The following is a 57,671-nucleotide window of genomic DNA, read 5'->3' as shown; positions in this document are numbered from 1 at the left end:
CGCCTCTTTTGATTTTCGATAGCTCGTAGGCCAGCTTGACCCGCTGCGCTTCACCGCCGGACAGAGTAGTCGAGCTTTGTCCAAGCCCCATATAACTGAGTCCCAGTTCATCCATAATCGCGAGCTTATGGCGTAAATAGCTGTTATCCTTGAAAAACTCCAACGCTTCCTCCACGGTCATGTCCAGCACATCGGCGATACTTTTGCCCTGAACTTTGATTTCCAACCCTTCTTCGGAAAAACGCATTCCTTTGCATACGGGACATACCGTTTCGACATCAGCCATAAACTGGAGGCTTGTGACGATGATCCCGTCCCCGGCACAGTGCTCGCAACGGGTGCCTCCCGCATGGGTAAGACTGAAATCGATGGCCTGGTACCCCCGCTTTACGGCTTCCGGCTGATTGGCGAAAAGGTCACGAATTCTGTCATAGATGCCGATGTAGGTGGCCGGATTGGATTTGCTGTTGCGCCCGATAGGGGTTTGATCGATGTTGATGACGTTGTTCAGCAAGTCCGCGCCGAAGAGAAAATCGTGCTCTCCCGCCACAATCCGGGCTCCGCTCTTGATGACCTTCAATTGTTTGTACAATATTTCGTTGATCAGAGAGCTCTTCCCCGAACCGGAAACCCCGGTAACACAAATAAACAAGCCTAGCGGGATATCCAGATCGACATTTTTCAAATTGTTCTCCCGCGCCCCTTGGATGGAAAGAAACGTATCCCCCATATTCCTCCGCTTTTTCGGAACGGGGATGAAAGCTGTCCCGGCCAGGTATTGCCCCGTAATCGAAGCGGATTCCTTCATAATGTCCTGTATCGTGCCGCTGGCTACGACCTGTCCGCCGTGAATACCCGGCCCCGGACCGATTTCGATGATATGGTCGGCGCTCTGAATTGTTTCGATATCGTGTTCAACGACGATAATCGTGTTGCCGATATCCCGCAGCTTCTTCATCGTTTCGATCACCCGCCCAGAGTCCCGGGGATGCAACCCGATGCTGGGTTCATCCATGACGTAGAGCATGCCCATCAGCTCGCTAGAGATCTGAGTGGACATTTTGATCCGCTGCATCTCGCCGCCGGAGATGCTGTCGCTTCGCCTGGACAAGTTGATGTAATGCAGTCCGATTTCGATGAGCAGTGAAACTCGGTTAAGGATCTCCCGAATGATTGAGCCCGCTACTTCGCGAATGTCTTCCCCAAAGGTCAAGGACTCCAAAAAATGGAGCAGCTCCGGCAACTGCATCCTGCAAAGCTCATCGATGTTCTTGCCGCCGACGGTAACTTGCAGTCTTTGCCGCTTCAGCCTTGCGCCATGGCACTCCGGACATACCTTCTCTATCATGCATTCTTTGATGAAGGTCGGTTCGAAAGCCTCTGAGGTGGATGACCTGCGGATATAATGCTTGTACCAACTCTCCATTTCATGAACAAAGCCCCAAAAAGGCCGCTCCCGACCGACGCTCCAGTTGCGCTTTGTCGCATTTTCCGGTTGAAGCATGGGAACGACTTCGCCTTTCGTGCCGAAGAACAGCAGATCATGAACTTCCTTAGGCAAGTCGCAAAAAGGGACATCCAAGCTGAAATCGTATTTTTTCGAAAGGCTATACATAAATACAGATCGGTAACTGTCTTTGCCTGCCGGGTTAAACAGCGTGTTCTTCAAGGCGCCTTTGTTGATACTTTTTTCCGGCGCAACCACCAGGAAACGAGGCTCCACCACGTAGCTCATCCCCACGCCTATGCACGTATGGCAGGCGCTGGCAGGCGTGTTAAAAGAGAAATGAAAGGGCTGCATATCGCACAGAAAATAATGGTGCTCCGGACACCCGAAATTCCGGTAAAAGTCCGTATTGTTCTCGCCGATGATCTCGACCTTGATCAGAATGTCCTCTTCCAGCGCCAGCATCGCCGCCTCAATCGATTTGGTCAACTGGATATACGTATCTTGCTTCAGCGTAAAACGGTCGATGATCAGCTCGATATGGTACTCCGCCGTTTCGTCCAGTTCCTGCTTTTCCGCAAGCGAAAAAGGAACGCCATCCACCAACAGGTTCTTGTATCCTTTTTCCCTCAGTTGCTGAAACGTAAAGCTGTAATCTTCGTTATACGCCCGAAAGACGGGAGCGCGCAGCTCGATCACCGTGCCTTGGGGCAGTGCCGATACTTGCTCGGCGATCTGGGCGGCGGACAATTGCTTCAAAGGATGGTTGCACATGGGACAGCATCCGATTCCCGATGTGGCGTAAAGGAGACGCAAATAGTCGTTGATGTCCGTTACGGTGCCGACGGTGGAACGGGGGTTATTGTTGCTTTTCTTCTGCTCGATAGCGATAACGGGAGAGAGACCGCGGACCGAGTCCACCTTCGCCTTTTTAAGCTGACTGATTCGGTTTTTCGCAAAATTGGATATGGAATCGAGAAACCTCCTCTGTCCTTCGCCGTAGATGACGTCGAAAGCCAACGATGATTTCCCGGAGCCGGATACTCCCGTGATGACCGTCATTTTGTCCCGGGGAATTTCCACGGACACATTTTTCAAATTGTTTTGCTTGGCTCCCGTTATTTCAATGGTCGTTCTGATGGACATGTACAAGCCCCTTCCACTTTTTAAGGAATATAGAGAAACCCGATTTCTTCCACTGCCAGCTTGCCTTTTGGGGTGATCCGTATCATTTGTGCGGCTTTTTCTATGATCCCTTTATCCGCCAAATAATCAAGAATGACGATTAGCTGCGCCGGTTCCGTTTGAAAATGCTTAGCCATAAGCGTCACGGTCTTCAACTCCTGATCGGACAGGTACGCGATGACTGGCTTGGAATATACAGGAATATGGCGTTCCAAGTAGCTCTCGATCCCTTTTATCCCTGCCGCTATCTCCGCTTCACTCATGTGATGGCTCATGGCATTTTGATAGAAAGGCGTGATGGCATCGGGATTCAACGCCAGCGCTTTCTGAATGGATTCCCGCGAATTCGGTTCGCCCCTCAAGATCAATTCCATGAAGGCGATGGATTCGGCTGCCCGCAACAAATAATACTGGGCATAAAGCGGGTCCTTCCGCACCGTAAGCCACTTGTACGCTTTTTCGTACAACGAAAGCAAATGACTGGCGACCTGTAAGGCCGACAGGGCTATATCGTCGCTGCCGACACTTTTCATATCTTCAAAAAATTCTCGCAGGCTCTCATCTATCGTGTACACCATTCTCCCCTTTGCGAAATAAGACTGGGAAAATGATCCACCTATACTTCTCTCCATCACCCGCTTGAAATGACTTCTCGTCAAAAGAAAGGCGTTGATTAATAGACCGTCTTCGTCGATGCAGTAGTGATCATTCTTCAGTTGCTGATCCCGAACGACGATCGTCATATCGATGTCGCTCTTTTCCCAGATCACGTCATAGGCAAGGCTGCCGCCAACGATAACGGCGATGATATTGGGATCGCTTTTGATTTTGCCGATGAAGCTTTCCGTGGCCGCCATAAAGCGCTCCTTCAACTCGGCTTGCTGCATATCATCCATAAACCGCAAATCTCTCCTGTCCATCTGATTTTATAGAAGCGTATGTTCTCATTTCCATGTTTGTGGTAAGATTATACAACAACCTTTGCCTGCCAACTGGACAAAAATTGCTCATTTAGGAGCCGTTATGGACCGTCATCTATTGGACACGATCAATCAAACCACGGACTTCATCGAGAATCATTTGCTGGAGGATTTGAATCTGGATCATGTCTCCGAACATGTGAATATCTCCAAATTCCATCTGCTCCGCATCTGGAAAGGAGCTACTTCCACCGGAATCATGGAATACGTCCGCAGAAGGCGGATCGCTCTTTCTTTAGGGGATTTAATGAACGACGGCAGTACCATCGACTTCATCGCCTCTAAATACTCCTTTGGCTGCGATCGAACCTTCAGCCGGGTCTTCACTGACGAATTCAACATCAGTCCGGCAAAATGGCGGAGAAACCCCACTCCTTTGCAAATATTGGACCGGTACAATGCGGATTTTCTCCATCGCGCCGGCGATGGACTTGTCTTTTTTCGCTCCATCACCGTCATGCCTGTCTTTTCCATCGCCGGCTTCCCTTATGAAGTAGACGTGGAAGACAATCACCTGAACCAAACCTCAAACCGTTTGGGTGTTGATTTCTTCTACAACGGCCGCCCCCGGTTGATCAATCCGGTTAACAGGGATGTTTACATCGGCTTGACCGTCGTACCGGAACCTTTTCTAGGCAGCACGCTCTATCAACCTTCCTTGCAGATCGACAAGACGAGCATCATTCCTCCCGACATGACGGTTCGCACTGTCAAGCCTCACAAATACGGCGTGTTTACCTACATGGGACCGCACCGGCCGGAAGAGATCTCTTCCAAGACGCTGGCGGCCATCTGGAAGCACGTCTTCGAAGAGTGGATGCCGACCATTCAATTCAACCTCAAAGAGCAGTTCCACTTTGAATTCATCAACTATGCCAGATGCAACAAAGTCTATTGCGAATGCGATTTGTATTATCCGATCTGCGAGGTTTGAAGTCGCAGCCTATCGAGCAGTAATCCATATCAATTAATGAAAAGAGCGCCCGGTTGCCCGGGCGCTCTTCTAAACGGTCAGATCAATAGACCTTTTCGATTTTAAATTGGCTGTCTTCCTTGATCATGGAGACGGCTGCTTTATTTTGCCGCAAGGTCGCATCATAAGTCGTATCGATGGTGACCCACTTCCCTTTATCCTTTAAATAGACTTGGTTCCATGCATGGTAAACACTGATATCCTTTTTGTAGCCCATCATCAGCTTGGTAGGGATATTCAGGCTCCGCAGCATGGCTGCAAACAAAGTGGAATAGTCGTAGCAAATCCCCTTTCCATCCGCAAGGACATTATCGATAACGGGGATATAATTGTTGCTTAGCGTCTTTATCTTCTTGTCATCGTACACAATCGTCTTAGTAATATAATCGTACAGCAAGCTGACTTTTTCCTGCTCGGTCTTGGCGTTTTTCGTCAGCTCTTTCGCTTTCTTCACCGCAGCCATCTTATCGTCGAAGTTAATCATTTTGTTGGATTGCAGAAATACGTCGTTTGGATTCGCCAGCTTTACCGTTACGGGCTCTTTCACCACAACTTTGTATTTCGTCTCGCTCGCCTGCTGCAGAACCGATACTGAATAATCCCCGTTGCCCAATTGAAGGGGAAAACGGTCGCCGGATTTAAAATCGTAAGTGTAAGCCGTATTCTGCTTTTGAATGACGACCTTTAAGGCAGCGTCGCTTTGGGTATCGTATTGAATCCGGATCACGCCGCCGTTCACACCGCTTTTATCAAATACCGGGCCATCCCCGGCAAAGACTGTCGAAGCGATGATGAACAAGAAAGCAAAAATAAGGAAACCTAATGTGCTTTTCTTGTACACGAAAAACTCCCCTTTCGGTAACTGGCTGCCATCTTATCCAAGTAAGGAAGGCCCTATAGCTTTGCGTCACCGGTTTTCGCCGGCTTTGCCTTTATCGCTGGAAAGCATCCATTGATAAACTTATCCAATTCTATTACGCTCTTAGATTATCAAAAATTTGATTTTTCGACAAGCTCTCCCTTGATAATCAGTCTAAAAGTAGGATTTATCATCGGATCGCAGGTAATCAGCGTGATCGTTTTCTTCTTGCTTTGATCTAGCACCCAAGTTTCGTCCGGCTTGACCCGGAAGACATCGGTCACTATGTACTGATAATGCTCATCTCCGGTTTGGACCTCGATAAGGTCATGAACCTCGATTTCGCCCAATCGGTTGAAATTTCGGCCGTAGGTATAGTTGCGATGGCCAGCAATGGCATAATTGCCGACTTGTCCCGGCTTGCCAGTATGCTCAACGCTGGCGACTGATAGATTCATGTTTTTCTTCGTCGCACCGGTCAAAATCGGCAGCTTCAATTGGATTTTATCGATCTTTAATATTCCTTCTGCATGCCTGGCCGCATAATCGTCCTGCCTTTTTTTCTCTAGAGCACGCTTCCGCTCCTCTTCGTTCCCCGTTTGCCATTCGCTGGCAGACAGCGGGACTTCCCCATCTCTTCTTGATGGCTCCAATGTCGACTCAACCTCTGGCGAGTTGCCGATACCGATGTCCGATAAAGTCTCCTCGGTGTCTATTGCCTCCAGACTTTTTAGCAATTGCTTCTGCTTGTAAGTTTGAATCCACTCCTGGCCGGAGGGATAAAGAAACACACACAGCCCCGCCAAAATCAAGACTACAGAAATGAACCGTCTCATGCTGCTCCCCTTTGAATTAGTAAAGTAAAGAAACAAGGCAGAATATGATTCTGCCTTGTTCTTGGATTAAGCGCGTTTTCTTCTGGTCACTACGAGTCCTAGCAGAACCAGGAGCGCTCCGCTGACGTAGTATCCCCATCTGCTGGGTTCACCCGTCTTCGGCAGCACGCCACCGGTTCCGGCAGGAATTCCATTCACATCAATGTCTACATACTGTTCTTTTTCTTCTCCATTCGAACCAGTCACTTTAATGGTAAACTGATCCTTCCCTTTGAAGCCTTTATTCGGAGTATACTTCCAATTCCCATTTCCATCAACGGTCACTTTGCCGTTTTCAGGCTTCTTACCAACAGTCGGAGTCTTCCCGCCTGGAACGTCCACTTTCCCGCCAACCGGCTTCTCTTCCGTCGTCTTTTCTTTTATCGGCGTCGATGACGGTTTAGGAGATTGGCCAGGAGTCGACGTTGGTTTTACCGAAGGCGTCGGTTTTACCGAAGGCGTCGGTTTTACCGAAGGTGTCGACGTTACCGAAGGTGTTGGCGTCGGTCCGTTTGTCGGCGTCGATGTAGGTGCAATTGTCGGAGCGGTTGTAGGCTCCGGTGTTGGTGTCGGCGTCGGAACCCAACCGCCGCCGGTAATTCGCGTATTTTTCACGACAACGGTGAATGATTGATGTTCGTTGGTGATATCAACATTCACAGGCGTCCAGTTGAAATGATAGCCGACAGGCGACTTCGTCTCCGTGATCGTATACGTTCCGAAGGGCAACCCATCCATTACCGCTTTACCGTTTGCGTCTGTCGTGATGATACCGAGAGAGGTTCCATTAGCCTTCTTGATTTCAAATTCGGCCCCTTCCAGCTTGGTGCTTGTGTTGGCCGAATCCACCTTGTCGATAATCAATTCTCTCAATTTGTCATTCTTGATGGAAACCGGTACTTGTACAGGCTTCGTGGAATCAAGCGTTACAGTGGTCACCGGATCGGTTGGCAGTTGATACCCGTTTGGAGCCTTGATTTCGGTTACTGTATAGCTGCCGAAAGGCAATCCGTTCTTTGTTGCCTTTCCATCCACATCCGTCGTTACAATCCCGTAGGAAGTTCCGTCAGCAGCTTTGATTTCAAACTCAGCGCCTTCAAGCTTGACGGTTGAATCATCTGCATCCGTCTTTTCGATGGCCAAGGTACGCAGCTTCTCGTTATCAATGGTTTTCGTTACCGTTGCCGGCGATGTCGAATCAATGGTCACGATCGTTACCGGATTGGCCGGAATTTGATAACCGTTTGGAGCCTTGATTTCGGTCACGGTGTAGTTCCCGAAGGGCAGACCATCCTTTGTGGCTTTTCCGTCAGTACCGGTTGTAATGCTGCCATAGGAAGTTCCGTCAGCAGCTTTGATTTCAAACTCGGCGTCTTTAAGCTTGACGGTTGAATCATTTGCATCCGTCTTTTCGATGACCAAGCTCCGCAGCTTCTCGTTCTTGATTTGAACCGTTACATTCTTATTCGTTGCGTCCAGTGTGACCCCCGTTGTAACCGGATTGTCCGGAAGCTGATAGCCGGGAGGCGGGGTGATTTCCTTCAATGAATAAGTGCCATAAGTCATACGGTCGATGACGATGGTACCGTCAGCGGCTGTGCTCATTTCGCGAATAACGTTTCCTTTAGAATCAAGAATCTGGAAGAGCGCGCCGGCCAGCTTAACCGCCGGGTTTGCCGCATCCACCTTTTCAACAGTGAACTTGCCCCGTGTGCCGGTGCCTGTTCCCGATCCGCCGGTGATGTCGATGACGACGGTTTCCTCGGAGGTTTGATTCTGGATGGTAACGCCATCACCGGTCAGCACGACACTGTTGGACAGTGGCGTTCCATTCTTGGTTGTTGTGATTTCCGTTTGATAGTCGATGATGTACTCGGCGTATATAGGTGTTTTGAATTTCAGAGTATACGACTGTCTTCCTGTCGCCAGATCGACAATAGCAAAGGACAGATCGTAGTCAGCCGGATCGACCAACGTTTTACCCGGGTTTTTATAGACTTTAAAGCTGTTTTGTACATATTCATGGCCTGCACCCAAAGTGTCTACCAAGGTGGCGTTTAGAATCGTCGACAAGCTCTTGTTCAAATCGACGGACCAATCGATAATCAGACCGTTCTGCTTACCGGTTTTATCGACAAATACTGCCGAGTCCGAATACGGAACGCTGGCTGTATAGGTGTCCGTTCCGGAGGTAGCTGTATTGGTATATGCCGTTTGCGACTGGTTTACCAGCTGCGTCGTATAGACGATTTGATACGGTGTGGTGACAGGCGTAGTAAAGGTAACAATAAAATGTCCTTTGTCACTGTCAACGGTAAAACCGGTGGTCAACTCTGCCGATTTATCCGGAACGATGTTCCCATTGCTTTGAACCGTGTAAGGATAGATCTTCAGAGAACCGGGAATCAGCTCTTGATTGCCTTCCATCGTATCGCTGACAACCAGATTGCCGAGATCTTCCGACAAGTAATTGACGTTGAGCGTCCAATCGATTTGCCGGTTAGTTCTGTGCAGAACCCCGGATTTGCTTCCGCTATTAGCAGCCTGCGAGGTAATGGGCTGATTGGCTTCCTTCGGTACAGACCGAGCGCCTAATGTATCCTCGTTCCACGAAAAGACTGCCTTATTTTTATAGTCAACAGAGGTTGTCGGCGCAGTATGCCAATTTCGATCGAAGTTGGTTTCATACGTTATGGTATAAGTGGCGTTTTCTACATCGTTAAGGAAGGTAACAGTAAACCCGTCTTTCCAATCCGTCGAACCAGCCAAATGACCCATATTATAATCAGTGCCTGCTGTCAAAGTGCTGCTGCCCTTCTTGACTTCCAACGAAGAAGGGATAAACTCCAGCCCCTCGTTAGGGAAGGTGTCATTGATGACAACTTGCTTCATCGGTTCCTTTATCGGATCGATGGTCAATTTCCAGCCCATGGTCTAGGCACTGTAGTCGATGCCAGTTGTTGTCTTGTCAACGCTGTTGGCGATTCCCGGATTAACGTTCCAATTTTTCGTAACTCCGCCGGTGCCAATCCCGGCGCCGGTGCCTTTCAGGTTAACGGAGTTGTCGAAACCTGCTCCGTTGTTCTTGTTTACGTCCGTGATGGTAGTGGTGTATTCGATGCGGAAAGCGCTGGTGATGTTTCCAAAGTCCACATCAATAGAGGAAGCCGTCTTGTTAACGGTGTAAGAACTCGTCACTTCCGCACCCTTCGTTGGATTTCCGTTATTGTCGAACGTGAGCGGGTAAATTTTTACAGAGCTCGTATCCAACTTGTGTCCAGCCGCGATTGTGTCGACCAGGTGAGCTCCGACAATACTTTTCTGCCCCGTATTCACATCAACCGTCCAATTGATATGTTTATCGGTATAGTCAATAGAAGCCGCACCACTCTTAGTCAGCGGAGTTCCGATTTTAAAGCTGACGGTATCCGCAGCGTTACCTACCTTTGTCGCCCCATCGGACATCTCAGCACTATTTTTAAATGAGCTTTTAGTAGAAGCGACATCGATCGGCGTGGTGTAAACAATCTTGTACGCCTTGCTGGTCGTTCCCAAGCCTACGGTCAGCACATGGTTGGTAAAATCAAGACTATTAAGACTATTCGGCGGTACAAGTGTTTCCGTGTTTACACTTCCATCGTTATTCAATGTCAATTCATAAACGGAAACATCGGCAGTATTTAAGGTTAAGTCGGTAGGGAGCGTATCCGTGATTACTGCATCGGTCAAACTGCTCTCCGCTTTGTTGGCATAAACAGTCCAAGTAATCTTGGTCGGATTGAACGCCCGATCCACTGCACCTTTTTTCTCCAGCGAGCTTCCTCTTGTTACCCCAGCGGTAGCAGTTGAAGAAGCACCGTTAAAGTCCGCCTTGTTGGTGAAGGAGGTCTTGCTTGGATCGGTGATGGCCGTGTCATAAACCAAGCGAACGGCGCTGTCCAGATTGCCGAGGTCCACCGTAAACTGGTTAGTAGCCGCATTGACGACTGGCACCGGCTGCGGAGTGATTTCAGTTCCCAGTGACACGTTGCCGTCAAGATCTACATCCAGTTTATAAAGATGGAATGAACTTGGATCGGGATTCAACTTTGCATCAAACGTATCGGTAACCGTTCCATTGGAAACCGTCGCCAACGTTTTGTTGATGTCCACCGTCCACTTGATCTTGTCAGCGTTCATCGTCTTGTTCGGCTGGCCAGGAAACTTCTCAACCGCTTTACTTACATTGTTCGGGGCGAATTTGATCGTAAAGGTCTTGGTCGCCGCACCGCTGATAGGAAAAATAAATGAAACCGGATTGGTCCTTTGAATCGTTGCCAGCTCGAAACGAGTATCGATCTGTACCGTTCCATGAACCTGCAGCGCCGTCTTGGCGAACTCGTTGAAGGTCAGTCGCAGCATTCGAGTATTTTTCGTAAGAGTCCATATCCCAACGGAATCGCCGTCATTAACCAGATCGCCGTGGGCATCGTTGCCGATTCTGAATCCGTCTGGAACTGCTACTTCAATATAGTCCCCATCGTTAATTCCGACGGAATCGTCAATCGACCAATTATAAAACAACGAGACATCCGAGGTTTGCCCTATAGGCTCCCCAATGGGCGTGTTGTCTTTAACTTCCTTCCCGTTAATCAGCAACTTGTCAATGGTGACCGATGCTTCAGTAGCGCTCAGTGGTCTGACGCCATCAGCATGAACCCAAGGAAGGATTCCGGGAAAAATCCCATTAATGCTCGTAACAATCAGCAGCATGATGAGAACCATACTGATCGTTCTCCGCCGCTTATTTTTGAGACGCATAATACTTGTACCCTCTTTCCATTGTAGAATCTCTTATAAACTAACAATTATTGTAACATGATATTCTCACAAACTTCTCACACAATTAGTGAAAGAAGGCACTGCTCGTATCCGAGTTGACAAAATCTTCATAAAGCATGCGGATTTCTTCACTCGGCGGCAAATCCAGTTCATCTTTTAGTAACCTTGTCAGCGTTTCATAGTGCTGTATGAACCGGATACGGTCCCCCGTTGTCCGATAAATGAGAAGCAGTAGCTGATGAAACTCCTCTTCCAGCGGATAAAGGGAAAGCACCCTATGGACTTTATCCTCAGCTTGCTTGGATTGGTTCCTTTCCATATAATAACGAACCAGCTTTTTGGCAAGATGCAAATATCCTCCGGCCATTTCCTGTCGCCAACTTATACTCCAAAAATAGTCCTTATCGCCAAATACACTCCCCTTATATAAAGCGAAGATTCTCTCAAACTCTTGAATGTTGTTCTCAGACACCTCTTCGTTCTGAGCCACAAAATCCGCAAAATCATACACATCACAATCGATCTCATTTGTGACCATATAATAGTTATCATTGTGGTTCTCGATCGAGAGGTTGATCTGAGCTTTTTGGAGCGCCTGCCTCAGCCTATATATACCGTTATACAGATTATTCTGAGCCTTAACGGGGTCCAAATCGGACCAGAGCAGCTCCTGAAGCTTTCTTTTGTCAACGCTCTGCCCACGTCGATACAAAAAATAAGCAAACAGCTCCTCCGTTTTGCGAGTAGCCCATTTCAGCGGGGCGCCCATCTTGTCCTGGATGAGGAATTCGTCGAAGATGACCACTTTGCATCGGTTTTCAATTACTTGCAATCCTGATAGCTTTGATTTTATCTTCAAGAGCTTCTTCGCTACAATTTCCATGTGTTTCATTCCCACTGGCTTCAGCAAGTAGTGACTGGCGTCCACCTGAAAAGCTTGAATGGCATACTGGTCATATGCGGTTGTAAAGACAATCTGTATTTCTTCGTCGTATGCCTTTATTCTTCTTGCCGTCTCCAAACCATCCATACCGGGCATTTCAATGTCTAGGAAAACAACATCAGGATGAAGATTTCCAAGTTCCTCGCAAGCGCGTATCGGGCTTGTAAATTCTCCGACAATCTGGAAATCCCCCTGTTTCAGCATCATCCGCTTCATGAGCTCCAGAGCCGGAGCTTCATCATCGATTAACATCACTTTCAGCATCGCACTAACCTCGCAGTCAAGAATTCAAAATCTGGATCTCTTCTTCAAGCGGAAGTATCATCACAACCTCGGTTCCGTGTCCGTTTCTACTAGAAAAGGTCAAAGAGGCATCGCGAAGGGATAATATCCGTCTCCTAACATTTTGGATGCCGATACCAGTTCCTCTTGAGCTTTTCCGAGAGTCGGATAGCAGCGTCATTTTCTCCTCCGGGATGCCGATACCATCGTCGCTTATGGTAATTTTCAGCATGTTCTGCTCCTTATTAACGGAAATAACAACGCAGCCTCCCTCTTCTTTGCCCCTTAATCCATGACGGATCGCGTTTTCGACTAAAGGCTGAATGCTCAGCGGCGGTATCAGGATCTGGTTCAGTTCCGGATCGACTATGTATTCGACGCGCACCCGTTCCCCGAAGCGGGCTTGTTCGATAGCGGCATAGGCTTGTACAAGCTCAAGTTCCCGCTGTACGGTAACATAACGGTCTGCCTCACTCGTATCAAAGGTAAGCCGCAAAAATCGGCTGAAGTCCGTCAACAGCTCGGCTGCTTTATCGCTATCCGTGTAACTAAGAGAAATGGCGGTATTGATCGTGTTGTATAAAAAATGCGGTTTGATCTGGACTTGAAGGAAGTCCATTTCCTTCCTAATCAATCGCTCATTCAGCTGTTTCTTCTGATTGTACGAGTTGACCAATGTCATGGCGAGGCTTAACACCATCGTGCCGATAAACGCCGTGAAGCTGATTTTATCAACCAAATCCGTGCGGAGGATGGACAGGTTGTGCAAATAATCGCCGATCCAAAACATCAAGAGCGAGATCAGCGAAGCATTTAAGAGTACCAACTCGTTACGTTGTAAGATGACCTTCTTTTTCCGCCAAAACAGAAAGGAAAAAATACCGACCATACTGTACATGAAAGTTAAATAGATAAGCCAATGGAGCGGTTGTGCCAAGAAAACGAATGTGGAAAATGGAAAAATTAGAGAACATATGACGAGAAGCGGGACTGGAACGAGAAAGAGCTTGACCATCCAACCAGGCATAAGCTGCTCTTCCAAGGATCGGATAAATAATGCGAGAAAGGGAATAGCGGCAAACATAGAGAGGCTTTGCAATATCACGGCTAAATGAAAGGGAATGTCTGGGTATGCCCGAATCAAAATCTTTTCATCCCAAAGTAAAAGGTTCATAGAAAAAATCAGGAAGAATAGTCCGAGATACAGATAGCCGCGGATCGTACGCCTCATGAAAAAGATAGCTAGATGGTAAGCGCCGAACACAGACAGCAAAAAGAAGGTGGCCAGATTCATGCTGTACCGATCGGACTGAACCCGGGTGATATCGTTTTGCAGGCCGAAGTAGATCGGTTTGAGAATTCCCCCGTCCAGGGTATCGTAATTTGCCACTTGAACGACAATTTCCACAACGCTACCTTTGATGGAAAAATAGGTGGTATACGGCAGATTGCCCGGTTTATAGCTTACGGCGTGAGACGACGGGGTTCCACTTTCTCCGCGCAATTTTCCATCGACAAAAAGCCGGTTGGACGTTTGAATATTGGTCGTCTTGATGCCATAGGTTTCCGAATCCGGTGCAATATGCAGGATGAGACGATAAGTCGCATACCCTTGCGCGTCTGTATGGGTCAAGGCCATGCGCCCTTTCCATGTGGATGGCACATTTTTGAAGTCAGGATTCATGAGATTTCCTTTATGAAAATCCTCGGGGGTAAGCATCTGGTCCGGATAAAACTCCCACTCCCCGTTCAGCAAGAGATTTCCTTTCTGGTGGAAATCCCAACTGCTGGCGTCCATCACACCTTGTTCGGCGCGCAAATTCCCCATTTTCGGAAACGTCTTATAGTGGGGAACGATAAAAATCAAACCATAGATAATCAGAATACCCAAGATGATGACGATTCTCTTGCGCGCTTCCACGTAGTCGATCTCCTAACTCGAATAGTTCAATCAAGTACATTGATTGTTGCACAAATCTCAATTCAATTATAACAACCGAATGAGTCCCGTCATCCTTACCACCAGTTATCGCCTGTTTTAGCAGGGACCCCTTCCCTTTTTGCGATCAGGGGAAGCGTAATGACAACCTCCGTACCTTGTTCACTGCCACTTTTAATTGTAAGTGCCGCATCTTGTAAGGTCGATATCCGTCTTTGCACATTTTGAATGCCGATTCCCGGGCCTGTCCATTTGGAACCGGTCAATTGGGATAAACGTTCAGGAGAAATACCGACTCCATCGTCCCGAACGATAATTTGTAACCGATCTTGAACTTTGCAGAGGCCGACAAAAATTCGCCCGCCTTCTTCTCTACCCCCAAGCCCATGGCGAATGGCGTTCTCCACTAAAGGTTGGATGCACAACGGGGGGATGCAATACGAATACAACGCCGGATCGACATCATATCCGATGAATATGCCCTCGCCGAAACGGGCTTGCTCGATGGCGGCATAGGCTTTTACCAGTTCCAGTTCCCGTTCTACGGTTACATAGCTTTCCTCTTCATTGGTATCGAAGGTGAGCCGCAAATATCGGCTGAAGTCGGTGAGCAGCTCCGCAGCTTTTTGATTGTCGGTACGACATAGGGATGTAACGGTATCAATGGTGTTATGCAAAAAATGCGGTTTAATCTGCACCTGCAAATAATTCATTTCCCGTTTTATCAGCTGTTCGCTAAGCTTTTCATTCTGCTCGTATGTATTGGAGAAGTTGGCGGAGAGGGTCAGGCCCAATAAAGCAATAAGTGCCGTAAAACTGATCGAATCTAATAAATCCGTACGCAATATCGAAAAATTGTGCAAATAGACGCCGATTAGAAACAGAAGCAAGGAGCAAAGTGAACCATACAATAACAGCAGCTCGTTCTTCCGTATCTTCAGCAGCAGTTTATGCCTGTATAATCGGGTGACGCGAAATAGCACGCATATAATGAAAGTCACGTAGGTGAGCCAAAAAAGCGGCACGGCCACTTTGACATAGATGCCATATGAAAAAACCAACGCACAGATTACCAGCACCATGGCAGGACGGGTGGCAATCCAAAACAACCAGCGTGGCATAAGCTGATGGTCCAGACTGCGGATGAACATGGCGAGGAAAGGAACCGTCAGCATGAGAGAAAGGCTTTGCAGCACACCGGTTATTCCGAATGGAATGGACGGGTAAAACTGCATCACAAGCTTTTCGTCCCAGAGCATGAGCACAAAGGAGAAGAACAGGAAGAACAGGCCGACGTGCAAATAACCGCGAGGGGCCTTCTTGATGCAATAAATGAAGAGATGATAGATCGCAAACACAAACAGCGTCAAAAAATGAACCATGTTCATCCCGTACCGGACCGCTTGCAGTTGAGTGATATCGTTCTGCAGCCCGAAATAGAGCGGACTAATAATACCAAGGGAAAAATTGTCATAATTAGCAACCTGTATGATGATCTCCAAATCCCCCTGGTCTACCGAAAAATAGGTGGTATACGGAAGATTGGTCGGTTGGTAAGTCGCCTTGCTAGTGGACGGCTTTCCCCGTTCTCCCAGAAGATCGCCATTGATATATAACCGGTTGGACGTTTGAATGTTTGTGATTTTCATGCCATACATATCCGGATCTGGCTGAATATGCAGGATGAGGCGATAGGTCGCATATCCGTGCCCTGCCGGCTCGTCCGCATCCATGCGGCTGACCCACGCAGCAGGAACATGGATGTAAGCAGGCTTAGGCGCATGGCCATTCCGAAAATCCTCGGGGCTCAGCAATTGCCCGCAGTAAAATTCCCACTCCCCATTCAGCAAAATATTTCCCTTCCGGTGGAAATCCCACCCTCTTGCCTCCATCACCCCCCGTTTAGCTTCAAGCCCTCCCATATTGGGAAATGTCTTGTTATGGGGAATGATAAACGAAATCAGATACATGAGAATGATACCTAATATGATTGACAGAGATGCGACCCTATTCCTTGCTATCACTGTAACGAATCACCAAATTTCACCATTGTTATCCTATCTTCTATCGGATTCGGCAGATAAATATATGATAGATAGACGATGCCTGTTCTGGAAAAGTTGTGATATCCAAGCGAAAAAAGACGCTTCCGAACATCCGGGAGCGCCTATTGTTTCTTCTCTAGAGGAAATCTACTTTTTATTTATAAAAACATTCCGCCGGAAGCTTCAATTCGCTGAGCATTCACCCATCCCATCTCCTGCGTACACAAGGCTGCAACGATACCGCCGATATCATCGGGTTCGCCGACCCTGCCCAAAGCCGTTACCGAACCGATGAATCCGTTAAGCTGGGGATTGTCCCGAACCGTACCACCGCCGAAATCGGTGGCGATCGCTCCCGGCGCAACGACGTTGACTCGTATGCCTCTTGCGCCTAGTTCCTTCGCCAAATATTTCGTCAGCACTTCAACGGCCCCCTTCATCGCGGCGTAGGCTCCGCTTCCTTCCAAGGCAAAACGGGTCAAACCTGTAGAAAGGTTAACGATGCCTCCGTTATCGGTCAGGAGCGGCAGCAGCTTTTGTGTCAGGAAAAAAACGCCCTTAAAATGTACATTCATCAGGCTGTCGAACATCTCTTCCGTCGTTTCCGCAATAGGAGCTTTAACGCCAAATCCTGCGTTGTTGACCAGAAAATCAAACTGTTCCCGGCCCCATTTATCCTTCAGCAATTCGGACAAAGCCGCGGCAAACCCATCGAAAGAAACAACCAAACCGGCATCAAGCTGTAAAGCCGCCGACTTTCTGCCCGCCTTTTCGATCTCGCGAACAACCGCATCCGCCTGCTCCTTTTGGGTATGGTAAGTAACGATTACGTCTATCCCTTTTTTCGCCAAAGCCAGTGCGGAATTGCGTCCCAGTCCGCGGCTGCCGCCGGTTACCAATGCGATTTTTGCACTTGTTTCCATCGCTTCATCCATCTCCTCTATAAGGTCTCACTCCACTTGATCAACGTGTAACGATGATCTATAGTGAGCGTATCACTTCGAGTTCACTCTAAGTCAAGGAAAGGAACCTGGACAGAATATGGAATACACCATTCAAGATGTCGCCATAAAATTCAATTTATCCCCGCACACCTTACGCTATTACGATAAAGAGGGACTTCTTCCCTTTATCACAAGAAATCATGCAGGCAACCGGGTATTCTCCGACGTGGACCTGAACTGGCTTGGCTTGATCATCTGCCTGAAGGATACGGGAATGCCCATCAAGGAAATCAAACAATACTCCGACTGGTGCAAGTTGGGCAGCGGTACTATCGACTCCCGCAAAGACATGCTGATCCGACATCGAGAAACGGTTACAGCTCAAATCGAAGAGTTGAAAGCAAATCTTAAATTGATCGATAAAAAAATCGAATCTTACCTTTAGGAGAGATACCCTTGGAAATCCAGATTACCGAAGCAAAGACGGAGGAAGCAGCCATCATCCATCGCATTATGCGGGAAGCTTTTCAGGAATATGCCGAACGTTTAGTGCCACCTTCCGGTGCTTTGCGTGAAACCGTGGATGACATCATCCGCAAAATGAACTCTGGCGGCGCGATCATCGCCCGGATTGGAGACGCAGCCGTAGGAGCAGCGCAGTATTCCTGGAACGATGGCTATCTGTATATCGGGCGGGTATCTGTTATGCCGGATTACCGCGGCCTGGGGATCGGCAAGTACATGATGGAGCATATCGAAAAGCTTGCCGCAGCAAACCACGTTTTTGAGACACGTTTGGGGGTTAGATTGTCCATACCGCAAAATGTCGCTTTTTATAAAAGCCTGAAATATGAAGTGCTTGAGAAGCACGATTACCCCGACAAGACTGATAGTTGGTATATCATGAATAAACGGCTGTCAGATGAAGTACATCGCCTGGCATAGGATTGAGCCTAGACAGAAAAGCATAAGACAGCTTCTCGCTGTTGCCCAGCTGATCGTTACAGCGGCTTTCTCCATGTCTCGCCGATAAGCTCCGGACCGAAGCTATTGTGCTTTTCCTCAGCGATCCGTTCAAATCCCAGCTTGCGGTAGATGCTTCGTGCTTCCGTCAATACATGATTAGTCCATAATATCATTTCCCGGTATCCCGTTCTTTTAGCAAAAGACAATGCTTCTTCGACTAACTTCGTGCCTAGTCCCATTCCTCTTGCTTTTGGATCAACCAACAGCAGGCGGATCCTCGCCGCTTCCTCGTTATCTTGAACAACCATGATCGAACCGATGATTTCGCCGCCCATCTCGGCAATCCAACACCGCTCTTTATTCGGATTGAAGTTTTGCAGGAACTGGGCGGCGATTTGGGATACCGAAGCCTCAAAACGTTCATCCCAGCCATACTCCCGGGAGTAAAATCGACCGTGCATGTGAATGATCATTCCGATATCGCCCGGCTCAAGAGAGCGTAGAATAAAAGGCTGCGCGTACTTATAGTCCTTCGCCAATAGCTCTTCTATCGTTTGCATCGCTTTCAAAAGCCGCGCTTGTTCCGTTTCACCCAGATCTGCCAGCATTCCTTCCACTTCTTCGTTCGACCGGCGGTTTAGAGGCGCATACGCTTTCTCCCCTTGTTCGGTAAGCTGAAGAATCATCCTTCGCCCATCTTTCTCCGAACGGTCCTTCCCGATCAGCCCTAATTGCTCAAGCTTCGATAAAATGCGGCTTAAGTAGCCAGGATCAAGCCCCAGCTCTTTGGTAAGCTCGGCCGCTGTTAAATCCTTACGATGAGCCAGCTCATACATGACGCGAACTTCCGTAAGCGAAAAAGAACTGTGGACCAGTCCTTCCTGAAGAGCGCCTATTTCCCGGGTGATAAAGCGGTTAAACTGTCGCACCCTTTGAACCCGTTGATCCAACGACGATGCTTCCATAATCCCCCTCCTTATCATCCAAGTTTACTCAATTGATTGCTTTTGTCAATTATTTTGTTGCTTTTATCAATGAACTAAAGAACTTCTTCCGGAATAGCAAAAATTGATCATTTCGTTTTGTGATTTTTAATGCAGTGGTTCGGCGTCATGCATTGTACGATACTTGTCGTAATATAACCATTTTAAACATAGTGGGAGGGACATAGTACATTTTCAAATGACTACCGAATCATCAACAAGCGATCGCCCGAGCTTTCACGGAAGACATGAAATGTGGGTAGATGAAGAGGCAAAAGTCTTTCGCATCAACCTTTTCGGTTTCTATAGCATCGAGGATGCTGAGCAGTTTTTCATCGACTATCAGAGGCACACCGCATCGTTAAACAAGGCAGAATACAACATCGTCATTGACTGCATCCATCTATCGACCTTCCAACCGGACGTCCTGCCATACTTGGAAGAAGCCTATAGAGCATATGCTGATTTCAAGGGGGTACATTTCATCAATCCGTTGACACCAGTCGGACAAATACAATTGAAGCGGATTGCCCGCGAAGTCAATCTTCTGGAACAATTTCATTTTGTGAAAAGCTTTGATGATCTGCAATTGATATAAGCCGCGCAAATGAAAAACACGCCTACCCGGCTGTCCGGTGGCGTGTTTTTCTGTTTCCCCTATCTCAGCGGCCGATTGTACCCTTTCTCTCCATAGGGCTGCAGCTTTTCATGCCATACCTTTTCCATGACCGTCATTTCCCAGCGCACATCGCTGAGCTCTCCGGCATCCTTTTGCTCCAACACCTCATATTCAAAAACGCCTGCACCGAATTCCTTCCATTCCTTTTGCAGCTCCAAATTCGCGAACCTGCCCATATCCAACTGAGCGGTGATGGTCATCCATTTATTTTTCAAATTAGGATAGGCGCCAATGTATATTTTTCCGTTGACGGTATTTTTGATTTGGATGACACCCATGAAAATCTTGATTTGACTATACGCTTCTTGCAGTTCTTTGCGCCGGCTTTTATCCATGATCCTACTTACCCCCTTAACTCTGAATTTCAGTTTTACTAAATTACTAATCTACTAATATCATGGTCGCAGTGAAAAGTCAACCTTGCTCGCAAAAACAGCACAAGAGCTGCATGGATAAAAAAAAGCCGCCCTTCACAAAAGTAACGGGTTTCTTTCGGACGCAAAAACAAAATTGACAAAGTAATTGGCACTAAGTTTGGGCGTTATTGATCAAAAAAGACAGCGATAATCGCTGTCTTTTTTGACTTGCTGTATGATATTATTTCCCCTTATATGCTACCGCATCAATTTGAACTTTAAGCCCATTAGGACCGCCTTTGTGTGCAAATTCCGTGGAAATAGTCTTTCTCGCAGGATAATTTCCTTTAAATCGTTGCTTGAAAACCTTCTCCATTACAGGGATATCCCAAACATCTCTGAGCAATACATCTACTTTAACTACTGAGTCCAAAGTTAGATTTACTTTTTCTAATCTCTCGCTCATGTTATGGAGAGCGCCTTCTACTTGTTCATCAATTGTGCCTCCAACATTTCCAACGCAGAAACTTAAAAAAATAAAATCTCCTGCTTCAACAAAACCAGAATAAGCATTATCTTCGTTTACTTCATACCTAATTATCTCGCTCATTGGCACTTCATCACCTCAAACGATTGAATTGGATATTATTAACACCACTCATCATGATAGAACAAATGTTCGTGATTATCAAGTTCCAGATTTGTTATTTCACATTACCATCACTAGAAAGCCATTCGAAGGAAACCAATGAAAACTTTATACAAAAAGAAAAATAGACATCCAAACCAAGGTCAGTTTGAATGTCTACTTTATAGTCAATTAAGCACTTTGCACCTAAAAGGAGAACCCGTTATTGATAAAAGCGGCGGCCCTCTCATTACTGAAGCTTGCCGAGTTCAGCGGATGTTCCCCAATTTTCCAGCTCCTTGCCCAACGACTCCGTGCTGCGGCTCAATTCGCTTAGATCGTACTTTGCGGCGAAGTCTGCCCGATGAAACGTGAGATGAACTCCATACGCTGACTCGTCCAGTTCATAAGCTGATGATGTGTTTCGAAAAGCAAAGGTGATATCGTCCACATTATCGATCATGGCGAACAAGACGAGAGCATTCTTGCTGCAAATTACGGCCAGATCCGAATTCGGACCGAAATCGGTTGGAACGGAGGCTCTGGGAACATTGGAACTAGCCGTCGGTTCATAAAATGCCGTAAGTCCATAGGGCTGCCGGGCTGTTTGCAAAGCCAAAAAATGCTGAACGTAGAAGGGATCGGGAGAAAGAAGTTGCGCAATCAACCGGCCATCTTTCACGTGATTGCCCACGTAGGGGTTCCTGTCTTGGGCAATTCGATCGAGATCGTACCCTGCATATAAAACCACTGGAGGCGAAACTGACCCACGGCCTGTTTTCGGCGTATTGCCGTTCTGACTGCCGGATGCTGTCACCGCACCTACTACCAGTGCGCTGCCGACTAACAAGATCGCAATGGCTAAAGAGACGATCGTAACCCTGCTGCTTTTTGGTTGGGACCGCATAATTGCGGCCAATCTTTCCTTCAGATGCCGCTTTTGTTCGCTCATCGCCCCGGAAAAGAGTGATCGTCTCGTTGATCCCAGAGCCGCCATAGCGATCAGCGTATTCCCGTATCCTTGTTTTTCATGGGCATTCATTTTCCGGATGACGGACTCATCGCAGCTCAGCTCACATAACCGGTCGATTTCTTTAGCGGCATAGTGAACAAGGGGATTGAACCAGTGCAGACAAAGAGCTGCCTGTGTCAACCATTTGTAACTCAAATCCATCCGTTTAAAATGAGTGAGCTCATGCAGGCAAATATAGCGCAGCTCATCGTCGGTGTAGGTGTGGTTCGGCAATAGAATAGCAGGCTGCTTGAATCCCACCAGCATCGGGGTCGTGACTAGCGGATTCAAATAAAACTCCACATGCCCGCGTAGGCCCAGTTCCCGTCTGCATGTTTCCAGAACGGACCGCATGTTTGGTGACGTGACCGCTGTGTTGCCTACCTTTAGCCGGTTGGTAAACCGTTTGTATCCTATCCAGCGGTATAGGAACATGCCGATGGCGCCGATGATCCAGACCCGCCACAGGTAGGGCCATAGCTTCCATACAAGATGATCTTGCTTTGGCTGATCTTGATCTGATGCATCCGCCACTTTTTCCGTATGAGTATTTGAAACCGGCAAAGAATCTGTAACACCCTCGTTTGACTCTACAGCAACAGCCGGAGCCTCCGAGAAACCAAGAGCGGAATGAACAGCCCCGTTTCGCTCAAGCCAGCCGCCTATGACATTCGGCTCCAGTGTGACCGGCAGCAGTAAGCGCGCCACGACGATCAGCCAAATATAATACTGCCATGTGTGAGAAAACCAGCGGCGAGCAAAGGGCCTCAGCGTGAGCAAAACAACCGCGATTAGCGAACCTGAAACCGACAGGGATAGGAAAACGGCAAACCACTCACGCATCTTGCCCCTCCACCTTAAAAAACGCCTTCAGCTCATCCACATCATCTTCGCTTAGCTTACCGCCGTGACAAAGAGCGGCGACCAAATTTTTTACACTGCCTTTGTACAGCTTGTCAGCCATTTCCTGCATTTGAAAGGCCGTAAAATCCGCCTCAGTTATATTCGGTGAATAATAGAGGACATCCCGCTTTTCGGCGTTGATCACCTCTTTATCCTGAAGCCTGCGGATTAACGTCAAGATAGTCGATTTCTCCCAGCCTTTTTCCGCTTGCAGCTCGCTGCGGATGGAGACCGACGATACAGGCGCATCTGATCTCCATAAAATCTTCATGACCTCAAGCTCGGCATTGGATATCTTCTCGGCCAGCTCCATGGTTTCAGCACCTCATTTCACAGTCTACAATTGTAACCCACACTCAGTCTACAACAGTAAACCGTTAGCTGTCAACCCATTAGCGGAAGCCGCCGAAACCTATTCTTTAGCTTCAAAAGGAATATTCACCTGCACCGTATAGCTGACGCCGGGCTGCAAATCCTTGATGACTCCACCCTCAGCCCTGCGACCATCGAGATACACTTCTATTTCTTGCACGCCTTCCGCCCGTGTCATTTCTATGGCCAGTTTCGCCCCGCGAAATTGGCGCTTCACTGTAGCCTTTTCCCAATGGGAAGGAAGCTGTGGCTTGATTTGCAGCCCCTGTCTGCTTCCTTTCAGCCCAAACAGCCCGTCGATCAAAATCCGATAAACCCATGAAACCGTACCTGTGTTAAACAGGTGGCTGGATCGGCCGGCGGTGCGGGGGAATTGCCGGTAGGCGCCGCGGTAATAGTTAGGGATGAAAACAGGCAGTTGACCCCGTCTGACGAAATCATCAACGTCCGGGCCTGGGATCATTTTCCGAAGCAGTCGATAGGCGTTGTCCTGTTCCTTTACTGCGTACAACCCATAGATATAGAAAGCGGCGGCATGATTATAGACAGCTCCGTTCTCCGCCGTTCCCGGATGCTTTTGGGTCACACGGCCCACATCTTCCCGCATCGCCGTATAAGAAGGGGCCAGCTTTTCCACACCATATGGGGTTTCCAACTGCTTGCTTACTTCATGCAGGAGCTTCTCGCGCTTCTCCTTATCAGCAGCACCGCTTAACAGCGCCCATCCTTGCGGATTGATGAAGATGCGGCCTTCCTGATCCTTGCTGATGCCGAAGGGCACATTATCGTCCGTTATGCCCCGAATATACCAATCCCCATCCCACAGGTAGCGGTTGACCGTTTCATTGGTTTTCTCCGCTTCTTCACGGAAATCTTTCCCGGCATCCAGCCTGCCGCTTGCCTCGCAAATATTCGCCCAGACCGAAAACGCGTATGCCGTGGCGATGGTCAGCCAGCCGGAGACGCCTTTTCCTTTGTAGCCCACCATATTCATCGGGTCGCACCAATCGCCTTGATTGATATAATTCAACCCCCGCTCGTCCCGGTCGCCAATCAGCCAGCGCATCGCCCGGTCGATGTGCTCCGCTACGGTTGCCGTTTCCTCTTCGCCGGCATAAGCAACGACTTCCTCCAGGATGGAGTAATCGTCTGTTTCGTCCAAATAAGTGTCCAGACAAATGGGCAGCCAAACGCAGTGATCCGTATGGGGCACCTGGTTGATATATTTCAGTTCGGCTTCCTCATGCAAAATAATGCCGTCCGGCATCGCCCCACTTGCCTTTTGCTGGCTTAGCGCCGTGAGAAAAGCGGCTCGGGTAACGGACGGAGTGATGTAGCTCATCCCCATATTGTCTTGAAGATAGTTGCGGGTTTGGGGATCAGTCGTCAGCCGGTTGGTTATGCCATGGTAGTACATTTGCCGGGGAAGCCAATGGTTCACCATGTTGTCCAGTCCGGCGTCCGGCGTGTCGATTTCGATGCACCCACACCCTTCATTGATATATTCCGCATATTCCCGCTCAGCTGATTCGAAACCGGTTTCCCCGTCCACGTTCTTATGCAGGAAATACGTTTCCCGAATACCGGCGATTTCCGCTTCCGTTTTCGCCGGACCGAAAAGAAAACGGTATTCCCGTTCCTCGCCGGGCGCAAGCTCCAAGCGGTACTGCAAAACGGCAGCCGGCATTTCATAGCGGGCGTCACCGTTTGCCAAGGAATCGTCTTGAATAGCCGACGGCAGAGTGATGCCGCCTTCTCCTTCGAAAGCTTCTTGACTAACCTCCCAGGAGTAAGGCTTTTGATCGGCAAGCAGGAACGTTTTGTCCTTCAGCTTTTTGATCTTGTCGTATTCCTGGTATTTCTGGTACGGCGATATCGAAGAGCAAACGATGCCTTGCAGATCATCTTTATATTCACCGGATTGATTCATCCAGCTCATGTATCCTACCGAGAAATAGGGGTATATGCTCAATTCACGTTTTTTGCCCGCAAGGTTGGTCACCTTAATCCGCCACTGTTCCAACGGGTCCTCCTTCGGCAGGCTTAAGCTCATTTCAATACGAATGTCATGATTCTCGACCTTCCAGGCAATCGTATGCTTTCCCACCGTAAACGTATATTGATCCGGCTGCGTACGAACCGGTTCATAAGGAGCCGAAAAAACCGCCCCGCTCTCCTCGTCCTTTACATATACAAAACGCCCCGGGTGATGGGCATAGTAGGGCTGCTCCGGCTGCATGAACGTCTTCGCTTCCAAATTGGGGGCATGGGAGTACTTCGCCGGCTCCGGCTGCATAAACTGAGCCACCGCATATCCGCGGCAATTCATATGGATCATCATCCGCTCATTCCACAGAAACCCCGAAGCCTTCGGCAGCAGCGTCGGACTGGTCAACTCATAGCTTTTTTGATTGTCAGATGGTCCAAACAACATCTTCGTCATCTCCAAATCCGGTTTCTCTTTTCATTCGACAGGTTGCATGTCCTTCTTATCGTATCACGAAATCGTACCGGCAAAAAAAGAAAACGGCATTTCTGCCGTTCTCCTAAGGGTTTGTCGAATTTGCCGGTTGAGCGGTACCGTTGTCTCCCGGTGCTTGACCGCCTGTTGCCTGCCCGCCGCCTTGCATGCGATCCTGCCCATTTTGGCCGGGACCGCCGCCGCGCATCTCACCTGTTCCGCCGCCCAATTGCCCCTGCTGGAATTGCCCTGGATTAAAAGGGCGATGTACCATTTTACCGCCGAGATGGCCGGTATACATAACGAGAACCACAGCTACCAAAGATGCGATCAAGTAGATGGGGGAACGGCCGACGTCTTTCTTCTTCCACAGCCAGATGCCTATGCGCACCACGCAAAGTACGATCGCCAAGATCATCGTTAGTTTTCCGTACATCTCATGGGTTTCCACGTCCGAATTCCGCATCATCTGCGGTCCCGTCAGCACTGCAGCAATGGTACTTAACGTGCCGACAACGAGGCAGACAAGTGCGGACGAATGCCATTCGCGTTTTTTCCAAATCAACCCCGCAAGGTCGAACAAGAAGCTGAACAGTAACAAGACGATAGGGAAATGAGTGATGATAAAATGCTTGTTATCCCAAATATAGTTCATGCGGTTCTTCCTCCTCGTTTTTACACTACGTTATGTAGTTTTAATGTGTTAAGGAAAACGCCATTGCCGATCCTGCGGCAAGACGCATCCTATTATCCTGCTAAAAAAGACCGAAAACGACGAACGTGAAAATGACAACGGAGATGCAGCTGGCAACTACTGGCGGTCGGAAAGCCGGCTTAAACTGCGGATCCATCAGCTGTTTGAGGCGAAGATTGAGGGCCGTGCCGGCGAAGGAAACATTGCCTAATGCCGATGGGGTCCCTTGGCCCCGTTTAATAAGAACGAGCAATGCCCCTCCAAGTCCAGCTGCGCTGCCTGTTGTTTGAACCGCGTGACGGTCGGCCATCAGCTCGATGAGCACCTTATACTTGTCCATCACCCATTTGTAAATAGGAATGTACCAAAACGTCAATGCCAAAAGGGATAGCAGTAACATCGCCAAAGGATGCTTCTTCATCAGATGGAACTTCTCATGGGCAATGACCGCACGCAGCTCGACAGAGCTTAAAGTGCTGATTAATCCTGTCGACAACACGATCCGCGGCCGCAGCACGCCAATGGTCATTGCAACAGGTTCATTATGATCGATGACGGTCAAGTCCATTGGAGATAGTCCGTGTTCAGTACAAAGGAGCCGTTTCCGCTCTTCGTCCCCTAGGCGAAGCTCCAGCTTGCGCCACCGCAAGCTTGCGGCGATTTCTCGAATAACTGCGCCGAGAGAAATCATGAGCGTGCTTCCCACTAAAAAGATCATCAAGTTCATCCTCACGGGCATTCCGATGAACCGCAAATACTCGATACATAGATTAAACAGGTTCATGGGCATCCGGATATGGAAAAGGAACTGACCCAAAAACATCGCAAACTGCACAAAAACCATACCCGCGGTTAGCATGACGAAGATTAGCATCCAATTGGAACGCTTTTCCCACATGGCTTACTGCTCCTCTTTCCATTTTTCAATTTGCCGTTCCAACTGCTTGAGCAGCTCAGGATCCACTTGCTCCATGGCATCAACCAAATGGGTGACCGCCAAAGAACCGAATTCTTTTACCAGATCGTAAGACAGTTCCTTCGACTGTTCCTCAAGGAATTGCTCTTTCGTAGCAACCGCGCTGTATTTGTACGATTTCTCCGACAGTTTTTTTTGCAGGATGCCCTTATCCACCAACCGGTTCATGACGGTCATGATTGTATTGAAGCTCATCGTTTTCTCTTCATTGATTTTCGCGTTGACCTCTTTAATCGTCACTGGCTGCGCTTCGCTCCAAATCACCTCCATAACCTTGGCTTCAAGTGGGCCGAAAAAGCGGTTTAACCCGCTGCCCTGGAACTTAAACGTGTTCACTCTCACTGCTATGCACTCCTTTTGTCGGTACACTACAAATTATAGTGTGGCGCAATCTCCTTCGTCAAATCAGATGGACAACAAAAAAAAGCAACCCCCGAGGGCTGCAAGTTTCGGTTATTCTTTCGGACAGTTACTTTCCTTGCGCTTCCGTGCTGATTTGCCACTTGATGCCGTACTTATCCTCCAACCGGCCGAACAGCGTCCCCCAAAACTGCTTTTCCAAAGGCATTATCACTGTGCCACCCTCCGACAAGTTGGAGAAAGCACGTCTAGCTTCATCCTCCGTATTAAACTCCAAATTCAAATCATATCCGCTGGTTGTTCCCGGCGGCTCATGCATCGTATCGGCGATAAAGAACGCCACGCCGGCGGCCGTGAAGGTCATGTGAATGATTTTTTCCTTCATCGCCTCGTCCGTGCCGGGGGCTTGTCCATATGTCATTTGGTCGCCAATCTCACCGCCGAGGGCTTCCACATAAAACGCAGCTTGTCCTCTTGCGTCATTGGAGTAGAAATAAGGTGTCAGTTTTGCCATCTGCGATCCACATCCTATTACGGAATTTTCGGAGTCCCTTCTCAGCTTGCTATTATCCATTATCCCCCATTTTCCATTTGCCTAGCCCGAATTCTCGTCCAGTTTGTCTTTTCCAACTCCATCCCTCAATCCGGTCCCAGTACTCACTATTTTACATTTTGCAATTGATAGGTTCTAGGGTAAAAGCCGTACTTTTGATAGAAAGAAAACACAGCCTCATTCCCGTACATCACGCTGATGCCAATATCATTTACTTGATGATCCCGCAGCCAATCCAGAGCGTTTGTCATCAGCTTATCGCCGATCCCGCATCCCCGGTAACCATCCAGAATATAGATCGAATCAATCTCACCTTTATTAAATTCATCGATGCTGCTAATACAATAGCCCACAGGATGGCCCTTTTCTTCATCCAGCGCCAGACAGATATGCACGCTCCCTAGATCTGCCTTCGCCTTTATCTCGCTCGTGCGTTGTTGAAATTGCTGCCTGGCAATAGCCCCGGAAAAATGCAGCGAATGCTGCGCATGATGATCCCGCAGCCCGTACCATAACGGCTCTACGGCGTCCAAAGCTTCCAAACCTTTCTCTATAAAAACAAGTTTCACAGGCCGCTCCCTCCAATACAAGGACCGAAGATCATTTTCCTTTTTAGAGATGGCTCACTATCGATATTTTTCGTTTCTGCAGCTCTTCAAACAATCTCCGCTTCATATCAAGCAGTTCATCCGGCGCGGGCTTCGCTTCATCCGCATACATCACCTGGCGATCCGTCCACCAAACCGGATTCTTGGGATTAGGCTCGGTAAGCCGGCGAGGAAAGAGGTGCCAATGTAAATGGGAGTCTCCGTTTCCTAACAATTCATAATTCAATTTATTCGGCTGAAACGCATGATAAACTGCTTCCGCCACCTCGCTCATTTCCAAAAGAAAACGTTCCTTCATCTTTGGTTCTAGATCATGAAGCTCATGTTTATGCTCTTTGCAGAGAAATAACGTATACCCTTGAAAATACTGATGATCGCCGATGACCACATATCCGCTCTCAAGCTCCGCGACAAAATAGGGATTCACGCCTTCTTGTATCATTCGGATTCTTTCACAAATCAAACAATGCTCCATTCCTATTCTCTCCCCTATGCTATTTTCCGGAATTGCCTGGCCGCCACCCGGTGTCTTGGCTCCACTGGTCATGCGTCCTCCCTCCAGATTATACAGGAAACCTCTTCCATCGGGTTCAAGTTTTCTTTTATGCGTTATTTCGACATATTTCGAACCCGCTTTCAAAATATTCTTTATCTTTTTATTTTTTCAAAATACTAATACTAAACTAGATAGTTTTACCATATTAAAGAATAGATTGCTGCATCCGCACCGCCTATCCGAAAAAATGGAGGTTTTCGTCTTTATGGATCGGTCTTTTGCCATATCCAAATACCCAGATGTCCATATCATTACCCACGGGCTCGACGAACTGATCAAATTGCCGATTTATTCGATCAAACCCGATGTTTTAAAGAAGATTGAGGAGGAATATTTTGATCAGAAATGTGCCAAATCGAAAGAGATGATCGAAGAGGCGAAAGAGGTCATTCCCGGCGGCGTACAGCACAATCTGGCGTTCAACCATCCGTTTCCGCTTGTGTTCACCAAGGCGGAAGGCGCATACCTCTACGATATCGACGGAAACCGTTATTACGACTTTCTTCAAGCGGGTGGACCGACGGTGCTGGGCAGCAACCCCATCGAGGTGCGGGAAAAAGTCATTGAGCTGTTGAACGACTGCGGACCATCCACCGGACTTTTCCATGAATTCGAATATAAACTGGGTAAAAAAATCGCCGATCACATCGAGACGGTGGACATGTTCCGCATGCTAGGTTCCGGGACGGAAGCGTGTATGGCAGCGATTCGGGTGGCGCGGCTTGCTACCAAAAAGAAAAACATCATCAAGATGGGCGGCGCTTACCACGGCTGGAGCGATCAATTGGCTTACGGCATCCGCATCCCCGGTTCCAAATGGACCCAAGCCCATGGCGTTCCACGGTACATATTTAAACATACCCAGGAATTCTTCCCCAACGATCTTCATGATCTGGAGAAAAGGATGCGCCGAAACCAGCTTCGCGGCGGTACCGCAGCCGTCCTGATCGAACCCGTCGGTCCGGAAAGCGGCACAAGGCCAGTCGACTATGATTTCAATAAAGGCGTGGAAAAACTGTGTAGGAAATACGGCGCGCTGCTGATATTCGACGAGGTAGTCACGGCGTTCCGCATCGGGCTTTCCGGCGCTCAAGGCTATTACGGGGTATCTCCTGATTTGACGGTATTCGGCAAGGTGGTAGCTGGCGGATATCCGGGAGCCGGCGGTTTAGGCGGCAAAAAGGAATATATGAAGTACTTGGCGGCTGGCATTCAAACCGGCGACAAACACAAAAAAGCGCTGATCGGCGGAACCATGGCCGCCAATCCTTTAAGTTGCGTAGCTGGTTACTATACCCTAAGTGAAATCGAGCGTACCGATGCTGTCCGCAAATCGGGAGAGATGGGCGATTATCTTACAGAAGGATTGCAGGCTCTCATCCAAAAATACAAATTACCCTTTGTCGCTTTCAACCAAGGCTCAATTTGCCATCTTGAAACCGTAGGAACGATGCATTATGCCATCGATTGGCTAAAACCTTGGCGCATCCCTGCTATTCTATCAGAAACCTCAAAGCGGAAAAAAGAAATGGAACACATGGGCGCCGCCTACATGGCGGAAGGCATCGTTACCTTGGCGGGAAGTCGGCTGTACACCAGTGCTGCTTACACAAAAGAAATGATTGATGATGTGCTGCTGCGGTTTGAACGGGTTTTTCAAAATATCGCCCAAATCGAGGAACGCCCATGATTTCCATTGAAGAAGCCAAAGAGAAAGTGATCAAGGCCGGGATCAAGCTGGTGGAAACTGGACTGATCGCCCGCACTTGGGGAAATGTAAGCCACCGAATCGACGGAGGGCAGTTTGTCATCACCCCCAGCGGGAGGGAATACCGGTCTCTGAAGCCGGATGATATCGTCTCCGTCCGAATCTCCGATTGCAGCTACAGCGGAAGCATCAAACCTTCCTCGGAAAAAGGCGTACATGCCGAAGTCTACAAGCGATTCCCGGATGCCATCTTCGTCATCCATACCCACCAAGAATATGCGTCCGTCATAAGCGCTTGCGGTATAGATTCCATCACGGTGAAGCCTGGCTACGACCTTGCTGGTGAAATCATCTGTGCGGAATACGGACTCCCCAGTACCAAAAAGCTTCAGCGCAACGTCGCCGCCGCTCTTCCCCGTTCCCAAGGAACAAAAGCGGTTATCATGAAACATCACGGTGCTCTCGTCTACGGGGCCGATGATGTCGAAGCATTCCGGGTGGCCATGGAGTTGGAAAGAGTTTGCCGCGACTACACAGCCGCGGAATACCGGAAACAAGGCACAGATACCCGCTTCGAACAGGAAGATCGGGTAGCCGGCAGAAAACCGTATCTGGTCAGCCGTCGCATGGAGGAAGGATTCCTGTTGATGGATGGTGATAAAGAACTCAAGGTTCGGTTTGATGAACGCGAATCCTCTTTGCCGGAAGAAGCGGAAATCTATCGGCAAATCTATCGGCGGCATGCGCCTATCCGGTTTACATCTTGGAGCGTCAGTCCCGAAGTTCTCGCCTTTTCCCGCTCCGAGCAAACCTCTCTAAAACCGTTGCTAGATGATTTTGCACAAATCGTTGGCACATCTGTCAAGGTTGTGGAGAATTCCCCTGCCGAAATCTCTTCAGCCTTGAAACGGGCTTCAGCTGTATTCATCCGAGGTGCCGGAGCCTTGATCAGTGGAGGAACGGAAAGCGATATGGCCGCAGTAGGCATGGTGCTGGAAAAGAACTGCAAAGCCTTCTGGGGCGCCGGTTTATTCGGAACGCCAAAGCCCATTCATCCTATTGAAGCTCAATTGATGCGTTTCATCTATTTGAAAAAATATTCGAAGCAAGCCTGATATCATACCGGGAAGGCGGGATTTCAATCACACGCAGCGGTCAAACCCTGATCAAATGGATCATTCTCTTCTCTATCGTCCCGATCATCGTATCGACGGAAATCATGTGGCTTTCTTTAGCGCCTGTTTCCAGTTTGGCGGAAGAGTTTTACGGTGTTGGCAGCATGTCGATCAGCCTGTGTTCCATGAGCTACATGATCATGTTTATTCTATTTTCCATTCCCGCTTCTTGGGTCATCGACAAGTTCGGGTATCGAACCGCCTTGGTAACCGGAGCGGCGATTACCGCTGTATTCGGCTTGTTGCGGGCGATATTCGCCGATACCTTCGCCTTCGTCCTAACCGCTCAATTCATCCTGGCCATCGGCCAGCCCTTCCTGCTTAACCTCTCGACAAAAGTAGCCGCCGATTGGTTCCCTCCCGGAGAGAGAGCCACGGCGGCGGGAATTTTGACTCTGGCGCAATATATCGGTTTTGTCGTTCCGATGGCTGTAGCGCCGATTGTGGCAGAACGATCAGGCATTCCCGACATGTTCATGCTCTTTGCCGTCATCGCCATCGTTTCCGCCTGCATCGCTATCCTTTTTGCAACCGTGAAATCCCCCTCCGCTTTTGAAGATGATCTCCCTACGATAAAAGAAGAGTTGCGTCCGGGCTCGCTGCGGCACCTTTTTACTAATAGACCCTATGCCCTTATCTTGTTCATCAGCTTTATCTCCATCGGCATATTCAACACTCTGTTGACCTTACTGGAAACGATCCTCAGCCCCCGCGGGTTTTCATCCGAACAGGCCGGCGTCGTGGGAGCGGTTTTCGTAGTTGCTGGTATTATCGGGGCGGTCGTGCTGCCGATTCTTTCCGACCGGCTAAGAATCCGGATACCTTTTTTGGTTACGGCTATCGTCTTCCTCATACCGGCATATATCGGGCTCACCTTTGTCGGCGGCTTTTTCCCTGTATCCGTTATTGCCGGGATCGCCGGATTTACGATCATGGGGGTGGCGCCGATTTTGTTCCAGCACGGCTCGGAGACGGCATACCCCGTTCAAGAAGGCACATCCCTCGGAATCATCCTGATGATGGGCCAAATATCCGGTATCGCCTTTATTTATCTGTTCGAAGTTCTCGCTCATTCCACAGATTCCATTATCTGGCCCATGCTTTTGTTTGTTGCCATGACAGCCGCAACGCTACCCTGCGCCATGCGGTTGAAGGAGTCCAAAATTTCGGCGCCCGCGAACAAATCAAACCTCTCTCAAGAAGGATAATGGGAAAGTGGGGCATGGCATGGACCATTATGTGATTACCTATGATGTCGGTACATCGGGCGTAAAAACATGTCTTTACCGGATAGCGGAAGCTTTGACCCTTGCTGGTTCCGCCATGGAAGGCTACGATCTTTCTATTTTGGAAAATGGCGGTGCCGAGCAGAACCCGTCCGATTGGTGGAAAGCCATGGGAAAAACAACCGCACGGGTGCTAGCCGAACCGCATATCCCTGCGGAGAGCATAAAAGGCATTTCGTTTTGCGCCCAGATGCAGGGACTGGTTCTAGTGGACAGGCAAGGCGAGCCGGTGCGCATGGCCATGAGCTATATGGATCAACGGGCAAAAAAAGAACACCGGGAAGGCGTCATGCACGGACTACAGATTGCTGGAGTTAACATTTTTAAGCTCTTGCAATCCCTTGCCATCACCCGTGCAGTTCCTGCCAGCGTGAAAGACCCGGTGTGGAAATACAAGTGGGTGCAACGGAACGAACCGGAGCTTTTTCAGAACGTCTACAAATGGCTTGATGTGAAGGAATACCTGTTATGCAAATGTACGGGCGAGTTTGTGATGACCGAGGACAGCGCCTATGCGACCCTTTTATATGACGCGAGAGAGGGTAAAAAAGCCTTCAGCCCCCGGCTGTGCAAACTGTTCGGTGTGAACCTCGGTCATCTGCCGAGAGTCGTTCCATGTGCGGAAATGGTCGGGCAGCTTACGGCGGAGGCGGCAGCGGAACTGCAACTGGCCGAAGGCACCCCGGTTTTTGGCGGAGGCGGCGACGCTTCTCTCATCGGTGTAGGGGCAGGCGCTGTAGAGGAGGGCGATACCCATATCTATTTCGGCACGTCCGGCTGGGTGTCCACTGTGGTCAAGAAGCAGGTGCTGGATGTCACGAATATGATCGCTTCAATTGTAGGAGCAAGCCCCAAAAGCTATCAGTATTTCAGCGAACTGGAGACCGCGGGAAAATGCCTGGAATGGGTGAAGAACCATCTGGCTCTGGATGAAATCGGCATCTATCTGGAAAAGAAACACATTTCCGAATCTCGGGAGTCCGTTTACCGCAGTCTTTACGACTACATGATGCACGCCATCAAAGACATTCCAGCCGGCAGCAACGGCGTCATTTTTACCCCATGGCTCCACGGAAACCGGTCTCCCTTTGAGGACGCAAATGCCCGCGGCTTATTCTTCAACATCAGCATCGAAACGGGAAAAACGGAGATGATCCACGCCGTTCTGGAAGGTATTTGCTATCATTTGAGATGGCAGTTGGAGGCTCAGGACCTGAAGATCAGCACGTCTCGAACCATCCGTTTCGTCGGTGGCGGCGCTATATCCCCCAAAACGTGCCAAATCTTAGCCGATGTCCTCGGACGGGAAATCGAAACCGTCGCCGACCCGCAAAATGCCGGAGCCGTAGGTGCAGCCATCATTGCTGCCGTTGGCCTTGGGTTGATCGGCAAAGTGGAAGACGCTAAAGCCCTGGTACAACTACAAGCGAAGTACACGCCAAACCCGGTGAACAAAGCAACCTACGACACCTATTTTCGAGTGTTCAAATCCCTCTACAAAAATAACAAAAGAGCCTTCGGCGCGTTAAACGGCCCGGCTCTTCATGTGGCTAAGTCCATTCTTGTTTCGGAACCTAACATTCCAGTGGATCAGAGGACAACATCCCTTTAATAGGTATCTAGTCCCTGTATATCCTTAGAAAAGAATTTGCTCCTCTTTGAAATTCATAACGAGCCAATCTCTCTTCCGTCTTCCACCCGAGTTCATGAACAGCCTCCTTAATGGCATCCAAATTCTCATATCGATTGCTCATCAGATCAACCAACGGGAAGATCCGGACTTCCTTCTTCGTTACCCGTAAAAGCTCTTTTATCACCTGAAGATGAAACGAAAAATCCAAACGATCCGCGTACATGAACAAGAAATGCGCCGATAAGGTCAAATCAAATTGTTCGTCGGAAAAAGGCAGGTCCGGCAATACACAGGGGATGTATCGATCAGGCGAAATCTTCATATGAGCGATGCAATCCTCCAATGCCCGCTGCCGATTGCTCTCTAAACTCGCTATATCCTCAAAGGTTTCCCATACAAAGTTTTCTTTCGCTTTTGCCAACCCTGATACAGCTTGTTGAATGTCCTCCTGTCCCTTGCCATACAGCTCATCAACAGGATGAAAATAAGCCAAATCAATCGCTGTAACATCACCGCCTTTTGCATTAGCCACAGCGGTAAACGAACATGCGCCAGCCGGCGCATCCAATATTTTCAACCGTGGGATTTCCTCAATAGTTAAATCGAACATCTTGATGTATTCCTCGAATGTTCTTCCAATGAAAATAATCTTTGACAATTCTAACCCTCTGCTAACTCCGCTCATCTCAACTCGACCTCATCTCATCATTTTTTTAGTTTATTGTTAATACTGGCTAACAGGGAAATAATCTCTGCCATACCAAGTAAAAACACTCACGCCGTTGTATTGCGGTTACGGTCAGAATAATCCAGCTCGTATTTCTCCAGATCACGGTTCAAGTTCAGCACCTCTACCTGAGTGCAGCTTCGTTGACCAACACTGCAAATCCACAAAGGTTAGCTCTCTAGGTTGCTCGCTAGATATGGATTGCCACGCCCTTCATCCCACGCTTTTAGCAGTTTCTCCGCCTTCAGTGCCAAATCACGATATGGCATAGCGCTCACTTCCACATGATCGAATTTATATCTGAAATGTACGCCATTCTTCAGCACTCGCAACGCTCCCAAGTGCTCATCGTTCAGTGCCCACACGACTCGTTTGATATCTGCAAAAATAATGGCTCCTGAACACATGGGACAAGGTTCAACGGTAGAGTATAAGGTATTCTTTCATGGGTTACCTGCTTCTACTGTTCAAGAATTTTTTCAAGCAAAAGTGCTTTCCCGGAAATAAAGGCCGCAACTCGAATTACAGGGATATTTTACCGCATCGTCGCGTCAATTGACACCGGCATATTCGAATGCGCTTTTTATATCTTCAGCTATCATGGACCTCTTGCTCTTTTCTATATTGAAGCTGTCTCCCGTTTGGGTGTAAGACGGATAGAAGTGAATACCGTTAAAAATATATGCCTGATTTCTGATTTTATAGGTCGAGCCGCTAGGGATTACATTGACCCCATACTTCCGTTTAAATATGTACTGGATCGATTTGATCGCGAAATCTCCCATACACATGATCGACTTAACGTTCACAAACAGGGCAACCTCTTTTTCCAAAATGAAACTGCAATTTTTAATTGTACCAGCAGAGACTAAATAATCTTTCTTGCTGCATTTTATAGCTGTCGTCAAATAGATGGGCATCGCTTTTAGTTCGGCAAGAGAGTTTATGTAATATCCTGAATCGGCCAAAGCTTGCTGAGTCGTCTTAAAAAACGACGCCTCCTCAGTCGTATAAAAATAATCGTCTATATCCTTTGGTAGTGCTTCAGAAATCATGATTACTTTTACGTTCTCACTTGAAATATTGACCGATGGTTCATAAACTTCTAGATTTACATCTTTGCACTTCCCTTTACAATCCAAACAATGACCAATTGACAATATAAGAACCTCCAATCTGATTTAAATTACAAAAATATGATGGTCTTCGCACGGCTTCAAAGTCCCGACTTATTCATCCTTTTTTATCTTGACGCATTTCCTGTATATTACAGTCTGCTCAGATGTATAAACTTTTCTTGCTATGGTCTTGTTCATCGAAGTGCCCTTTATTTCATAAAACTCTGTCCCATCAGGTGCAGGACATTCTGAGTACTTGCATAAAATACCACCATACTCTTCGATCGCCTTTCCGATATTCTCGGCGGGTATTTCCTCATCATAGAATCCATAAATGTAATGATTTATTTTCACGGAATACAAAAAATCTTCTTCGTCTTCCTTCTCATTACACCCAACAAATAAACTGAATACGAATATACAAATGGTTAGCTTAATAAATGTTCTTATACCTTTCACTCCTATCTCTTAAAACTCATCGTTTAAATTCTTGAAAAACAATAATATGTTTACCTTCTAAGCCTTCTATCTCGACAACCTCTTCGCCCTCAGAGTATTTGATATCAGTTTGGTTATAAAACTTCTTCCAAAAATGTACAGCTGCCTTATTTGCCTTCAATTGCTCTACTCTTATTTTTCCTTCCAGCTTTTCTAATACTAATTCAACCGCTTTTCCAGCTATTTGATTTCCCCTGTATTTCTTTAAAACAAACAATTCTTGTATCGAATAATCTATTCCATCCGAGACAAATGGAGCTGAGCAAATCAAAATAAATCCGACAACTTTATCATCTTTGATGATGAAAAAAGGTTGCAACTCATCCCTTTCGAGATATAAGTATGTATTCGTTGGATCAAACTTCCCGTCTTCTTTAAGTTCGTCGCCATTGTATTCAGATAAGTCATACAAATACAAGTTATACAAATTCAAAAATTTTTCTTGATCTTCTCTTTTCATTCTAATAACTTGGATCTTCATAAAATCCACCTTCTTTAAATCATATTTTCGGTAGTGTGTTGTATTTAATTTCTTTCGTCATTTCTAAAAAAATCTCGAACTTCAAGCCAATTATTAACCCGAATAAATCCTGTTTCATACATGTTGTGAGGAGCGGAAAAAAGTAATCCTTGTCCTCCAAATCTTCCAAAATGTCTGGAGCTATCATCAATTAGGTAATCTGCCTTAATGATACTTTTATCCCCACAAAAAACAAAATGCATTGGCGAGATAAAAGGAAAATGCTCACTTAGCCATTCGAATTTGGCTTGAAATGATGATGGATGCTCCATTGCAGCTGTTGTAATGAAAATCTCGTAAAACCTACTTAATTCTTGAATTACCTCCTGACTCCCTTCCATAACCTTCAAGTCGCGAAAGAAACTTGGATCATTAACAAGATCTATTATTTCCTGTGAACGTTCGGAACGAATCTTCCAAAGTCTTGTCCCCTTCAAATCTTCAAAACGAATTGAATCATTATATTTAGAGTTATACAAATGGATGTGCTTTGAATGAAAATCAGCCATTACTTCATCCATATCTATTGCTATTCGCTTCATTATTATCACCCACAAAGTGTTCAATTTATAATTAGGAAGATTTCAAGTCGGCCGCAATGCGGTTAGATGGCGAAGGGCACTTCCGCATATATCCATTAGACCAGCGTAAAAATGCCTTAATGATGTAAAAAGTCCTGCCGCTTTTCTTTATCAATTTGATGGTATTATTAGTCTATAGTCATTGAAAGGATCTTCATATATGAGTGAAAATTCAAAACGTCAGTTGAATGATGGTCCTAAAATCCGAAGAGAAAAAGATATTGTTTTAAAAATGATACGTTTATATTGTAAGAAAAAGCATCGTCATAAAGAGTTATGCAAGGAATGTCAGGACATAAATGATTATGCTTTGAAAAGACTATCCCTCTGCCAATTTGGCGAAGAGAAACCAGCTTGTGTAAAGTGCCCTATTCATTGTTACAACCCAGAATACCGACAAAAAATTAGAGGAATTATGCGTTTTTCAGGTCCGCGGATGCTTCTACATCATCCAATTGAGGCCATTCGGCATATCCCAATACCAAGTAAGAAAAGAAAATGAGATCTTCCTCAATGAGTTCCCCCTCAATATCCATATTGCATTTCGAGAGTTTCACCTACATTCCACAACTCCATTTTTATCCACTATTATATATGAACTGCCAAAAATCGAAAATGAACTTCTTCATGCCATTTCGATTAAAAAATGAGGCTACCCCGTAAGGCCTGTGTTTTAGACCTTAGGGATAGCCTCATTTTTTATCCATAGTTCAACTGAAAATCTGGCTCCTGCAAACTAAATCGAACTCAATTTTTCCATAGCCTGCTCTTCACTAGACAAGAAAAAGATATCCCTTCCATTGTTACTCTCATAAATAAAATCCTTTAGACTCTTACTCGAATATGACGCAAAATCACCAACGATTGCAATTTTTGTTTGATAATTAATAAATTTTTGTAGGATTTCCCCAGCAAGGCGTGTTTTCAAGTCAAAAAAATCTTCACTTATCGCTGACTTGTTTATAACGATCCGATTGCAATCAACTTCATATCTTACAGTCGCCATTAGATCCAAGGCAGACTGAACATCGGTAATCAATATTTCATTGCTGGAAACAACGGCTATCTCTGCTCCATTAATATTTATTAGGTTAATATTCATAAACGTCCTCCAGTTTTTGGTCTTATGAGCCTTCATACCAACGTCTCGTAATAATATCACATAAGTTTGATGTATTCACGAACCCGAAAAGCTTAAGGTGCGCTAACGCCATCTCCTCAATCAAATCTGTCCTCCATGAAAAACCTTCAATATAAAATCACTATCCGGAACCCCTAATTCCCTATATGACCATAAAAATTTAGAATTATCGTAAGGTACCTCTACAACCTGTGTTTTTACTGCCTGCTTACTAATTTGAACAATCCCATAACGAGCTACTGGTTTGTGATAACAACCTAATGACCCAGGGTTAAAATAAACAGCTTTCGGCGTAATAAAATCATGCACAATATGATGATGACCAAAACAAACTAATCTCATTGCCTCATCCTTATATAGAAGATCCAACTTCTCCCCAGTTGGCACATTGTCTATTGGCAGGAATTTATTTTGTTGATCTAAGTGATAGTGCACAAAAAGACAACCATCAATTTCTATCCTTGGAGGCAAATAGTCTAAGAATCGAATGTAATCCTCATTCATTCGTTCAGCCAACCATTTATGATGAATGCGGACATGCTCATGCCCCTCAGGTATCTCTCGATCATAAAATGCCGCAACTACAGCATTGTCGTGATTCCCTTGTACAAAAGAGATATTCTCTTGCTCCCATAACAAATCAATCACTTCTTTACTGTTTGGACCGATACCGACAAGGTCTCCCAAACAATAGATGTGTTCAATATCTCTATTTCTTATATCATATAAAACAGCACGAAGTGCTGGGCTGTTACCATGGATATCTGTAATAATCGCATATTTCTTCATACGCACGCTCCATATAGACTTTCCTCTCGAAATGCCTCGGGCATAGCGAGCGTTTTATTTGAAGACTTTAAACAGTCCTGATTTTTGATTTTCATATATCTTTTCTATTGTTATATGGGTATCTCCATACGTATTTTGGATACTTTGTAGTCCGATTTCTAATGACTTCAATAAAGTGATTGCCTCTATACTTCCTCGGTTTTTCATTTGTAGGTCTGGTAATATACACTTTGAGTAGTTCCTTTGCATCTCTGCTTGAACATCATCTTTAGTTAAATGGTTTAAGCTATGTATTGTATTTATGATTAGTGCAGAAACTCCGGCTGCGATTATATCAAGTCCAAACTGAGTGAAGCCCGTTTCACCATTCGCAACAAATCCATACAAGGTAGACTTATAGTTAAAATAAAACCTGATCAAAAACGGTTCTCTCTCTTCGCCAAGTATTGATCTTTGCATATCAATTTCTTCTTCGACTGGCTCGTACATTTATACCTCCTTGATATACTTGATTAAGATTATTCTCAAGGGACCTTTGCGAATAGTCTTCTCGAAAGGGTGATCTTCTTGGTATTTTTCCACCAAAACCTCAACCAGAGTTTTACTCCGTATACCAAGCTGTTGAGTAACCTCACGATACGGCATATCCCCCTCTAATAATGAGGTTCAATTGCCTTTATTTTACTCCTTAGGGTAACAAACGTTCTACATCCTTTTTTCTCAAAAAAATCCCCTCCGATAAACAACGTCAAGTACATCTTAACAGATGTCCGTTTTTCGCTGCCTACTGTAAGGGGATATACCAGACAGAATCGTCATTGTGTTCCTTTAGTCTAGATAAACATAGTTTACAACGTGAAGAGTTCTATCCAAATCTCTAGTGAAAATAGATGTTCCCTGTACTACGTAAGTCTGTAAACTCTGCCGTTGTCCCGCGTCAAACAATTTGAAGGTAAACTCCAATATTGACGACCCATCCTGTGTTCCCGTCAAGAGACCTTCGGTCGGAACTAGTGTTTGACCACTTGGAAAGTGAAGGGATTGCTTTAAATAATCATATGCCTTTTCGTACGATTCAGAGATATTTGGATCCTAAGTGTAGTCCACATTGAAGGTATACGTAGCCAAATCATTATGCCCACCCGAGGTTGTGACTTCCACACGATGCGTCGCGGTCTTGTTCTTAAACAGGATGTAGAAGCAGCCATCGACGTAAATTACGGGTACCGATTGCCCATCTATGGTGAGTTTTATCGAATTTCCTGCTATTTCCCAAAATTCAAGTCGTATGCCAGGGATGCTTACGCTTTTTAGTCGAATGCTGCCCCCCCCTCTGCATAGCGAGGTTACTGGATACGTCGCAATGTAACTCTGTTAGCGACGACTGGGCCGCCGGCTGATGATGTTGTAGCATTAACAGTCGCTGAGAATCGAAGAGCTCCGGTCGTGCTAGCCGAAGTGACTGTACCCATCCCCAAAGTATTACCATTGCCTTGAAAATAAAATAATCACCATTGTTAGTACCATTGTAATCAGAGTAGGTTTTGAAAGTATAATTAGACAACTGTTCGCCAGCTGCAGGCGTAGCCGTATCATACAACGTAACACCTAAGGTTAGGGCCAAATACCCCGTAACGGGAACATGGTGCAAGATGAAGGTACGGGCATCTTCGAGTTCTCACGCAAGTCTATTTAGTTCTTGTTTAGCAATCGTTTCAATCCATGTAATTAAATTAGGACAATTATCTATTGAGTAAAGTGTGTATTCTGGAAATCCATCAAGTGGAGTTATATGTTCAAAACTATGATCTGGAGCAAACATAATTACGCTTAAAGTATCTTTATGATACAAAGTCAGATTTCCATTAGCCTCGAAAGCAAAAGCAATATAGTCATTCGGGTTTAAAAGAAGCTCTATCCCCTCTTCCCGGCAAACTTCATTTACATATGTACCCCATCCCTGAAACCCTTGTTCAGAATCACTACTTGTCAAAGCAGAATTGAGATTTAATAACCAACTCTCTTCTTGTTCATTCCACCGTTCAGTAATCCCACCGAAATAACCCAGTAATATTTGATGTTCTTTACATAAATGAGATGGAACTAAATTAACTGGATACTTACAAAGCCAGCCAAAGGATTCGTTGTCCTCATCTGTCCATCCCAAAAGTTCAAACTTCTCGTGATTAACTTCAACTCGAGTTATCCTGGCTTTCATCAGTAACTTGGTAAAGCTGGGAAAAAGAGATTTGAATTCATCTGACGGAGAAAAAATCTGATAATTCAAAACTGATTCTGAAACTATTACATTGTCATTAGGCTTAATTAACCAGCTAACTTCACTTACAAAGTCATTCCAGTCATTGTTGGACATCCTAGCACCACTTTCAATTTATAGATTTCCCTTACTTTCACCTAGCATTCTTGTATTCCCGACCCCGAGAGGCTTAAGGCGCGTTAGCGCCAGGTAGCTCCACCACTTAGCCTCACAGGGATGTCTGGCTGAACACACTTCCCCGAAATGCCTCGGGCAGACCAAGGGCCGCCAGGCCCACAGTGTGCATGCGATGGTACCGCTTCTCTGAAAATATTAATTGTTGTATAAGTATGTTAACTTTTTATTGGAATCATATTCAAAAATAATATCTTCAAATTCCTTTATCTTTACCAATTCAATTGGAACGACTAGTCTTTCATAATTATGTCTTTTGTTGATTAACATATAGTACGCCATTAATATTCCTTTTATCATGTTTTCATGTCTTGGTTCTCTAACTAATAATTCGGATACGAAAACTTCTTTATCATTATTTTTACTATTTAAGGCAACATGGTAGTCCCAAAAAGGAATTGAACTTTTGCTTCCTGCCGAACAAACAATAGGATACTTTGCATTGGTAAAATTACTAACGATTGAATTTACCTCTTCTATTGCTAGGTGGTTTTCTGTACGAATAGAGTGCATTTCACCATTGTGAATTACTATACAATAGGGGATGCTTGAAATATGATCTTTGAACTTTGTAACTAATCCTTCCCTAAGAAATATCGGGCCTATCAAAAGGTAGCCTCCTTCATAAGTTTTCGGTACTTTCACCTAACGTTCTCGGATCACGACGTTCAATCGGCTTAAGGACCGCAAGGTTCGGGTGGCTCTGGCACTTAGCCGGTTGATTATGTCCCGCCTGATTTCCACTTCTCGAAATCCCTCGGGCGGACCAAGAGAGCTTCAGATCCCGCAGCGTGAATGCATTGTTATAAGAAGTTGTTGCCATCCTTGATGTTACATTAAATTCATATCATCAGTTTTTACAAATGTTTCTTTTACTCTCTTCGATCTCAAAAAATATGTTATCCAGGTTAAACTTATCATCCCGATAAGTATTGACAGATTATAACTAACTGGAATCGTCTGTCCCCTACTGATAAAGTCCGTATAGGTTAAAATTCTAACCACAATACAAAGCAATTCTAAAGTAATTATTAGATACAGAGCATACTTTTTCTTTGTAATAAAAAGCATCAGTATTATTCCTGTGGCTATCATCTTTATCAAAAGTCCAACTGTTATTGCATTCTGTATCCAATTACTTTCTTCAATTATGTAACTAAAGTTAGACAGAATCTTAATAGAAAAACTAACATATAAAGCTTCTCTTATTATTAATATTACTAAATAAGCAAGTAACCATCCTCCAATTGGTTTAGAATTTAATTCTGCAGTTTCCTTGTTCGACATCGTAGTAACACCCCTGAAAATGATCTTTAAAAGTTTGCAGCAATTTCTTATAACGTTGTCACGAACCCGAGAAGCTTAAGGCAGCTTGCTGCCGGTTGCGCTAGCGCAGTTAGCCTCGCAGGGTTGTCTGCCTGATTCACACTCCATCTAAAAACCTCGGGCAGACCAAGTCGCGATAGCGACGTAGCGGGAATATAGTGTTAGCTGATGCCAATGCCCTCTTTGAATTACTCCCACAATCTTATGACCTCAATAAGCTCAGATCCCTTGAATCTAACCTTATAAATATCAGGCATCGATGTTGATTGCCAAAAAGTATATTCATATTGTTTATCAAAATAATTCAATATCAAGGTCATAATATCACCGTGTGTTCCAATAACGATCTTCTTCCCTTTATGTATATCGAGGATCCGTAAAATAACGCTCGAAGCTCTTTGCTGTGCAACTTCGCTTGATTCTCCATCGGGGAAAGCAAGCTGGATATCTTCATAAACGCGATACTTGGCCATTGCAAATGTTGCCGGTGTGAAATCACCAATCGTTCTCTCTCTAAGATCCTCTTCTACCTGAATATCGTTTTGATAATTAATAGCCGTTGGGCGGATTGTTTCAATTGCTCTCTCATAAGGACTAGAAATAAACACGTCTATGTCTTCATATCTCAATACTTCTTTAATAGCTTTTGCATCATTCTGTCCTTTGATTGATAATCCCCTTGTTCTTTCTTTTCCTTCAACAAAAGCAGATTCAGCGTGTCTTACAAAAAACAATATGGTTTCCATCACTTCCGTGTCACCACTTTCATAAATCAGCATTGCAATGGTTTCAGCTAACGTTGTTGTATTCACGAGCCCGAGAGGCTTAAGGCCCGTCAGGGCCGGGTGGCTCTGCCACTTAGCCTCGTAGGGTTGTCTGCTTGAATCTGCATCACCGAAAACCCTCGGGCAGACCAAGGTCGGCGTAGCCGGCCGCAGCGGGAATACGGTGTTATCGGATGGCCTCGACTTCTTTGGATTTGCTAAAATGTTTAATGAAATTTTGAACTTAGTTCTTCTTTAATTTCTAATAATGATAACAATTTTGATATTGGGTCAAGAATTATTAGGAATAAAAAAGGAACGAATATTAGAAATCTATTATCTTGAATAATATAATAATATCCAGCAATTAATGAAAGAAAAATATATTATTTTACGGTAATTATTAAGGTGTGCTTTAATTTTTTCTTCACAACTAGCTTTTGACCACATACAAGACATTCAACACAATTATTATATTTCGTCTTTAACTTCTTGTATGTTCTAATAGCTTTCCCATTGCATTTGGGACACTGCGATACCATCAAATGAAACACTTCCTGTTAATTAAATTGTTCGAGGCTTTCCGATAACGTCTCAATTGCGAACTTCATAATAAATCGTTTTAAGTATGTATTCGCGAACATTGTAATACATCCTTTTTCTGGATTTATTTATGAGGAAAGCTCTACTACTTTTAACTCCCCCCCATATGTGATTATTAGTTAAAATAGAGCCAATAACGAATTGATGTGACACTCCCTTCAACTTTGTGCTCTTTATTAGGTACGCTACGCCCAAAAACGACTGGGGCTAACCACAGAGATTCCTGCTTTACCTTTTCATCTTTCTGAACAAGTTGGCTTGTTTCATAACCAAAAGTTGAAAAGGTCGTGTATGCACCACAACCCCCTATTCCTACTATCTGCCAAAATCAATCCGAAATTTCCTGGTTTGAATATAGGGAAAACAAAACTCCAATGATTAATGAACCGGTTAAATTAATGACTAATGTTTACCATGGAAACTATGATTTAAGTCTGAAAGTTATCCATTTACCGAGCCTTTAAGGGCAGTTATGGCGAACTCCATCTCTGCGATAGTTTCATGTATTCTTAGATTCGCACGTTTCGCATAAGCCTCCATTCAAAAATAAAACGCCTTTGGGTAGCCCCAGGCGTTTTTCATTAACCATACCATTGTTTGCGTTACCGATGAATGGCGCCCCAATCACTAGACCTGATTTATATATCATCAAGCTAGCGAATATTTCTTCATCACTTCCTGCAGCTTAATAGCAAGACCCAAATTGCCCTCGATCTTCAGTTTTCCTGTCATAAAGGCCAAGGTTGTATTTAATTCATCTTTCAGCAGCTTACGCATATCCGCTTCGGAGAGCGTCAACGTGCAGTTTGCCTGACTGGTATCCCCTTCCAACACAGTGACGGTTCCCTCCTGCATCAACACTTGATAGGTCCCTTCCGCCCCTAGCTTAAACTGGAAAAGCGCGCGGATCGTGCGGATGGGCTCCGGATCGGCTTCCATTTTAGCTGCCAATTTTTGCAGTTCCTCCAGTATACTCATATCGCCTTATCCCCCCCACTCGTCGGCAGCGAATCGATAACGCGAAAGGTGCCCGTTCCGAAGGCGCATAGCTCTCCATTATCCTTGCGGGCAAATGCTTGCGCCGTCATCAGTTTTCGGGAGGCATGCACAATTTCCGCCTCCACCTTGATTCTGCCTTCTGTCATAGGCGCCAAGTAGTTCATATTCAGATTAACGGTGACGATGCTAGCATCCGGCCGCACCAGCATGGCAACCAGTCCCATGGCGGAATCGATCATGGTAGCATGAACGCCTCCATGAAGAATGCCGATTAAATTGAGATGATGGGGTTGTATCATTAAAGAGACCACAACCTTGCTCATCTGCAAATCCTCGATTTCACAGCCGAGATAATCCCAGAAGGTATTCTTTGAGGATTTCTCCCACCTTGCCAAATCCGGATGGCTTTTTATCGGTTCCTCTGCCATATTTCAACCTCCCTTGCTATAGCAGGCAATCATCCATGCTTACCCGCATCAAGTTGAGAATCCGGGTTTTGATTAGCCCTCATGTCATCTTCGATCAGCTTCCTTCTCAGCACCTTGCCGACCAATGTCTTCGGCAATTTATCGCGGAAGTCGTATAGCTGCGGCACTTTGTAGGCAGCCAATCTTTCCTTGCACCAAGCTTTGATCTCCTCAGCCGTCGCGCTTGTTCCTTCCCGCAGTACAATGTATGCCTTAACGGTTTCGCCGCGGTAAGGATCAGGCACTCCCGCAACAACCGCTTCTCTTATGCATGGGTGCTCAAAGAGAATTTCTTCCACTTCTCGGGGATAAATATTGTATCCTCCGGCAATGATCATATCTTTCCGACGGTCCAGGATATAGAAGAAACCGTCTTCATCTATCCTTGCCAAATCTCCGGTGTACAGCCAGCCCTCCCGGAGGGTTTGGGCGGTTGCTTCCGCCCGATTCCAGTAGCCCTTCATCACCTGGGGGCCTTTTATCGCCAGCTCCCCGATTTCGCCAAGGGGCATCTCTTCCCCTGTAGACGGGTGAACGATGCGGGCTTCCGTATCGGGAAACGGAATGCCGATAGACCCGCTTTTCCGTTTCTCCCATATGTTGTTGGCATGGGTAACGGGTGACGCCTCGGTCAAACCGTAGCCCTCAATGAGCTTTCCGCCGGTAAGGGACTCGAATTTCTCTTGCACTTCGAGAGGCAGTGGCGCCGCACCGCTGATGCAAATATTTATGGAGGATAAATCGTAATTTTTGTTATCCGGATGATTATTAATGGCGATGTACATTGTCGGAGCGCCTGGAAATACCGTCGGTTTCTTCCGGTCAATCGCTTTGAGAACTTGATTAATTTCGAAGCGAGGAATCAGAATGAGCGTACCGGCAAGGTAAACCGCTTGATTGAGCAGTACCGTCAAACCGAACACATGGAAGAAGGGAAGCGCCGCCAAGTATGTTTCTTCTCCTTTTTTGGAGCGATAAAACCAGAGCTTGGTCTGTATCGTATTTGCGATCATATTCGTGTGCGTGAGCATGACGCCCTTCGCATATCCGGTAGTTCCGCCCGTGTATTGAATGAGAGATAAATCTTGGGCGGGGTCTACCGGAACCTCGCATGGCTCGGATGATGACATCTTCAGTACCTGCATGAATGAGAGAACTCTCTTGTTATAGGTTACATGCGCAGCCATCCCGTCTTTTTTTGCCTTGATCGGAAACAAAATATTTTTCGGGAAGGGCAAGTAGTCCTTCAGAGAGGTAACCAGGATATACTCCAGCGGGGCCGTTTCCATTGCTTTTTCGATACGTTCAATGAGGTAATCCAGGGCAACGATCACCCTTACGTCCGCATCTTTCAGCTGGTGTTCAATCTCCCGGGGGACATATAACGGATTCGTCATGACGACGACTGCACCGGTCAAAAGCGTCCCGTAATAGGCAATCACGCATTGGGGGCAATTGGGCAGCATGATCGCCACCCGGTCTCCTTTGCGGATACCCAGACGGAGCAGGGCATTGGCAAAACGGTAAGCTGATTGAAGCAGCCTATCGTAAGTGATCTTTTTCCCTAAAAAGTCGAGAGCGACATGGCCGGGATAGGAGGCTGCACTCGTTACGAGGAAGTGCGCCAGATTTTGCGCTGGATAATCATATTCCTGGGGCACTTCCGGTGGATAATGGTCTAGCCATGGTTTGGCAGACATGTTCAACCACCCTCATTTCAGGAAGTTGTTACACCGCATAACTTTCCGCCGCGATTACCTTCGCTGCGATTTGCCGATTAAGATCGATTGTGTCGACCAATGTCCTGCGGGTCAGTTTCTTCAGGATAGACAGCTGCGTCCGCAGCGTATCTCCCGTTTCCATCGCCGCCAATAGTTCCTTCGCCCACTCTTCCATACAAGAGAACTGCTCATGGATAAACACCGTCGTCATCTGCAGGGCAAGCCGGCTTTTTTCTTCTCCCTTCCGGTCCAGCATCTTCTTCGTGCGGAGCAGCGCACTCTCCATAGCGAACACGGCAATCATCATATCCGCCAGACGGCTGAGGGTTTCCTGCTCCTGCTCCAGCTTCATCTGGTATTTCTGCACGGCTTGCGCGCCAACCATCAAAAAGATCTTTTTTGCCATGGCCAGCATGTGGGTTTCCTGCTCCAGCGCACCATCAAAGGTTTGTGCCGGTATGAGCGCCATTAGCTCGGATTGAAGCACCATCGCTTTTTGCATCAAGGGAAGCTCACCCTTCATCGCCCTTTTGATCAGCGTACCGGGAATCAGGAGACGGTTGATCTCGTTTGTGCCTTCGAATATCCGGTTGATGCGGGAATCCCGATAGAGGCGTTCGATGCGGTATTCTTGGATGAAACCATACCCACCATGGATTTGCACGCCTTCATCGGCGATGGAATCAAGGGTTTCCGAACCAAACACCTTGTTGATGGAGCACTCCAACTGATACTCTGCTATGGCTTTAGCGGATTGGTACCCTACGTTCGGGCTGCTGTGGTCGACTTCCGCAAGTCCGATATCAAACAGGCCGGCTGTGCGGTAAACCATGCTTTCCAAAACATAAGTTTTCGTATTCATCTCCGCCAATTTCTTGCCGATCAGCGGAAACGATGAAATTTTGCGACCAAATTGAGTGCGCACATTGGCATATTTCGCTGCATATTCAATGGCGTCTTTTGACCCGCCGACGCAGCCTGCCGCCAGTTTGAAACGGCCGATGTTCAAAATGTTAAAGGCAATCAGGTGACCCTTGCCGACCTCCCACAACAGATTGCCGACAGGAACCCTCACGTCCTCCAGAATCAAGGGGCAAGTGGAAGAGCCTTTGATGCCCATCTTCTTCTCTTCCGGTCCGACGCTGACGCCTTCCATCGTTCTTTCCACGATAAAGGTACTGAAATCGGTTCCATTTACTTTTGCATAAACGATAAAAATATCCGCAAAGCCTGCGTTCGTAATGAACTGCTTCGTGCCGTTCAAGACGTAGTGCTTGCCGTCCTCGGACAAAACCGCCGTCGTTTTCGCCCCCTGAGCATCCGACCCGGAGGAGGGCTCCGTTAAGCAGTAGGCCGCAATGAGCTCCCCTGAGGCGAGTGAAGGCAAATACTTTAGCTTCTGCTCTTCCGTGCCAAAATAAACGATGGGCAGCGTTCCGATCCCTACATGGGCGCCGACGGATAAGGCAAAGGAGGATGCTTTTGAAAGGCGCTCAGTGATTAATGTAGAACTCACTTTGTCGAGACCAAGGCCGCCGTAGTTTTCCGGAACATCGGCACCTAGGAGACCAATTTCCCCTGCCTTACGCATCAGCTCCACCGTCAGTTTGTAGTCCAGCTTCTCGATCTCTTCGTCCCGGGGGCTTATCTCGCCGGCAATAAAATCCGCTGTCGTGTCCGCGATCATTCGCTGCTCTTCCGTAAGATCCTCAGGCGTTATGATATCCCTGTAATCGATATCTTCGATCATAAAGCTTCCGCCAAGCACTTTCGCCGCCGTCTTGCTCACCCGCATCCCTCTCCTTTTAAAAAATTGACGTTATATAAAAAAGGAACTTAAAAACGAGCGGATTCCGTCGCTGCAAAACCTGATTATTCTTCCAATCGCTGCCCACGCTCAGATTCCCTGATTAGATAATCCCATTTTAAGGTAGGGATCTGATAAGAAAAACACCTATCGATGTAAGTTCAAAGAAGCAAGACCGCGTATATAGGTCGTTTTTCTTGCGATATCAGGTATCTGATGTTCCAAAGTTATATCCTTCTGATATCGTCGCAAAGGCGACCGCTGACGCTGTCCTGAACTTATCTTAGACAATTTAAGATTGGGTTCAGGCGGCTACGCCGTATTTTCACACATTCGCTCCTAATGATTAAGCGGCATGTGTGTTTATTCCAGAACAATCGGTCTCTCCGCTCCTCCATCCCTTTCTTAAGTTCCGTCTATATAAGCGCTTATCCCGAATGGACCTCAAATACACCGGCGGCTCCCATACCTCCACCGATGCACATCGACACAACACCATAGCCTCCGCCGCGGCGGCGCAGCTCTTGAATCAAGGAGATCGACAGCTTCGTGCCGGTGCATCCAAGCGGATGGCCGAGGGCGATGGCGCCGCCATTCACGTTCACTTTCTCCTCGTCGATCCCAAGCTGTCGAATGATGTGCACGCATTGGGAAGCGAACGCTTCGTTGATCTCGAACAGACGGACATCGTTCAAGGTGATTCCCGCCATCCGCAGCGCCTTCGGAATCGCTTCAACCGGACCGACTCCCATAATTTCCGGGTCGACGCCGGACAATGCGAAAGCGCGGAATGTCGCCAGCGGCGGAAGATCAAGTTCCTCCGCCTTTTCTTTGCTCATCACGACGACAGCCGCCGCACCGTCACTCATTTGTGAGGAATTGCCGGCAGTAACGGTACCCCCCAATTTGAAGGCGGGCTTTAGATTTGCCAGTCCTTCCGGTGACGTATTATCCCGCACGCCTTCATCTCGATCAAATCGAAAAATCTGCCGCTGTACCTTTCCCCGATCGTCGACAGTCGTCTTTTCCGTTTCCACCGGAACGATCTCATCTCGGAACTTTCCCTCATCTATCGCCTGGGCTGCTTTTTGATGGGAACTTGCCGCGAAGCGGTCTTGATCCTCCCGAGAGATCTGAAACCGCTCCGCCACTTCCTCCGCGGTGTGGCCCATCGTGACATAGGCCTGAGGCATCCGTTCCACCAGCTTCGGATTGGGTGAGAGCTTAAAGCCTGTCATCGGCACGTGGCTCATGCTCTCCACCCCACCGGCAATCATCACGTCGGCATGCCCCAGCATCACCCGTTCCGCGGCAAAAGCGATGGCTTGCAGCCCAGAGGAGCAAAACCGGTTGACCGTCAAAGCAGGCACTGTGACAGGAAATCCTGCATATAGCGACATGATGCGGGCGACATTCAACCCTTGTTCGCCCTCCGGCATGGCACAGCCGATGATGATGTCCTCCACATCCCCCTTGGCAAGCCCGGGAGCGCGTTCGATTACCGCTTCCAATACAACTTTGCCTAAGTCGTCCGCGCGGGTTTGAGCAAGGCTGCCCTTTTTGGCTTTGCCGACAGCGGTACGCGCCATGGACACGATTACAGCTTCTTTCATCAACACTCACTCCCCCGATTGTTAGTTGCGCAGCGCCTTGCCTTTTGTCAGCATATGCTGCATCCGCAGTTGAGTCTTCGGCTCGCCGCATAAGCTGAGAAAAGCTTCCCGCTCCAGATCGAGCATATATCGCTCCGTCACAAGCGTGCCCGCCGGCACATTTCCTCCGGCGAGAACGTGGGCCAATTTTTTGGCAATCAGTAAGTCGTGATCACTGATATAACCACCTTGTCTCATTCCGATCGCACCGAGGGTAAGCACGGCCTTTCCTTCGGACCCTACCACTCTGATTTTCTGTTCAGGAACCGGTTCATACCCGCTTTGAGCCATTCGCAATACCGCCTGTTTCGCCTCGTAGATGAGATGGTCTTGATTAGCTATAACCCGATCAGTCGGTAGCAGATAGCCAAGTCGTTTCGCATCGTGTCCGCTGGTGGATACTTTTGCCATGCCCACCGTCTCAAAGATTGCATTGATCGCCGGCTGCAGATCCGCATCGGGTTGCTGCGCGGTTCGACTGGCGCGAAGGGTCAGCTCTTTGCAGCCGCCTCCAGCAGGAATGAGACCGACGCCTACTTCCACAAGGCCGTAGTAGGTCTCCGCGGCAGCGATGACTTGATCTGCCGGCAAACAAGCCTCCACCCCGCCGCCCAAAGTCATCCGGTGAGGGGCTGCCACAACAGGCTTTTCAAAGCGTTTCACCTTGTACATGGTGTCTTGGAACAAGCGAATGATACTGTCGATCTCATCCCACTCTTCGTCCTGCGCCTCCATAAGCAGCAGCATGATGTTGGCGCCGACGCAAAAGTTTCTTCCCTGATTGGAAATGACAAGCCCCTCATAATTGACCCGCACTTCCTCGACGCTTTGCTGGATCATGGACAAAATATCTCCGCCGATGGCATTGTTCGGTGAATGGAACTCCAGGCATGCGACGCCGTCGCCAAGATCAATCAGGCTTGCTCCGGCATTCCCCTTTATCACTTTGTTCCGCTCTTTAAGCGCTTTGAGGGAAATCACCTGTGGCGGCCGCTCCAGCTTTTTGTATTCCTGACGGACGACTGCGAACACTTTTCCTTCCTCACGCTTGTAAAAAGAGGGGTTGCCTTGTGCGATCCACTCCTTGACCCACGCGGGAACCGCCGATCCTTCCCCTTCCATGCGCTCCACCGATTTGACCAATCCGATAGCATCCCACGTCTCGAAAGGGCCGAGGTCCCAGTTAAAGCCCCATTTCATCGCATCGTCAATCTCTTGAACCGTATCGGCGATTTCCCCGATTTTTTCTGCGGAATAGAGGAGCACTGGCTTCAAAATGTCCCAGGCCAGCCCGGAATACCGGTCATCCGCGGCAAGGAGCGCTTTTATCCTCGCCCCCGCACCCTTTGCCAATTTGGCGGCTTCCAAGGAGCCGGAGGAAACCTTGCTTTGCGGATTGTACTCCATCGTCGCCAGATCCAAAGAGAGAATGGTGCTGCCCTCTGGGCCTTTTTGCTTTCGATAGAAACCCTGACCGGATTTTTCGCCCAGCCAGCCTCTCTCCACCATTTGCTTCAGTACATCGGGACTCGCGAATATATTCTTTTCTGCTCCATCTCCTGCATTTGCATAAACGTTGTCCGCCACATGCAGAAAAGTATCCAGCCCGACGAGATCCAGCGTACGGAAGGTTGCGCTGCGGGGACGTCCCATGGCCGGTCCGGTGACGGCATCCACATCATCCACGGAGTAGCCCTTTTGGATCATCTCGTGAAGCGTGACCAGCAGCCCGTAGGTGCCGATCCGATTCGCAATGAAATTCGGAGTATCCTTGGCGATAACGACTCCTTTACCCAGTACGGTTTCGCAAAACGCCGCCATTTGCTTAACCAAATCGGCGTCTGTAAGCTCGCCAGGCACGATTTCCAGCAGCTTCATGTACCGAGGAGGATTGAAGAAGTGCGTTCCGAGAAAATGCTTTTTAAACTCTTCGCCGCATTCGGCAGACATCGCGTTGATGGAGATGCCCGATGTATTTGAACTGACAACGATCCCCGGTTTCCAATACTGTTCGATCCGGCTGAGGAGGTTTTTCTTCACTTGCAGATTCTCGATGACAACCTCGATCACCCAATCGGTCTCCGCAATGCGCGGGAGATCATCCTCCAAGTTTCCCGGCGTGATCCGCGAGACGAATGTATCGTCGTAAAGGGGAGCGGGCTTCGTTACCTTCAGCTTCTCGATAGCGCCGGCCGCCAGCCGGTTGCGGACAGCAGGGTGCTCGAGGGTCAAACCTCTTGCCTTTTCTTCCTCCGTCAAATCCTTAGGCACGATATCAAGGAGCAGACAGGGAATGCCAACATTAGCCAAGTGGGCAGCGATACCGGAACCCATAATGCCCGATCCGATAACCGCTGCGCTGCGAATGCGTCTTTTCATGTACGGGGACCTCCATTTCGGTGTGAAATGGCGAACTGTTAGATGAGCTCGCCGAATACGGACTGCTCCAGCAATTCGGCGATATCTCTCGCCTTGACACGGTCTTCCACTTCCTTCATTTTCGTGCCGTCCTCCATCATCGTCAGGCAGTAAGGACAAGCGCTGCTGATCACTGTCGGACCCACTTCCAGCGCCTGCTCCGTGCGAGCAAGATTGACTCGCTTGCCCGACGTTTCCTCCATCCACATCATGCCGCCACCGGCGCCGCAGCACATCCCGCCCCTCCCACTGCGTTCCATTTCGACCAACTCTACTCCGGGGATGGCCCGCAGCACATTGCGCGGCTCTTCATACACGTTGTTATAGCGGCCAAGATAGCAGGAATCGTGATACGTGATCCGTTCCTTTACATCGTGTCGGGGCTTCAACCTGCCCTCGCGAATGAGCTGGTCGAGCAGTTGGGAGTGATGGAGCACCTCCACCCCCTCCATTCCGAAATCCGGATATTCATTCTTGAACGTATTGTAGGTATGCGGGCAGGCGGTAACGATTCTGCGTACGTTGTATTTCCGAAATGTTTCAATATTCTCCACGCATAGCTGCTGGAAAAGCATCTCATTGCCCATCCGCCGCGGCGTATCGCCGGAGTTCTTCTCCTCGTTGCCGAGAATAGCGAAGCTGACCCCGGATTCATTCAATAGCCGGGCGAAGGCGCGTGAGATCTTACGGCTCCGAAGATCGTAAGAACCCATCGATCCGACGAAAAACAAGTATTCGAAGCTGGCATTTTCTTTTACGGTAGGCACTTGAATGCCTTCCACATCCCCGGTCCACTGAACCCGGTCGTTGCGGTTCAACCCCCACGGATTACTCTGCCTCTCGATGTTCTGCATCGCACGCTGGCCATCATGCGGCACTTTACCCTCCATCAAAACGAGATGTCTGCGCAAATCAATGATTTTATCCACATGCTCATTGTCAACAGGGCATTGGTCCTCGCAATTGCGGCAGGTCGTGCAGGACCATATCTCCTCTTCCGTCATGACATCGCCAATCAAAGCGAGTTCTTCCGGCTTCTTCTTTTTCTGAACGACCCAATTGGTTTTCTGCCACTTCATCGTCGGGGAGATATCCGTGATTCCACTGCCGGTCCACTTCAATTTGCGGTCGGCCTCGTCGGAAATCCCATGAACACCGGAGGCTGAAAAAGCGTATTCCGGAGCAAAAGGCGACTTTGTGGTAACGGACGCTCCTTTTTCCGTCAGATGGTCTCTCAGCTTCGTGATCAGATGCATCGGTGACAGCACCTTACCGGTATTGGAAGCGGGGCATACATTTGTACAGCGCCCGCATTCGACGCAGGCATAGAAATCCAACATCTGTTTGCGGGTAAACTGTTCTACTTGGCCGACACCGAAGGATTCCGCTTCCTCGTCTTCCAGATCAAGCTTCTTCAAGCGGCCCACCAGCTCCGTGCGGCGAAACCATATATTCAAGGGACCCGTGATAATGTGAAAGTGTTTGGATTGAGGGACATAGACAAGGAAGGATAGCAGAATCAACAGGTGAGCCCACCAGCTGATCATGAAGAAAACATGGGCGGTTTGTGCGGACATGCCGCTGAACAAGCCGGCAATGAAAGAGGAGATCGGAGCGTAGGCATCAGGCAGATGTCCGAGCCACACTCGCTCAAAACCAAGGGACAAAAGCACCGACAGCATGAGGAAAAAGATGAAAAAAAGGACGATACTCGGCTTCCAGCCCCTTTTCAGCCGTATGAGCCGTTCCCCATACCGGCGGTAGGAAGCGTAGCCCATGGCGATAAGAATAAGCAGGACGGTTATTTCCTGTGACAGCTGGAAAAAAGAATATCCGGGAATAGGCAGATGCTTGCCACCCGTTAGCCCCTTCACGATGAGATCAATGGCTCCGAACTGCAGGATAATAAAGCCGTAAAAGATAGCCACGTGCATGACGCCGCTTTTCGGATCCTTTAGCAACTTCGTCTGCCCGAACACTTGGGACAAAAAGCCCTTCATTCTGCCCCGGCTGCGCTGGCGGAAGTCAGCGGGACGGCCCAGGGATACATAAAGATAACGGTGATAGACTGCTCGGTAAAACAAATAAAGCGCGTATCCGGTTATCGCTAGAAACAAAGCATACTGAACCATCTGCCCGACCATTTTCTCACCCTCCTTGTTGAAAAATGAGATGGCGTGACGTGAATACGAAAAGTAAACGGTTACAAAAACGGTAGAAACCGTCATCCAGCATGAATCATGGGAAGCTTTCTAAGCTTTTGTCTCAGAAGAATGTGTCCCTTAACGATTTCGCTGCGGCGGTTGACCATGGTCATTGACATAAGCGGCCGTTTATCCTAAGATTAGGAAAATGAATGAGTATTCATTCAGTTACCATGGATTCTAACATCGAGGTGGCTTGTATGACAAGTAGAAAGACGGAAAAATATGAGATTATTTTGGATGCAGCCGAAAAAGTCATTGCCGAGAACGGTTTTTACGGTTCTCAGGTTGCCAAAATCGCCAAGGAGGCTGGCGTTGCCGACGGTACGATTTATTTATATTTTAAAAACAAAGAAGATATCCTCATCTCCCTGTTTCAGGAACGCTTGGGCAAGCTGGTGGAACTGTTCCACAACAGCATCCGAGAGGCGGATTCTGCGGAGGATGCCCTGCGCAGGGTGTGTGAAATTCACTTTACCCAGCTTGAGCAAAATGTAAATCTCGCTTATGTCACCCAAATTGAACTGCGGCAAAGCTCTATCGAGCTGCGTAAGGCGATCGGAATTAGCGTCAAGCCCTATATCAAGCTGATTGAGCATATCCTGGAAAAGGGAATCCAAGAGAAGCTATTCAGAGAGGACTTGGATGTGAAACTGACCCGACTCCTTATCTTTGGCGCGAT

The 57,671-nt window shown here is 47.4% G+C and carries 51 protein-coding genes, 1 pseudogene and 1 riboswitch (1 of these 53 running past the window's edge); of the genes and pseudogenes, 10 read left to right on the top strand and 42 right to left on the bottom strand.

The features are described 5' to 3' along the window. On the bottom strand, window positions 1-2,593 hold the 5' portion of the coding sequence (gene uvrA, locus TJ79_RS23390) for an excinuclease ABC subunit UvrA (RefSeq protein WP_040952764.1). It extends 278 nt beyond the left edge of the window; the window shows 2,593 of its 2,871 coding nt (coding positions 1-2,593); it begins with the start codon at window positions 2,591-2,593; the stop codon falls past the left edge of the window. A 20-nt stretch (window positions 2,594-2,613) separates the two neighbouring features. Then, window positions 2,614-3,528: a nucleotidyltransferase gene (locus TJ79_RS23385; RefSeq protein WP_040952763.1), complete on the bottom strand. Its 915-nt coding sequence runs from the start codon at window positions 3,526-3,528 to the stop codon at window positions 2,614-2,616. Between the two features lie 127 nt (window positions 3,529-3,655). On the opposite strand from TJ79_RS23385, the gene TJ79_RS23380 reads away from it, so the two are divergent. After that, entirely contained in the window at window positions 3,656-4,546 is an 891-nt protein-coding gene (locus TJ79_RS23380) for an AraC family transcriptional regulator (RefSeq protein WP_040952762.1), read from the top strand. Window positions 4,547-4,628: 82 nt separating this feature from the next. Here the strand turns inward: TJ79_RS23380 and TJ79_RS23375 are convergent, their stop codons facing one another. From TJ79_RS23375 to TJ79_RS23340, 8 genes are all read right to left on the bottom strand, one after another. Further along, complete coding sequence (locus tag TJ79_RS23375) at window positions 4,629-5,426, bottom strand: transglutaminase-like domain-containing protein (protein ID WP_052339914.1); 798 nt, start codon at window positions 5,424-5,426, stop codon at window positions 4,629-4,631. A gap of 13 nt (window positions 5,427-5,439) precedes the next feature. Next, window positions 5,440-5,526: riboswitch (cyclic di-GMP riboswitch) on the bottom strand. 49 nt (window positions 5,527-5,575) lie between these two features. Beyond that, window positions 5,576-6,280, bottom strand: coding sequence for a class D sortase (locus tag TJ79_RS23370; RefSeq protein ID WP_040952761.1), 705 nt, complete (start codon window positions 6,278-6,280; stop codon window positions 5,576-5,578). A gap of 66 nt (window positions 6,281-6,346) precedes the next feature. Then, on the bottom strand, window positions 6,347-9,250 hold the full coding sequence (locus TJ79_RS23365) for a SpaA isopeptide-forming pilin-related protein (protein WP_040952760.1): 2,904 nt from the start codon (window positions 9,248-9,250) through the stop codon (window positions 6,347-6,349). Between the two features lie 3 nt (window positions 9,251-9,253). Next, the gene (locus TJ79_RS23360) at window positions 9,254-11,119 is read right to left on the bottom strand and encodes a collagen binding domain-containing protein (protein ID WP_040952759.1); all 1,866 of its coding nucleotides are present in this window, start codon (window positions 11,117-11,119) and stop codon (window positions 9,254-9,256) included. Between the two features lie 85 nt (window positions 11,120-11,204). Further along, entirely contained in the window at window positions 11,205-12,347 is a 1,143-nt protein-coding gene (locus TJ79_RS23355; protein ID WP_040952758.1) for a response regulator, read from the bottom strand. A 16-nt stretch (window positions 12,348-12,363) separates the two neighbouring features. After that, complete coding sequence (locus TJ79_RS23350; protein ID WP_040952757.1) at window positions 12,364-14,286, bottom strand: sensor histidine kinase; 1,923 nt, start codon at window positions 14,284-14,286, stop codon at window positions 12,364-12,366. Window positions 14,287-14,381: 95 nt separating this feature from the next. Beyond that, a complete protein-coding gene (locus tag TJ79_RS23345; RefSeq protein ID WP_238323121.1) occupies window positions 14,382-16,226 on the bottom strand; it encodes a sensor histidine kinase in 1,845 nt (614 codons plus the stop codon). Between the two features lie 281 nt (window positions 16,227-16,507). Next, the gene (locus tag TJ79_RS23340) at window positions 16,508-17,272 is read right to left on the bottom strand and encodes an SDR family oxidoreductase (RefSeq protein WP_040952755.1); all 765 of its coding nucleotides are present in this window, start codon (window positions 17,270-17,272) and stop codon (window positions 16,508-16,510) included. Window positions 17,273-17,390: 118 nt separating this feature from the next. Here TJ79_RS23340 and TJ79_RS23335 point away from each other — a divergent pair, with 118 nt between their 5' ends. Further along, window positions 17,391-17,738: a MerR family transcriptional regulator gene (locus tag TJ79_RS23335; protein WP_040952754.1), complete on the top strand. Its 348-nt coding sequence runs from the start codon at window positions 17,391-17,393 to the stop codon at window positions 17,736-17,738. A gap of 11 nt (window positions 17,739-17,749) precedes the next feature. Further along, on the top strand, window positions 17,750-18,238 hold the full coding sequence (locus TJ79_RS23330) for a GNAT family N-acetyltransferase (protein WP_052339913.1): 489 nt from the start codon (window positions 17,750-17,752) through the stop codon (window positions 18,236-18,238). A 56-nt stretch (window positions 18,239-18,294) separates the two neighbouring features. Here TJ79_RS23330 and TJ79_RS23325 read toward each other — a convergent pair whose 3' ends face one another. After that, window positions 18,295-19,224, bottom strand: coding sequence for a bifunctional helix-turn-helix transcriptional regulator/GNAT family N-acetyltransferase (locus TJ79_RS23325; RefSeq protein ID WP_040952753.1), 930 nt, complete (start codon window positions 19,222-19,224; stop codon window positions 18,295-18,297). A 271-nt stretch (window positions 19,225-19,495) separates the two neighbouring features. Between TJ79_RS23325 and TJ79_RS26345 the strand changes: the two genes are divergently transcribed. After that, window positions 19,496-19,840 (top strand): hypothetical protein, encoded by a 345-nt coding sequence (locus TJ79_RS26345; RefSeq protein ID WP_052339912.1) that lies wholly within the window; start codon window positions 19,496-19,498, stop codon window positions 19,838-19,840. 59 nt (window positions 19,841-19,899) lie between these two features. Here TJ79_RS26345 and TJ79_RS23315 read toward each other — a convergent pair whose 3' ends face one another. From TJ79_RS23315 to TJ79_RS23265, 11 genes are all read right to left on the bottom strand, one after another. Beyond that, window positions 19,900-20,256: a GIY-YIG nuclease family protein gene (locus TJ79_RS23315; RefSeq protein ID WP_040952752.1), complete on the bottom strand. Its 357-nt coding sequence runs from the start codon at window positions 20,254-20,256 to the stop codon at window positions 19,900-19,902. Window positions 20,257-20,518: 262 nt separating this feature from the next. Beyond that, entirely contained in the window at window positions 20,519-20,887 is a 369-nt protein-coding gene (locus TJ79_RS23310) for a RidA family protein (protein ID WP_040952751.1), read from the bottom strand. Between the two features lie 268 nt (window positions 20,888-21,155). Next, the gene (locus tag TJ79_RS23305; RefSeq protein ID WP_040952750.1) at window positions 21,156-22,760 is read right to left on the bottom strand and encodes a M56 family metallopeptidase; all 1,605 of its coding nucleotides are present in this window, start codon (window positions 22,758-22,760) and stop codon (window positions 21,156-21,158) included. Further along, the gene (locus TJ79_RS23300) at window positions 22,753-23,133 is read right to left on the bottom strand and encodes a BlaI/MecI/CopY family transcriptional regulator (RefSeq protein ID WP_040952749.1); all 381 of its coding nucleotides are present in this window, start codon (window positions 23,131-23,133) and stop codon (window positions 22,753-22,755) included. Before TJ79_RS23300 ends, TJ79_RS23305 begins: the two co-directional genes overlap by 8 nt. Window positions 23,134-23,232: 99 nt before the next feature. Beyond that, window positions 23,233-25,635 carry a GH36-type glycosyl hydrolase domain-containing protein gene (locus TJ79_RS23295; RefSeq protein ID WP_238323122.1) on the bottom strand — a complete coding sequence of 801 codons (2,403 nt, stop codon included), beginning with the start codon at window positions 25,633-25,635 and terminating at the stop codon, window positions 23,233-23,235. Between the two features lie 103 nt (window positions 25,636-25,738). Next, window positions 25,739-26,308: a DUF2231 domain-containing protein gene (locus TJ79_RS23290; protein WP_040952747.1), complete on the bottom strand. Its 570-nt coding sequence runs from the start codon at window positions 26,306-26,308 to the stop codon at window positions 25,739-25,741. A 100-nt stretch (window positions 26,309-26,408) separates the two neighbouring features. Beyond that, the gene (locus tag TJ79_RS26340) at window positions 26,409-27,245 is read right to left on the bottom strand and encodes a M56 family metallopeptidase (RefSeq protein WP_052339911.1); all 837 of its coding nucleotides are present in this window, start codon (window positions 27,243-27,245) and stop codon (window positions 26,409-26,411) included. Window positions 27,246-27,248: 3 nt separating this feature from the next. Then, a complete protein-coding gene (locus tag TJ79_RS23280) occupies window positions 27,249-27,665 on the bottom strand; it encodes a BlaI/MecI/CopY family transcriptional regulator (RefSeq protein WP_040952746.1) in 417 nt (138 codons plus the stop codon). A 127-nt stretch (window positions 27,666-27,792) separates the two neighbouring features. Beyond that, window positions 27,793-28,197, bottom strand: a complete 405-nt coding sequence (locus TJ79_RS23275; protein ID WP_040952745.1) for a VOC family protein — start codon at window positions 28,195-28,197, stop codon at window positions 27,793-27,795. 146 nt (window positions 28,198-28,343) lie between these two features. After that, window positions 28,344-28,805 carry a GNAT family N-acetyltransferase gene (locus TJ79_RS23270; protein ID WP_040952744.1) on the bottom strand — a complete coding sequence of 154 codons (462 nt, stop codon included), beginning with the start codon at window positions 28,803-28,805 and terminating at the stop codon, window positions 28,344-28,346. A gap of 43 nt (window positions 28,806-28,848) precedes the next feature. Next, window positions 28,849-29,286, bottom strand: coding sequence for an HIT family protein (locus TJ79_RS23265; RefSeq protein WP_238323120.1), 438 nt, complete (start codon window positions 29,284-29,286; stop codon window positions 28,849-28,851). Window positions 29,287-29,605: 319 nt separating this feature from the next. On the opposite strand from TJ79_RS23265, the gene TJ79_RS23260 reads away from it, so the two are divergent. From TJ79_RS23260 to TJ79_RS23245, 4 genes are all read left to right on the top strand, one after another. Next, complete coding sequence (locus TJ79_RS23260) at window positions 29,606-31,090, top strand: aspartate aminotransferase family protein (protein WP_040952743.1); 1,485 nt, start codon at window positions 29,606-29,608, stop codon at window positions 31,088-31,090. Then, entirely contained in the window at window positions 31,087-32,223 is a 1,137-nt protein-coding gene (locus tag TJ79_RS26335; RefSeq protein WP_052339910.1) for a class II aldolase/adducin family protein, read from the top strand. Before TJ79_RS23260 ends, TJ79_RS26335 begins: the two co-directional genes overlap by 4 nt. Before the next feature lie 104 nt (window positions 32,224-32,327). Further along, window positions 32,328-33,491 carry an MFS transporter gene (locus TJ79_RS23250; protein WP_238323119.1) on the top strand — a complete coding sequence of 388 codons (1,164 nt, stop codon included), beginning with the start codon at window positions 32,328-32,330 and terminating at the stop codon, window positions 33,489-33,491. 19 nt (window positions 33,492-33,510) lie between these two features. Beyond that, complete coding sequence (locus tag TJ79_RS23245) at window positions 33,511-35,181, top strand: xylulokinase (RefSeq protein ID WP_081757113.1); 1,671 nt, start codon at window positions 33,511-33,513, stop codon at window positions 35,179-35,181. Window positions 35,182-35,188: 7 nt separating this feature from the next. On the opposite strand, the gene TJ79_RS23240 is transcribed toward TJ79_RS23245, so the two are convergent. From TJ79_RS23240 to TJ79_RS23220, 6 genes and pseudogenes are all read right to left on the bottom strand, one after another. Further along, entirely contained in the window at window positions 35,189-35,812 is a 624-nt protein-coding gene (locus tag TJ79_RS23240; RefSeq protein ID WP_337588963.1) for an SAM-dependent methyltransferase, read from the bottom strand. Between the two features lie 287 nt (window positions 35,813-36,099). After that, window positions 36,100-36,357, bottom strand: a pseudogene (locus TJ79_RS28700) (hypothetical protein); the annotation flags it as partial. 123 nt (window positions 36,358-36,480) lie between these two features. Beyond that, the gene (locus tag TJ79_RS23235; protein WP_040952741.1) at window positions 36,481-37,089 is read right to left on the bottom strand and encodes a uracil-DNA glycosylase family protein; all 609 of its coding nucleotides are present in this window, start codon (window positions 37,087-37,089) and stop codon (window positions 36,481-36,483) included. 69 nt (window positions 37,090-37,158) lie between these two features. Next, a complete protein-coding gene (locus tag TJ79_RS23230; RefSeq protein ID WP_238323118.1) occupies window positions 37,159-37,401 on the bottom strand; it encodes a hypothetical protein in 243 nt (80 codons plus the stop codon). Window positions 37,402-37,522: 121 nt separating this feature from the next. Next, complete coding sequence (locus tag TJ79_RS23225) at window positions 37,523-38,026, bottom strand: GNAT family N-acetyltransferase (protein WP_040952739.1); 504 nt, start codon at window positions 38,024-38,026, stop codon at window positions 37,523-37,525. 44 nt (window positions 38,027-38,070) lie between these two features. After that, a complete protein-coding gene (locus TJ79_RS23220) occupies window positions 38,071-38,607 on the bottom strand; it encodes a 5' nucleotidase, NT5C type (protein ID WP_040952738.1) in 537 nt (178 codons plus the stop codon). Between the two features lie 199 nt (window positions 38,608-38,806). Here TJ79_RS23220 and TJ79_RS26930 point away from each other — a divergent pair, with 199 nt between their 5' ends. Further along, a complete protein-coding gene (locus TJ79_RS26930) occupies window positions 38,807-39,148 on the top strand; it encodes a nitrous oxide-stimulated promoter family protein (RefSeq protein WP_081757109.1) in 342 nt (113 codons plus the stop codon). A gap of 234 nt (window positions 39,149-39,382) precedes the next feature. On the opposite strand, the gene TJ79_RS23215 is transcribed toward TJ79_RS26930, so the two are convergent. The 14 genes from TJ79_RS23215 to TJ79_RS23150 form a co-directional block, all read right to left on the bottom strand. Continuing rightward, window positions 39,383-39,748 (bottom strand): DUF4180 domain-containing protein, encoded by a 366-nt coding sequence (locus TJ79_RS23215; RefSeq protein WP_040952737.1) that lies wholly within the window; start codon window positions 39,746-39,748, stop codon window positions 39,383-39,385. Between the two features lie 120 nt (window positions 39,749-39,868). Continuing rightward, a complete protein-coding gene (locus tag TJ79_RS23210; RefSeq protein ID WP_040952736.1) occupies window positions 39,869-40,576 on the bottom strand; it encodes a metallophosphoesterase family protein in 708 nt (235 codons plus the stop codon). 54 nt (window positions 40,577-40,630) lie between these two features. Further along, window positions 40,631-41,065, bottom strand: coding sequence for a ribosomal-processing cysteine protease Prp (locus TJ79_RS26330; RefSeq protein ID WP_052339908.1), 435 nt, complete (start codon window positions 41,063-41,065; stop codon window positions 40,631-40,633). Between the two features lie 1,189 nt (window positions 41,066-42,254). After that, on the bottom strand, window positions 42,255-42,950 hold the full coding sequence (locus TJ79_RS26325) for a hypothetical protein (protein ID WP_052339907.1): 696 nt from the start codon (window positions 42,948-42,950) through the stop codon (window positions 42,255-42,257). A gap of 216 nt (window positions 42,951-43,166) precedes the next feature. Continuing rightward, a complete protein-coding gene (locus TJ79_RS23195; protein ID WP_155988011.1) occupies window positions 43,167-43,673 on the bottom strand; it encodes a hypothetical protein in 507 nt (168 codons plus the stop codon). A 186-nt stretch (window positions 43,674-43,859) separates the two neighbouring features. Then, entirely contained in the window at window positions 43,860-44,315 is a 456-nt protein-coding gene (locus TJ79_RS23190; protein WP_040952734.1) for a DUF2569 family protein, read from the bottom strand. Between the two features lie 227 nt (window positions 44,316-44,542). Beyond that, window positions 44,543-45,166 (bottom strand): histidine phosphatase family protein, encoded by a 624-nt coding sequence (locus tag TJ79_RS23185; protein ID WP_238323117.1) that lies wholly within the window; start codon window positions 45,164-45,166, stop codon window positions 44,543-44,545. 1,203 nt (window positions 45,167-46,369) lie between these two features. Beyond that, window positions 46,370-46,699 carry an SCP2 sterol-binding domain-containing protein gene (locus tag TJ79_RS23180; RefSeq protein ID WP_040952733.1) on the bottom strand — a complete coding sequence of 110 codons (330 nt, stop codon included), beginning with the start codon at window positions 46,697-46,699 and terminating at the stop codon, window positions 46,370-46,372. After that, on the bottom strand, window positions 46,696-47,148 hold the full coding sequence (locus TJ79_RS23175; RefSeq protein ID WP_052339906.1) for a PaaI family thioesterase: 453 nt from the start codon (window positions 47,146-47,148) through the stop codon (window positions 46,696-46,698). Before TJ79_RS23175 ends, TJ79_RS23180 begins: the two co-directional genes overlap by 4 nt. 29 nt (window positions 47,149-47,177) lie before the next feature. Then, window positions 47,178-48,887, bottom strand: coding sequence for an AMP-binding protein (locus tag TJ79_RS23170; RefSeq protein WP_040952732.1), 1,710 nt, complete (start codon window positions 48,885-48,887; stop codon window positions 47,178-47,180). Window positions 48,888-48,915: 28 nt separating this feature from the next. Then, window positions 48,916-50,703 (bottom strand): acyl-CoA dehydrogenase family protein, encoded by a 1,788-nt coding sequence (locus TJ79_RS23165; RefSeq protein WP_040952731.1) that lies wholly within the window; start codon window positions 50,701-50,703, stop codon window positions 48,916-48,918. A 440-nt stretch (window positions 50,704-51,143) separates the two neighbouring features. After that, window positions 51,144-52,328, bottom strand: a complete 1,185-nt coding sequence (locus TJ79_RS23160; RefSeq protein ID WP_040952730.1) for an acetyl-CoA C-acyltransferase — start codon at window positions 52,326-52,328, stop codon at window positions 51,144-51,146. A 21-nt stretch (window positions 52,329-52,349) separates the two neighbouring features. Next, complete coding sequence (locus tag TJ79_RS23155; RefSeq protein WP_040952729.1) at window positions 52,350-54,746, bottom strand: 3-hydroxyacyl-CoA dehydrogenase/enoyl-CoA hydratase family protein; 2,397 nt, start codon at window positions 54,744-54,746, stop codon at window positions 52,350-52,352. A 38-nt stretch (window positions 54,747-54,784) separates the two neighbouring features. After that, a complete protein-coding gene (locus TJ79_RS23150) occupies window positions 54,785-56,929 on the bottom strand; it encodes a (Fe-S)-binding protein (RefSeq protein WP_040952728.1) in 2,145 nt (714 codons plus the stop codon). A 260-nt stretch (window positions 56,930-57,189) separates the two neighbouring features. On the opposite strand from TJ79_RS23150, the gene TJ79_RS23145 reads away from it, so the two are divergent. Beyond that, a partial coding sequence (locus TJ79_RS23145) for a TetR/AcrR family transcriptional regulator (RefSeq protein ID WP_040952727.1) occupies window positions 57,190-57,671 on the top strand: 482 nt, incomplete at its 3' end.

Origin of the sequence: Gorillibacterium massiliense (assembly GCF_000455485.1) — a bacterium.
Classification (GTDB): domain Bacteria; phylum Bacillota; class Bacilli; order Paenibacillales; family NBRC-103111; genus Gorillibacterium; species Gorillibacterium massiliense.
Note: the sequence above shows the minus strand (reverse complement) of the source record. Positions and strands in the feature narration are given on the sequence as shown.

Bases quoted from the DNA above. Each gene is read 5' to 3' on its own strand.
- TJ79_RS23385 (WP_040952763.1), bottom strand. From the start codon at position 3,528: ATGGATGATATGCAGCAAGCCGAGTTGAAGGAGCGCTTTATGGCGGCC.
- TJ79_RS23380 (WP_040952762.1), top strand. From the start codon at position 3,656: ATGGACCGTCATCTATTGGACACGATCAATCAAACCACGGACTTCATC.
- TJ79_RS23370 (WP_040952761.1), bottom strand. From the start codon at position 6,280: ATGAGACGGTTCATTTCTGTAGTCTTGATTTTGGCGGGGCTGTGTGTG.
- TJ79_RS23365 (WP_040952760.1), bottom strand. From the start codon at position 9,250: ATGGGCTGGAAATTGACCATCGATCCGATAAAGGAACCGATGAAGCAA.
- TJ79_RS23360 (WP_040952759.1), bottom strand. From the start codon at position 11,119: ATGCGTCTCAAAAATAAGCGGCGGAGAACGATCAGTATGGTTCTCATC.
- TJ79_RS23355 (WP_040952758.1), bottom strand. From the start codon at position 12,347: ATGCTGAAAGTGATGTTAATCGATGATGAAGCTCCGGCTCTGGAGCTC.
- TJ79_RS23345 (WP_238323121.1), bottom strand. From the start codon at position 16,226: ATGGGAGGGCTTGAAGCTAAACGGGGGGTGATGGAGGCAAGAGGGTGG.
- TJ79_RS23340 (WP_040952755.1), bottom strand. From the start codon at position 17,272: ATGGAAACAAGTGCAAAAATCGCATTGGTAACCGGCGGCAGCCGCGGA.
- TJ79_RS23335 (WP_040952754.1), top strand. From the start codon at position 17,391: ATGGAATACACCATTCAAGATGTCGCCATAAAATTCAATTTATCCCCG.
- TJ79_RS23325 (WP_040952753.1), bottom strand. From the start codon at position 19,224: ATGGAAGCATCGTCGTTGGATCAACGGGTTCAAAGGGTGCGACAGTTT.
- TJ79_RS26345 (WP_052339912.1), top strand. From the start codon at position 19,496: ATGTGGGTAGATGAAGAGGCAAAAGTCTTTCGCATCAACCTTTTCGGT.
- TJ79_RS23315 (WP_040952752.1), bottom strand. From the start codon at position 20,256: ATGGATAAAAGCCGGCGCAAAGAACTGCAAGAAGCGTATAGTCAAATC.
- TJ79_RS23310 (WP_040952751.1), bottom strand. From the start codon at position 20,887: ATGAGCGAGATAATTAGGTATGAAGTAAACGAAGATAATGCTTATTCT.
- TJ79_RS23305 (WP_040952750.1), bottom strand. From the start codon at position 22,760: ATGCGTGAGTGGTTTGCCGTTTTCCTATCCCTGTCGGTTTCAGGTTCG.
- TJ79_RS23300 (WP_040952749.1), bottom strand. From the start codon at position 23,133: ATGGAGCTGGCCGAGAAGATATCCAATGCCGAGCTTGAGGTCATGAAG.
- TJ79_RS23295 (WP_238323122.1), bottom strand. From the start codon at position 25,635: ATGACGAAGATGTTGTTTGGACCATCTGACAATCAAAAAAGCTATGAG.
- TJ79_RS23290 (WP_040952747.1), bottom strand. From the start codon at position 26,308: ATGAACTATATTTGGGATAACAAGCATTTTATCATCACTCATTTCCCT.
- TJ79_RS26340 (WP_052339911.1), bottom strand. From the start codon at position 27,245: ATGTGGGAAAAGCGTTCCAATTGGATGCTAATCTTCGTCATGCTAACC.
- TJ79_RS23275 (WP_040952745.1), bottom strand. From the start codon at position 28,197: ATGGCAAAACTGACACCTTATTTCTACTCCAATGACGCAAGAGGACAA.
- TJ79_RS23265 (WP_238323120.1), bottom strand. From the start codon at position 29,286: ATGATACAAGAAGGCGTGAATCCCTATTTTGTCGCGGAGCTTGAGAGC.
- TJ79_RS23260 (WP_040952743.1), top strand. From the start codon at position 29,606: ATGGATCGGTCTTTTGCCATATCCAAATACCCAGATGTCCATATCATT.
- TJ79_RS26335 (WP_052339910.1), top strand. From the start codon at position 31,087: ATGATTTCCATTGAAGAAGCCAAAGAGAAAGTGATCAAGGCCGGGATC.
- TJ79_RS23250 (WP_238323119.1), top strand. From the start codon at position 32,328: ATGTGGCTTTCTTTAGCGCCTGTTTCCAGTTTGGCGGAAGAGTTTTAC.
- TJ79_RS23245 (WP_081757113.1), top strand. From the start codon at position 33,511: ATGGACCATTATGTGATTACCTATGATGTCGGTACATCGGGCGTAAAA.
- TJ79_RS23240 (WP_337588963.1), bottom strand. From the start codon at position 35,812: ATGTTCGATTTAACTATTGAGGAAATCCCACGGTTGAAAATATTGGAT.
- TJ79_RS23225 (WP_040952739.1), bottom strand. From the start codon at position 38,026: ATGAAGATCCAAGTTATTAGAATGAAAAGAGAAGATCAAGAAAAATTT.
- TJ79_RS23220 (WP_040952738.1), bottom strand. From the start codon at position 38,607: ATGAAGCGAATAGCAATAGATATGGATGAAGTAATGGCTGATTTTCAT.
- TJ79_RS26930 (WP_081757109.1), top strand. From the start codon at position 38,807: ATGAGTGAAAATTCAAAACGTCAGTTGAATGATGGTCCTAAAATCCGA.
- TJ79_RS23215 (WP_040952737.1), bottom strand. From the start codon at position 39,748: ATGAATATTAACCTAATAAATATTAATGGAGCAGAGATAGCCGTTGTT.
- TJ79_RS23210 (WP_040952736.1), bottom strand. From the start codon at position 40,576: ATGAAGAAATATGCGATTATTACAGATATCCATGGTAACAGCCCAGCA.
- TJ79_RS26330 (WP_052339908.1), bottom strand. From the start codon at position 41,065: ATGTACGAGCCAGTCGAAGAAGAAATTGATATGCAAAGATCAATACTT.
- TJ79_RS26325 (WP_052339907.1), bottom strand. From the start codon at position 42,950: ATGTCCAACAATGACTGGAATGACTTTGTAAGTGAAGTTAGCTGGTTA.
- TJ79_RS23190 (WP_040952734.1), bottom strand. From the start codon at position 44,315: ATGTCGAACAAGGAAACTGCAGAATTAAATTCTAAACCAATTGGAGGA.
- TJ79_RS23180 (WP_040952733.1), bottom strand. From the start codon at position 46,699: ATGAGTATACTGGAGGAACTGCAAAAATTGGCAGCTAAAATGGAAGCC.
- TJ79_RS23175 (WP_052339906.1), bottom strand. From the start codon at position 47,148: ATGGCAGAGGAACCGATAAAAAGCCATCCGGATTTGGCAAGGTGGGAG.
- TJ79_RS23170 (WP_040952732.1), bottom strand. From the start codon at position 48,887: ATGTCTGCCAAACCATGGCTAGACCATTATCCACCGGAAGTGCCCCAG.
- TJ79_RS23165 (WP_040952731.1), bottom strand. From the start codon at position 50,703: ATGCGGGTGAGCAAGACGGCGGCGAAAGTGCTTGGCGGAAGCTTTATG.
- TJ79_RS23160 (WP_040952730.1), bottom strand. From the start codon at position 52,328: ATGAAAGAAGCTGTAATCGTGTCCATGGCGCGTACCGCTGTCGGCAAA.
- TJ79_RS23155 (WP_040952729.1), bottom strand. From the start codon at position 54,746: ATGAAAAGACGCATTCGCAGCGCAGCGGTTATCGGATCGGGCATTATG.
- TJ79_RS23150 (WP_040952728.1), bottom strand. From the start codon at position 56,929: ATGGTCGGGCAGATGGTTCAGTATGCTTTGTTTCTAGCGATAACCGGA.